44 protein-coding genes (2 of these 44 running past the window's edge) are annotated in these 57,671 nt (G+C 70.0%); 23 read left to right on the top strand and 21 right to left on the bottom strand.

Features of this window, described 5'->3' with window-relative positions:
• On the top strand, positions 1 to 1,334 hold the 3' portion of the coding sequence (locus tag BLR95_RS01865; protein WP_092614474.1) for a PAS domain S-box protein. The gene continues 601 nt to the left of window position 1, outside the view; 1,334 of the gene's 1,935 nt are visible here — the last part of the coding sequence; its start codon lies beyond the left edge, outside the window; it ends in the stop codon at positions 1,332 to 1,334.
• A 205-nt stretch (positions 1,335 to 1,539) separates the two neighbouring features.
• Complete coding sequence (locus BLR95_RS01860; RefSeq protein ID WP_092614454.1) at positions 1,540 to 3,303, top strand: diguanylate cyclase; 1,764 nt, start codon at positions 1,540 to 1,542, stop codon at positions 3,301 to 3,303.
• Positions 3,304 to 3,313: 10 nt separating this feature from the next.
• On the opposite strand, the gene grxD is transcribed toward BLR95_RS01860, so the two are convergent.
• From grxD to BLR95_RS01815, 9 genes are all read right to left on the bottom strand, one after another.
• Positions 3,314 to 3,655, bottom strand: coding sequence for a Grx4 family monothiol glutaredoxin (gene grxD / locus BLR95_RS01855; RefSeq protein ID WP_092614451.1), 342 nt, complete (start codon positions 3,653 to 3,655; stop codon positions 3,314 to 3,316).
• A gap of 106 nt (positions 3,656 to 3,761) precedes the next feature.
• On the bottom strand, positions 3,762 to 4,706 hold the full coding sequence (gene rarD, locus BLR95_RS01850; RefSeq protein WP_176787517.1) for an EamA family transporter RarD: 945 nt from the start codon (positions 4,704 to 4,706) through the stop codon (positions 3,762 to 3,764).
• A gap of 32 nt (positions 4,707 to 4,738) precedes the next feature.
• A complete protein-coding gene (locus BLR95_RS01845; protein WP_092614446.1) occupies positions 4,739 to 4,975 on the bottom strand; it encodes a BolA family protein in 237 nt (78 codons plus the stop codon).
• A gap of 8 nt (positions 4,976 to 4,983) precedes the next feature.
• Positions 4,984 to 7,206: a phosphoribosylformylglycinamidine synthase subunit PurL gene (purL, locus tag BLR95_RS01840; protein WP_092614443.1), complete on the bottom strand. Its 2,223-nt coding sequence runs from the start codon at positions 7,204 to 7,206 to the stop codon at positions 4,984 to 4,986.
• Between the two features lie 50 nt (positions 7,207 to 7,256).
• Entirely contained in the window at positions 7,257 to 7,949 is a 693-nt protein-coding gene (gene purQ, locus BLR95_RS01835; RefSeq protein ID WP_092614440.1) for a phosphoribosylformylglycinamidine synthase subunit PurQ, read from the bottom strand.
• Positions 7,950 to 7,953: 4 nt separating this feature from the next.
• Entirely contained in the window at positions 7,954 to 8,196 is a 243-nt protein-coding gene (gene purS / locus BLR95_RS01830) for a phosphoribosylformylglycinamidine synthase subunit PurS (protein ID WP_092614437.1), read from the bottom strand.
• A 30-nt stretch (positions 8,197 to 8,226) separates the two neighbouring features.
• Complete coding sequence (gene purC, locus BLR95_RS01825) at positions 8,227 to 8,994, bottom strand: phosphoribosylaminoimidazolesuccinocarboxamide synthase (RefSeq protein ID WP_092614434.1); 768 nt, start codon at positions 8,992 to 8,994, stop codon at positions 8,227 to 8,229.
• Positions 8,995 to 9,187: 193 nt separating this feature from the next.
• Positions 9,188 to 9,526, bottom strand: a complete 339-nt coding sequence (locus BLR95_RS01820; protein ID WP_245689178.1) for a helix-turn-helix domain-containing protein — start codon at positions 9,524 to 9,526, stop codon at positions 9,188 to 9,190.
• Positions 9,527 to 9,608: 82 nt separating this feature from the next.
• Positions 9,609 to 10,406, bottom strand: coding sequence for an NRDE family protein (locus BLR95_RS01815; protein ID WP_092614431.1), 798 nt, complete (start codon positions 10,404 to 10,406; stop codon positions 9,609 to 9,611).
• 131 nt (positions 10,407 to 10,537) lie between these two features.
• On the opposite strand from BLR95_RS01815, the gene BLR95_RS01810 reads away from it, so the two are divergent.
• A complete protein-coding gene (locus BLR95_RS01810) occupies positions 10,538 to 10,903 on the top strand; it encodes a DUF1476 domain-containing protein (RefSeq protein WP_092614428.1) in 366 nt (121 codons plus the stop codon).
• A gap of 99 nt (positions 10,904 to 11,002) precedes the next feature.
• Here the strand turns inward: BLR95_RS01810 and BLR95_RS01805 are convergent, their stop codons facing one another.
• Entirely contained in the window at positions 11,003 to 12,106 is a 1,104-nt protein-coding gene (locus BLR95_RS01805; protein ID WP_092614425.1) for a TRAP transporter substrate-binding protein, read from the bottom strand.
• Between the two features lie 452 nt (positions 12,107 to 12,558).
• A complete protein-coding gene (gene thiS, locus BLR95_RS01800; protein ID WP_092614422.1) occupies positions 12,559 to 13,542 on the bottom strand; it encodes a sulfur carrier protein ThiS in 984 nt (327 codons plus the stop codon).
• Positions 13,543 to 13,854: 312 nt separating this feature from the next.
• Here thiS and aroQ point away from each other — a divergent pair, with 312 nt between their 5' ends.
• The 4 genes from aroQ to aat are packed head-to-tail and all read left to right on the top strand — an operon-like array spanning position 13,855 to position 16,828.
• Positions 13,855 to 14,313, top strand: a complete 459-nt coding sequence (aroQ, locus tag BLR95_RS01795; protein WP_245689176.1) for a type II 3-dehydroquinate dehydratase — start codon at positions 13,855 to 13,857, stop codon at positions 14,311 to 14,313.
• Positions 14,314 to 14,368: 55 nt separating this feature from the next.
• A complete protein-coding gene (gene accB, locus BLR95_RS01790; protein ID WP_092614419.1) occupies positions 14,369 to 14,812 on the top strand; it encodes an acetyl-CoA carboxylase biotin carboxyl carrier protein in 444 nt (147 codons plus the stop codon).
• 20 nt (positions 14,813 to 14,832) lie between these two features.
• Complete coding sequence (gene accC, locus BLR95_RS01785; protein ID WP_092614416.1) at positions 14,833 to 16,185, top strand: acetyl-CoA carboxylase biotin carboxylase subunit; 1,353 nt, start codon at positions 14,833 to 14,835, stop codon at positions 16,183 to 16,185.
• 34 nt (positions 16,186 to 16,219) lie between these two features.
• Positions 16,220 to 16,828, top strand: a complete 609-nt coding sequence (gene aat, locus BLR95_RS01780) for a leucyl/phenylalanyl-tRNA--protein transferase (protein WP_092614413.1) — start codon at positions 16,220 to 16,222, stop codon at positions 16,826 to 16,828.
• 212 nt (positions 16,829 to 17,040) lie between these two features.
• On the opposite strand, the gene BLR95_RS01775 is transcribed toward aat, so the two are convergent.
• From BLR95_RS01775 to BLR95_RS01760, 4 genes are all read right to left on the bottom strand, one after another.
• Positions 17,041 to 17,919: a lysophospholipid acyltransferase family protein gene (locus BLR95_RS01775; protein WP_245689174.1), complete on the bottom strand. Its 879-nt coding sequence runs from the start codon at positions 17,917 to 17,919 to the stop codon at positions 17,041 to 17,043.
• Positions 17,916 to 18,908, bottom strand: a complete 993-nt coding sequence (lpxK, locus tag BLR95_RS01770) for a tetraacyldisaccharide 4'-kinase (RefSeq protein ID WP_092614410.1) — start codon at positions 18,906 to 18,908, stop codon at positions 17,916 to 17,918. Before lpxK ends, BLR95_RS01775 begins: the two co-directional genes overlap by 4 nt.
• Positions 18,905 to 19,564 (bottom strand): lysophospholipid acyltransferase family protein, encoded by a 660-nt coding sequence (locus BLR95_RS01765; RefSeq protein WP_245689172.1) that lies wholly within the window; start codon positions 19,562 to 19,564, stop codon positions 18,905 to 18,907. Before BLR95_RS01765 ends, lpxK begins: the two co-directional genes overlap by 4 nt.
• Positions 19,565 to 19,768: 204 nt before the next feature.
• The gene (locus BLR95_RS01760) at positions 19,769 to 20,560 is read right to left on the bottom strand and encodes an Hpt domain-containing protein (RefSeq protein ID WP_092614404.1); all 792 of its coding nucleotides are present in this window, start codon (positions 20,558 to 20,560) and stop codon (positions 19,769 to 19,771) included.
• A 209-nt stretch (positions 20,561 to 20,769) separates the two neighbouring features.
• On the opposite strand from BLR95_RS01760, the gene BLR95_RS01755 reads away from it, so the two are divergent.
• Positions 20,770 to 22,629, top strand: a complete 1,860-nt coding sequence (locus tag BLR95_RS01755) for an ABC-F family ATP-binding cassette domain-containing protein (protein ID WP_092614401.1) — start codon at positions 20,770 to 20,772, stop codon at positions 22,627 to 22,629.
• Between the two features lie 559 nt (positions 22,630 to 23,188).
• Positions 23,189 to 23,569: a hypothetical protein gene (locus BLR95_RS01750; RefSeq protein ID WP_092614398.1), complete on the top strand. Its 381-nt coding sequence runs from the start codon at positions 23,189 to 23,191 to the stop codon at positions 23,567 to 23,569.
• A 338-nt stretch (positions 23,570 to 23,907) separates the two neighbouring features.
• Here the strand turns inward: BLR95_RS01750 and BLR95_RS01745 are convergent, their stop codons facing one another.
• Positions 23,908 to 25,485: an ATP-binding protein gene (locus BLR95_RS01745; protein WP_092614395.1), complete on the bottom strand. Its 1,578-nt coding sequence runs from the start codon at positions 25,483 to 25,485 to the stop codon at positions 23,908 to 23,910.
• A 120-nt stretch (positions 25,486 to 25,605) separates the two neighbouring features.
• Between BLR95_RS01745 and BLR95_RS01740 the strand changes: the two genes are divergently transcribed.
• From BLR95_RS01740 to BLR95_RS01685, 12 genes are all read left to right on the top strand, one after another.
• Entirely contained in the window at positions 25,606 to 26,307 is a 702-nt protein-coding gene (locus tag BLR95_RS01740) for a FecR family protein (protein WP_092614392.1), read from the top strand.
• A 152-nt stretch (positions 26,308 to 26,459) separates the two neighbouring features.
• On the top strand, positions 26,460 to 26,918 hold the full coding sequence (locus tag BLR95_RS01735; RefSeq protein WP_092614389.1) for an SUF system Fe-S cluster assembly regulator: 459 nt from the start codon (positions 26,460 to 26,462) through the stop codon (positions 26,916 to 26,918).
• 55 nt (positions 26,919 to 26,973) lie between these two features.
• Positions 26,974 to 28,461, top strand: a complete 1,488-nt coding sequence (sufB, locus tag BLR95_RS01730) for a Fe-S cluster assembly protein SufB (protein ID WP_092614387.1) — start codon at positions 26,974 to 26,976, stop codon at positions 28,459 to 28,461.
• 47 nt (positions 28,462 to 28,508) lie between these two features.
• Positions 28,509 to 29,261, top strand: coding sequence for a Fe-S cluster assembly ATPase SufC (gene sufC / locus BLR95_RS01725; protein ID WP_218119449.1), 753 nt, complete (start codon positions 28,509 to 28,511; stop codon positions 29,259 to 29,261).
• Between the two features lie 5 nt (positions 29,262 to 29,266).
• Positions 29,267 to 30,610 (top strand): Fe-S cluster assembly protein SufD, encoded by a 1,344-nt coding sequence (gene sufD, locus BLR95_RS01720; RefSeq protein ID WP_143130908.1) that lies wholly within the window; start codon positions 29,267 to 29,269, stop codon positions 30,608 to 30,610.
• Positions 30,607 to 31,869: an aminotransferase class V-fold PLP-dependent enzyme gene (locus tag BLR95_RS01715; RefSeq protein ID WP_092614381.1), complete on the top strand. Its 1,263-nt coding sequence runs from the start codon at positions 30,607 to 30,609 to the stop codon at positions 31,867 to 31,869. Before sufD ends, BLR95_RS01715 begins: the two co-directional genes overlap by 4 nt.
• Before the next feature lie 46 nt (positions 31,870 to 31,915).
• Positions 31,916 to 32,317 carry a DUF59 domain-containing protein gene (locus BLR95_RS01710; RefSeq protein ID WP_092614378.1) on the top strand — a complete coding sequence of 134 codons (402 nt, stop codon included), beginning with the start codon at positions 31,916 to 31,918 and terminating at the stop codon, positions 32,315 to 32,317.
• A 29-nt stretch (positions 32,318 to 32,346) separates the two neighbouring features.
• Positions 32,347 to 32,676, top strand: coding sequence for a HesB/IscA family protein (locus BLR95_RS01705; protein WP_092614376.1), 330 nt, complete (start codon positions 32,347 to 32,349; stop codon positions 32,674 to 32,676).
• 5 nt (positions 32,677 to 32,681) lie between these two features.
• Positions 32,682 to 33,317 (top strand): alpha/beta fold hydrolase, encoded by a 636-nt coding sequence (locus tag BLR95_RS01700; RefSeq protein ID WP_092614373.1) that lies wholly within the window; start codon positions 32,682 to 32,684, stop codon positions 33,315 to 33,317.
• Positions 33,318 to 33,825: 508 nt separating this feature from the next.
• Complete coding sequence (gene tgt / locus BLR95_RS01695; protein ID WP_092614370.1) at positions 33,826 to 34,968, top strand: tRNA guanosine(34) transglycosylase Tgt; 1,143 nt, start codon at positions 33,826 to 33,828, stop codon at positions 34,966 to 34,968.
• A gap of 172 nt (positions 34,969 to 35,140) precedes the next feature.
• A complete protein-coding gene (locus tag BLR95_RS01690; RefSeq protein ID WP_092614367.1) occupies positions 35,141 to 37,900 on the top strand; it encodes a chemotaxis protein CheB in 2,760 nt (919 codons plus the stop codon).
• A gap of 5 nt (positions 37,901 to 37,905) precedes the next feature.
• Positions 37,906 to 38,667, top strand: coding sequence for a formylglycine-generating enzyme family protein (locus tag BLR95_RS01685; RefSeq protein WP_245689170.1), 762 nt, complete (start codon positions 37,906 to 37,908; stop codon positions 38,665 to 38,667).
• 7 nt (positions 38,668 to 38,674) lie between these two features.
• Here BLR95_RS01685 and BLR95_RS01680 read toward each other — a convergent pair whose 3' ends face one another.
• Together BLR95_RS01680 and xseA are read right to left on the bottom strand one after the other, a co-directional pair.
• Complete coding sequence (locus tag BLR95_RS01680; RefSeq protein WP_092614364.1) at positions 38,675 to 39,502, bottom strand: M23 family metallopeptidase; 828 nt, start codon at positions 39,500 to 39,502, stop codon at positions 38,675 to 38,677.
• Positions 39,499 to 41,085, bottom strand: a complete 1,587-nt coding sequence (gene xseA / locus BLR95_RS01675) for an exodeoxyribonuclease VII large subunit (RefSeq protein ID WP_092614362.1) — start codon at positions 41,083 to 41,085, stop codon at positions 39,499 to 39,501. Before xseA ends, BLR95_RS01680 begins: the two co-directional genes overlap by 4 nt.
• 55 nt (positions 41,086 to 41,140) lie before the next feature.
• Here xseA and purD point away from each other — a divergent pair, with 55 nt between their 5' ends.
• Both purD and clpB read left to right on the top strand, forming a co-directional pair.
• A complete protein-coding gene (gene purD, locus BLR95_RS01670; protein ID WP_092614359.1) occupies positions 41,141 to 42,412 on the top strand; it encodes a phosphoribosylamine--glycine ligase in 1,272 nt (423 codons plus the stop codon).
• Positions 42,413 to 42,520: 108 nt separating this feature from the next.
• Positions 42,521 to 45,094, top strand: a complete 2,574-nt coding sequence (clpB, locus tag BLR95_RS01665) for an ATP-dependent chaperone ClpB (RefSeq protein ID WP_092614356.1) — start codon at positions 42,521 to 42,523, stop codon at positions 45,092 to 45,094.
• Positions 45,095 to 45,097: 3 nt separating this feature from the next.
• On the opposite strand, the gene BLR95_RS01660 is transcribed toward clpB, so the two are convergent.
• The 3 genes from BLR95_RS01660 to BLR95_RS01650 all read right to left on the bottom strand — a co-directional run.
• Positions 45,098 to 45,424: a rubredoxin gene (locus tag BLR95_RS01660; protein ID WP_092614353.1), complete on the bottom strand. Its 327-nt coding sequence runs from the start codon at positions 45,422 to 45,424 to the stop codon at positions 45,098 to 45,100.
• Between the two features lie 104 nt (positions 45,425 to 45,528).
• Positions 45,529 to 47,592, bottom strand: a complete 2,064-nt coding sequence (locus BLR95_RS01655; RefSeq protein ID WP_245689169.1) for a PhoX family protein — start codon at positions 47,590 to 47,592, stop codon at positions 45,529 to 45,531.
• Positions 47,593 to 48,090: 498 nt separating this feature from the next.
• Positions 48,091 to 57,671, bottom strand: partial view of an Ig-like domain-containing protein gene (locus tag BLR95_RS01650; RefSeq protein WP_092614350.1) — the 3' portion only. Its footprint extends 6,910 nt past the window's final position; only the last 9,581 of its 16,491 coding nucleotides appear in the window; the start codon falls outside the window, past its right edge; its stop codon occupies positions 48,091 to 48,093.

Raw genomic sequence — 57,671 nt, 5'->3', positions numbered from 1 at the left:
AGCTGCTCGACCGGCGGCGCGACGGGGCCCCGTTCTGGGTCGAAACGGCGATCCTGCCGATCCGCGACGAACGGGACACCATCACCCACTTCGTCTCCCTCCAGCACGATATCACCAAGCGCAAGCTGGCCGAACTGGCCCTGGCCGAGGCGCGCGAGAAGGCCGAGGTGGCGAGCCGCGCCAAGTCGGACCTGCTGGCCAACATGAGCCACGAGTTACGCACCCCCCTGAACGCCATCATCGGCTTTTCCTCGATCATGCGCGACGGCATCTTCGGCCCGCTGGCCAACGGCCGCTACGAGGGCTACACCGCCGACATCCATGCCTCGGCCAGCCACCTTTTGGCCCTGATCAACGACATCCTGGACATGGCGGCGGTCGAGGCCGACCGCATCACCCTGTTCGAGGAGGACATCGAACCGCGCGAGCTGATCCAGGGCAGCGCCCGCCTGCTGGCCCATCAGGCGGCGCAGAAATCCATCGACATGACCCTGGCCATCGATCCCGGCCTGGGGCACCTGCGCGGCGATGCCCGGCGGCTGCGCCAGATCCTGGTCAACCTGATCTCCAACGCCGTCAAGTTCACCCTGGACGGCGGCCGGGTGTCCATCACCGCCAGCCGCTGCCCGCGCAGCGGCGACCTTGTGATCGAGGTCGAGGACACCGGCATCGGCATGACCGACAGCGAGCTGACCATCGCCCTGGAGCGCTTCGGCCAGGTCGACAACCCGCTCAGCCGCCGCCAGCCGGGCACCGGCCTGGGGCTGCCGCTGGCCCAGGGCCTGGCCCGCGCCCACGGCGGCCGGCTCGACCTGAAAAGCCGCAAGGGCGAAGGCACGCGGGCCCGCCTGCGCCTGCCCGCCGAGCGTCTGACCGCACCGGCAACGACCGCCCCCACCTCGACCGACCCGGAGCGCCCGGCGCGGGTCGCCTACCTGATCTACCGCAGCCGGCCCAAGACCCTGGACCCGGCCGGGCTGAGCGAGATCCGGCTGGCCTCGGAACGCCACAACCAGACGGCCGACCTGACCGGGGCCCTGGTCGTCGGCGACAGCTTCATCCTGCAGTACCTGGAAGGCAGCCCGGAACAGGTGGACGCGGTGTTCGAGCGCATCCGCTCCGATCCGCGCCACGACGCGGTGGAGGTGCTGGACCGCGGCGAAACCGCCAGCCGCATGTTCGCCGACTGGTCGATGAAGGTGCGCCGACGCGGTGATGCCGACCTGTGGCGGCTGAGCGGCGCCGGCGAGAAGGCCGGGATCGACGCCTATCGCGCCCTCGGCCAGCGCACCGTCTACCTGCGCCTGCTGGTCGCCGAGACGGTTGATCTGTAAGGCGGCATGGGCCACCAGTCCACCGCGCCCCCCAAAACGATGGCATTGGCGCATAACCGGGCCTGACAGGTTCATCCCGGAAGTGGTACCCTGCGCCTCCGACACGCGCCGCCATCCCCCCCGGGCCGCGCCCCCGCCGGCAGCCAGAAGGCCCTGCCGGAGGCATGGCGAGGACCCGGCGGCATACACCCCGGAAACCCTGTCCGTGCCCGTCAGCCGTCCTTCCCCCACCGCCCTGGGCGCCCGCCAATTGCTGGCCAGCGGCCTGATCCTGGTCCTGCTGGCGGCCCTGGCCCACTTCGCCGTGCAGACCGAACGCGACCGGCTGAGCCAGGCCCTGCACGCCCGGGTGGTCGAGCACGCCGCCGCCCTGCGCACCCGCCTGGAAGCGGAGCTGAACGCCAACGTCTTCCTGGCCAACGGCCTGCTGGCCCACGTCCAGGCCATGGACGGCCACCTCGAGGACAGCATCACCGCCGCCTTGGCCGCCCTGCACCGCTTCGGGCGTCATGTCCGCAACATCGGGGTGGCCCCCGGCAACCGGATCAGCGAGGTCTATCCGGTCGAGGGGAACGAGGCGGCGATCGGCCTTTATTACCCCGACCTGCCGGGCCAGTGGCCGGCGGTCAAGCGGGCCATCGACAGCGGGCGCACCGTGCTCGCCGGGCCGGTGAACCTGCGCCAGGGCGGCCGCGGGTTGATCAGCCGCACCCCGGTCTTCCTGGACGACGGCGAGTACTGGGGCATCCTCAGTCTGGTCCTTGACGCCGACTCGCTGTTCACCTCGGTCGGCCTGACCGACAGCGGGGACGGCTTCCGCCACGCCGTGAAGGGGACGGACGGACGGGGCGCCGAGGGCGAGGTGTTCCTGGGCGATCCCACCCTGTTCCAGGCCCGGCCGGTCACCGCGACGGTGGCCGTGCCCGGTGGCACCTGGATCCTGGCCGCCGCTCCCCAGGCCGGCTGGCGGTCCGGGACCGGTCATCTGGTGTGGATCGAGGGTGGCCTGTTGGTTCTCGCTGTCCTGCTCGCCGGGCTGACCCTGGTCTACCAGAGCGACCGCCTGCGCATCGCGGCCAGCGAGGCCCGGCTGCGCGCCTTCATGGAAACCACCCGCGACGCGGTGATCGTCATCGACGACGCCGGCATGATCCAGGAATTCAACCCGGCCGCCTGCGAGCTGTTCGGCTACGACGCCGAGGAGATGACCGGCACCACCGTCAACCGCCTGATGACCGGACCCGACGCCGCCACCCACGACGCCCATGTGCGCGCCGCGCCCTCGGCGGCGGTGCGGCTGATGGGGCGCCAGCGGCGCATCATCGGCCGGCGTCGCGACGGCAGCGAAGTGCCGCTGGAGATCGCGGTCAGTCAGGCCACCATCGGCGACCAACGCCTGCATGTGGGGGTGGCGCGCGACATCACCGAGCGCGAGGCGGTCGAGGCCCGGCTGCGCCAGTTGGCCGACACCGACGGCCTGACCGGCCTGCTCAACCGACGCGCCTTCATGGAAAGCCTGGAAGCCCTGGCCGGGCAGGCGCGGCGCTACGGCCGACCGCTGTCGCTGCTGACCATCGACGCCGACCATTTCAAGCGCATCAACGACACCCACGGCCACCCGGCGGGCGACGCCGTGCTGGTCCACCTTGCGGCGCTGGTCCGTGCCGCGCTGCGCGATTGCGATCAGATCGGGCGCCTGGGCGGCGAGGAATTCGCCGCCCTGCTGCCGGAAACCGACGCCGAGGGGGCGCTGCGGCTGGCCGACCGCCTGCTGGAGACGGTGCGCACCACTCCGGCCGACATCCCCTCGGGACCGTCGATCAGCTTCACGGTGAGCCTCGGCGTGGCCACCCTGGGCGGCCCGGAGGAGAGCACCGAAAGCCTGCTGCAACGGGCCGATCAGGCCCTGTACGGCGCCAAGGCCGGGGGGCGGGACAGGGCCGTTGCGGCCCCCGGGCCCGCCCCGTGAGGTCCCCGCCTCAGGCCGCCGGGGCGACGCCCTTGTCGGCCAGCAGGCTCGACAACTCGCCGGTCTCGGCCATCTCGCGCACGATGTCGCAGCCGCCGACGAACTCGCCGGCCACGTAGAGCTGCGGGATGGTCGGCCAGCTGCTGAACTCCTTGATGCCCTGGCGCAGGGCCTCGTCCTCCAGCACGTTGATGCCCTTGAACTTGACCTGAAGCTTGGTCAGCACCTGCACCACGGCGGCCGAGAAGCCGCACTGCGGGAAGGTCGGCGTGCCCTTCATGAACAGCACCACGGAATTGTCGGCGATTTCCTGGGCGATGCGGGCCTGGGTGGGGTCGGCGGTGTCGGTCATGGCGCGGCGGACATCCTGAACTTGAGGGATGGAAAATCTGGCGAACTGAAAACAGTTGCGGCTTGAAATACCGCGCCTCCCCATATGGCCGGGCCAAGGGGGCCTGTCAATGCGCCGCCTTTTCGGCGCTCTCCTGGCCGGCCAGCGCCGGCTTGCGGCGCCGCCTCGCATAGCCCGACACGAACACCGCCAGACCGCACCAGACCAGCCCGAAGGCCACCCCGTGATTGGTGGTGAAGGGCTCGCCGAAGGCCAGGGTGGCGAGCAGCAGTTGCAGGGTCGGGTTCATGTACTGCATCAGCCCGAGCACGGCCAACGGCATGCGCTGGCCGGCGAAGGCGAACAGGGTCAGCGGCAGGGCGGTGGTCAGAAGGCCGGCCAGCGGCAGGCCGATGTCCACCCCCGCCCCCAGGCCGCCGAGAAAGGCGCCCTGGCCGTTCACCGCCAGCCAGACCAGCCAGACCAGGGCCGGGCCGGCGACCAGCGCCGTCTCGACGAACAGGCCGACGATGGGGTCGACCGGGGCCAGCTTGCGCAGCAGGCCATAGGTGCTGAACGAGACGGCCAGGATGAGGGCGATCCACGGCACCGCGCCGACCGCGGCGACCATCCAGCCCACCCCCAGGGCGACCAGGGCGATGGCCAGCCACTGGCGACGGCGCAATTTCTCGCCCAGCACCAGGGTGGCCAGCAGCACGGTGACCAGGGGGAAGATGAAATAGCCCATGGCCGTCTGCACCACGGCGTCGTGGGCCACCGCCCAGATGAAGGTCAGCCAGTTGATGGAGATGGCCACCGTGCTGCCCAGGAACAGCCAGCGCAGACGGCGGTCGCGGGCGATGGCCACCACCTTGTGCCAGCCCCGGGTCAGGGCGATGGGCAGGGCCAGCAGCAGCACCGCCCAGACCACCCGGTGGGCCAGGATCTCGGGCGCCGGCACGCTGGCCAGCAGCTTGAACAGCAGGGGAGAGAAGCCCCAGATGCCATAGGCCGCCACCGCCGCCAGCAGGCCGATGGGGCGGATCGGCTCGCCGCCCGGCGGCGGGCTCACGGGCGGCGCATCCGGTGGGCTCGGCTGACGGCTCAATCCTCGGCCGGCTGGGTCTGCAGGGCGAGGGCGTGCAACTCGCCGCCGACCCGGCCCTTCAAGGCCTGATAGACCATCTGGTGCTGCTGGACGCGGGTCTTGCCGGCAAAGGCGGCGGAAATCACCTGCGCGGCGTAGTGGTCGCCATCACCGCCCAGATCCTCGATGGTGATGCGGGCGTCGGGCAGGGCTTCCTTGATCAGGCGTTCGATCTCGCTGGCGTCCATGGCCATGGGGTAACTCACTCCTGGCTGTCGGGGGCAGAGGGGGTCGAACCGTCCATATAGGTCGGCAACCAGTCTTCGTGGAGGGCACGCAGGCGATCCAGGGCCAGCGTACCGGGCTGGCCGGCCAGGGTGAGGCTCTCGCCGCCGCTGGTGCCGATGCGCCGCGCCACCACCCCGGCCTCGGCGGCGCGGGCGATCAGCGCCTCGGCATCGGCCGCCGGCACGGCCACCACGTAGCGTCCCTGGTCCTCGCCGAACTGCGCCTGGACGGTGCCCAGGGAAAGCTCGGCCCCGAGGTTGCCGGCCAGACACATCTCGGCCACCGCGACCAGCAGGCCGCCATCGGACACATCGTGGCAGGTGTCGCAGGCGCCGCCGGCGATCAACTCGCGGACCAGGGCCCCGGCGCGCCGCTCGGCGGCCAGATCAACCGGCGGCGGCGGGCCGTCCTCGCGGCCCAGCACCTCGCGCAGGTAGAGCGACTGGCCGAGCCAGCCGGCCTCCGGGTCCTCGGGCCCGCCGAGCAGCACCAGGGCCTGCCCGGGCGCCTTCAGGTCGATGGTCGCCATGCGCTCCACGTCCTCCAGCACGCCCAGGCCGCCGATGGCGGGGGTCGGCAGGATGGGCTCGCCGGCGGTCTCGTTGTACAGCGACACGTTGCCGGAAACGACCGGGAACTCAAGGGCTTCGCAGGCCGCCGCCATGCCCCGGCAGGCGCCCACGAACTGGCCCATGATCTCGGGCTTTTCCGGGTTGCCGAAGTTCATGTTGTCGGTGACGGCGAGCGGCCGGGCGCCAACCGCCGACAGGTTGCGGTAGGCCTCGGCCACCGCCTGGGCGCCGCCGCTTTCCGGATGGGCGCGGCAGTAGCGCGGCGTGCAGTCGGTGGTCAGGGCGAGGCCCCGGTTGCTGCCATGCAGGCGGACCACGGCGGCATCGCCGCCCGGGCGCTGCACGGTGTCGCCCATCACCATGTGGTCGTACTGTTCCCAGATCCAGCGCCGGCTGGCCACATCGGGGCTGGCGATCAGGGTGGCGAGCGCCGCGTCCCAGGTCGGGTGGGCGGGCAGCGCCGCTTCGTCGAGCGGCGCCGGGGCCGGGGTGTCGACCCACGGGCGGTCGTACTCCGGGCTGGCCTGGGCCAGCGGATCGATCGGCAGGTCGGCCACCGTCTCGCCATGCCAGGTCAGCACCATGCGCCCGCTGTCGGTGAGCCGGCCGATGATGGCGAAGTCGAGGCCCCACTTCTCGAAGATGCCGCGCGCAGTGTCCTCGCGCCCGGGCTTCAAGACCATCAGCATGCGCTCCTGCGATTCGGAGAGCATCAACTCATAGGGCGTCATGCCGGTTTCGCGCATCGGCACCTGGTCGAGGGCCAATTCCACCCCCATGCCGCCCTTGGAGGCCATCTCGAAGGACGACGAGGTGAGTCCGGCCGCCCCCATGTCCTGGATGGCGACGATGGCATCGGTGGCCATCAGCTCCAGGCAGGCCTCGATCAGCAGCTTCTCGGTGAACGGGTCGCCGACCTGCACGGTGGGCCGCTTTTCCTGGGAATCCTCGTTGAACTCGGCGCTCGCCATGGTGGCGCCGTGGATGCCGTCGCGCCCCGTCTTGCTGCCCACGTAGACCACCGGATTGCCCACCCCGGCGGCGGCCGAATAGAAGATGCGGTCGGCCGGGGCCACGCCGACGGTCATGGCGTTGACCAGGATGTTGCCGTTGTAGGCGGGGTGGAAGTTGACCTCGCCGCCCACCGTGGGCACGCCCACGCAGTTGCCGTAGCCGCCGATGCCGGCCACCACGCCGGCCACCAGATGCCGGGTCTTGGGGTGGTCCGGGCTGCCGAAGCGCAGGGCGTTGAGGTTGGCCACCGGGCGGGCGCCCATGGTGAAGACGTCGCGCAGGATGCCGCCGACCCCGGTCGCGGCGCCCTGGTAGGGCTCGATGAAGCTGGGGTGGTTGTGGCTTTCCATCTTGAAGACGGCGGCCTGCCCGTCGCCGATGTCGACCACCCCGGCGTTCTCGCCCGGGCCGCAGATCACCCAGGGCGCCGTGGTGGGCAGGGTCTTCAGCCACTTCTTCGAGCTTTTGTACGAGCAGTGCTCGGACCACATGACCGAGAAGATGCCAAGCTCGACCAGATTGGGCGCCCGGCCGAGGATGTTCAGCACCTCGGCGTATTCCGGCTCGTTCAGACCGTGGGCGGCGATGACGTCGGGGGTGGGCTCGGTCACGGCGATGGGGGCTCCGGCAGCGGGCGACGGGGGACGACGGGAAGTAAGGCTCAGGCGGCCAGGGATTCGGCCAGCGCGCTGAACAGGGGGGCGCCATCGGTGCCGCCCAGCAGGGGATCGGCCAGACGCTCCGGATGCGGCATCAGGCCGAGCACCCGGCGGTTGGCCGACAGCACCCCGGCGATGTTGCGGCGGCTGCCGTTGGGATTGGCGGCGGCGCTGGCGGTGCCGTCGGCGTCGGTGTAGCGGAAGGCGACCCGGCCCTCGCCCTCCAGCAGATCGAGCGTCGCCGGGTCGGCGAAATAGTTGCCGTCGTGGTGGGCCACCGGCACGCGGATCACCTGATCGGGCGCATAGTGGGCGGTGAACGGGGTGTCGGTCGCCTCGACGCGCAGGAAAACATCGCGGCAGATGAAGCGCAGGGACTGGTTGCGCATCAGCACGCCGGGCAGCAGGCCGCACTCGGTCAGCACCTGAAAGCCGTTGCAGATGCCGAGCACCGCCACCCCCTGGTCGGCCCGCGCCTTGACCTCGCGCATCACCGGGGCGTGGGCGGCCATGGCGCCGGAGCGCAGATAGTCGCCGTGCGAGAAACCGCCGGGCAGGACGATCAGGTCGACCTTGGGCAGCTCGGTGTCGGCGTGCCAGTGCATGATCGGGTCGTGCCCGGTGGCGGCGCGCAGCGACACGGCCACGTCGCGGTCGCAGTTGGAGCCGGGGAAGACGATGACGGCGGCGCGCATGTCCCTACCCCTCGATGTCCACGCGGTAGTCTTCGATCACCGTGTTGGCGAGCAGCTCGCGGCACATCTTCTCGACGCTGGCCCGTGCCGCCTCGGGGTCGGTCTCGGCCAGGGTCAGCTCGATCACCTTGCCCTGGCGGACCTCCTCGACGCCGGCGAAGCCCAGCCCGCCCAGGGCCGACTGCACCGCCTTGCCTTGCGGATCAAGAACGCCGTTCTTCAGGGTGACGTGGACGGTGGCTTTCACCTTTTGGCTCTCCGCTTGGTCTTTTGAGGGTCACTGGATGGTGTCGGTGGAGCGCGCGTCGGCGGGGCCGCTTTCGGGCAGGATGCCCAGGCGCCGCGCCACTTCCTGGTAGGCCTCTTCCACCTTGCCCATGTCGCGGCGGAAGCGGTCCTTGTCCATCTTCTCGTTGGTCGCGATGTCCCACAGGCGGCAGTTGTCGGGGCTGATCTCGTCGGCCAGCACCAGTTGGATGTCGCCGTTGTCGTGGTACAGGCGGCCGAACTCCAACTTGAAGTCGACCAGCCGGATGCCGATGCCGAGGAACAGGCCACACAGGAAATCGTTGACCCGGATGGTCAGGGACACGATCTCGTCGATCTCGCCCACCGTGGCCCAGCCGAAGGCGGTGATGTGCTCTTCCGAGCACATCGGATCGTCCAGCTCGTCGTTCTTGTAGTAGTACTCGATGACGGCGCGCGGCAGCGGCGTCCCCTCGGGAATGCCGAAGCGCTTGGACAGCGAGCCGGCGGCGACGTTGCGCACCACCACCTCGATGGGCACGATCTCCACCTCGCGCACCAGCTGCTCGCGCATGTTCAGGCGGCGGATGAAGTGGGTCGGCACGCCGACCTCGCCCAGCCGGGTCATCAGGTATTCGCTGATCCGGTTGTTCAGCACGCCCTTGCCGGTGATGACGCCCTTCTTCTTGTTGTTGAAGGCGGTGGCATCGTCCTTGAAGTACTGGATCACCGTGCCCGGCTCCGGCCCCTCGAACAGGACCTTGGCCTTGCCTTCGTAGATCTGGCGGCGACGCTTCATGGGATGGGGGCTCCGAAAGACAATCCGCCCCCCGGCCACCCCTCGACGATCAAGGGGCCGGTCGGCGGTCGCCGAGAGGATCGGCACGCGGTCAGGGGTCAAGGATCAGGAACGCCCCATATAGCAGCCCCGCCGCCGCCCGGCAACGTGCGGATCGGGGGGACGATCAGGGACACGACAAGGCCTGGCCCGTTCACTCGCCGGCCGGCGGCTGGGGCGCCTTCTTGGGCTCGGGCAGTTCGGTGCGCGGCGCCTTCAATGGCCCGCGGTAGTCGCTGACCCCCTGGGCCAGGGCCCAGCAGGCCAGACGCACCGACTTGGGGATGTCCACCTTGTCGCCGTCGCGCTCGCCCTTTTCGTAGTACTGCACCACGCGACGCTTCAGGCCCAGGGCCTCGGCGGCCTGCTTCTGCGACATCCCCAGCGATTTGCGCCAGGTCTTGAAATCGGTCGGGGTCATCTCGGGCATGGCGGCAGGGCTGGCATCCGGGCTGTCCGAAAGGTCGGTGGCGGCTCGGCCAAGGTCGGTCATGGTGGATCGGGGGGGCGAACAGGGGGAGAGGCGGAGGGGCAGCCGACAACGGAACGGCGGCATGAAATATGACTATATGATGTCACCCGCCACCTGGGAAGCCCCTGGACGACTCCCCCCGGTCATCCAGGTCGAGCGGCCGGAAAGGCGACTCCTCCGGCGGCCCGGCGGTGCCCAGCCACAGCGGCCGCACGGCGGGATCGGCGGGCAGGGCGATGAGCGCCGAGGAGCGCGTGCCGAAGCCGGTTTCCATCTGGAAACTCAGCGCGCTGCCCGGCACCCGATGGAGCGCCGGACCATCGCCGGTTTCGGCCAGCAGCACCGGCCAGGCTCCCCAGTCGGCCGGGTCCGGGCCCGGCCGCGGCGCCGGGGCGGCGCGGAAGCGCGGCAGGTGACGGGCGATCCGGGGATCGGCGTCACTGTCGTTCAATTCGTGGGCGGTCAAAAGGTGCAGCCCCGGCGGCACCGCCGTCACCTCGACGGAGGCCGCCCGGTGGGTGACCAGGAAGGCGCCGACGGCATCGGCCACCACCAGGTTGAAGGGACGGAAGGCATCGGGATCGAGGTCGGCCAGGGCCTCGGCGGCGGCCGCCGCCTCGGCGTGCTCCAGGGCTTCCAGCACCAACTCGCCCCGGGTCCGCTTGCCGACCGCCGGCCCCAGGGTGCCGGCCCGGTTGAGCACCGTGGCCACCACCCCGGCGTCGTTCAGGGCCAGCCAACTGCCGCCGCCCGACACGTCGAGCCCGCCGACCACATGCGGCCGGTCCGGCCAGTGGCGGGCCGGGGCGCGCCATGGTCGATCGGCCATCTCGTCGCGGTTGCCGGCCAGCAGCAGCGGCCAGTCGTGCCCCGGACGAACGAGCAGGACAACGGTGCACATCGGGTTTGCGGGCCTTGTCGATGCGAACGGACGAAAAACCGGGTGCACGCCCCGGGCCGCTTTGTGTATACCGGACCCACCCTTCCCGACAAACCCGATGATTCCAAAGGCCACCCGAGGGACCAGCAACCATGTCCGACGATGCCTGGCAGCAGCGCGAAAAAGGCTTCGAGACCAAGTACCAGCTCGACGAGAACATCCGCTTCAAGGTGACGGTGCGGCGCAACAAGCTGTTCGGCCTGTGGGCGGCCGGCGAGATGGGCCTGGCCGGCGGCGGGGCCGAGGCCTACGCCCGTCAGGTCATCGAAGCCGACTTCGAGGAAAAGGGCGACGACGACGTGATCCGCAAGGTGCTGGCGGACATGACCGCCAACGACCTGGAAACCACCGCCGGCCGGCTGCGAATCCGCCTCGACAAGTGCCAGGACGAAGCCCTGCGCCAGATCCAGGACGAGATCGAGAGCGGCCAGCAGCACATCGTCGACGACACCCTGTAGGCGACGGCGCCCCCGCCCGGATCATCGGGAAGCGGGGGCGGCGCGCGGCCGCCCGGATCATCGGGAAGAGGGGGCGGCGCGCGGCCGCCCCCAACGCCCTCAGACTCCCAACACCTTCTGGCGCATCATCAGGTTGGGCAACTCGGCCCACTTGGCGTAGCGCGCCGCCTGCTGGTTGAAGGCGGTGAAGGAGTCGTGCACCCGGCGGGTCAGCGGGTCGCGCTCGGCCATCTCGCCCAGCACTTCCTTGGTGGCCTCGCCCAGCGCCTCGACAATCTCGTCGCTGAAGGTGCGCAGCTCCACGCCCTTGTCGAGCAGCGGCTGCAGGCTGACCACGTTGTGGAAGGCGAAGTCGGCGATGGAAACCATCGAGGTGGCCTGCGCGGCGTGGGCGATGATGGCCTGAAGATCGTCCGGCAGGGCCCGGTAGCGGGCCTGGTTGACGATGATCTCCAGCGACGGCCCGGGCTCGTGGAAGGCCGGCATGTAGTAGTAGGGCGCCGCCTTGTAGAGCCCGAAGGCCAGATCGTTCCACGGCCCCACCCACTCGGCGGCATCCACCGTGCCCGACTGCAGGGCGGGGAAGATCTCGCCCGGCGGGGTCAGCACCACGGCCACGCCCAGGCGGCGCATCACCTCGCCCCCCAGGCCGGCGATGCGCATCTTGAGGCCCTTCAGGTCGTCCACCGTGTTGACCTCGCGGCGGAACCAGCCGCCGGCCTGCACCCCCGAACTGCCGGCGAAGAAGGGCTGGATGCCGAACGGCGCGTAGACCTCCTCCCACAGCGCCTGCCCCTCGCCGAAGTACAGCCAGCCGGCCAACTCCCAGGCGGTCAGGCCAAAGGGCACGGTGGTGAAATAGTTCAGCGACGGCGCCTTGCCCTGCCAGTAGTAGGGAGAGGCATGGCCGACCTGGGCGACATCGTTCTGCACCGCGTCCAGCACCTCGAACGGCGGCACCAGTTCGCCGGCCCCGAACAGCTTGATGACCAGCCGGCCGCCGCTCATGGCGGTGACCATCTCGGCGAAGCGCCCGGCGTTCACCCCCACCCCGGGGGCGTTCATCGGCCACGGCATGACCATGTTCCACTCGATGCGCTCCTGGGCGATGGCCGGCTTGGCCAGCCCCCCCGCCGCCCCGGCCACCAGACCGCCGGCGGTGCCGGCCAGGAAGCCGCGACGGCCGATTTCACGCTTGGTCATGCCTTGCTCTCCATGCCAAAAAACCGTGGGTGGCGCGGCCCGGCGCGCGGTCCGCGTCCGGGGACGTTCTAGAGCAGATCGTGCGAGATGTGAATCGCGGAGCGCTTCACATCTCGCACGATCCGCTCTCGATTTCAGATTTGGAGCAGGTCCATGCCGGGGAGTCGGGGGCGGGGAGTTGGGCAAGACCGCCTGCCCCGAGGCCGACGTGACTGCCCTGGCCCAAGCGAAACCCTGGTGGTCATCCAGGAGTCGTCGCACCGGCCGATGACGACCGCCCCGGACACCGCCGCCCCACCGACAGGGCGGCCTGAAGCGGCTGAGACCCCCCCGGCCTGGAGCATGCTGCGTGCTTTGTGAATCAGGCAGCATGCTCCAGGTTCTTGATATTGACGCAAATCGTCGTCGCCAACCGGTTCGGGCAACCCGTCCCGGATGGCTCGGGATGTGCTCTAAATCAGCCCGGCCAGCGGCGAACTGGGGTCGGCGTACTGCTTGCGGCCGATGCGCCCGGCCAGATAGGACAGCCGCCCGGCCTCGACGGCCAGTTTCATGGCCCGGGCCATGGCGATGGGGTCCTTGGCCCCGGCGATGGCGGTGTTCAGCAGCACCCCGTCGCAGCCCAGCTCCATGGCCACGGCGGCGTCCGACGCCGCCCCCACCCCGGCATCGACCAGCACCGGCACGCTGACGCTTTCCTTGATCAGGCGGATGGTCACCGGGTTGAGGATGCCCAGCCCCGAGCCGATCAGCGAGCCCAGCGGCATGATCGCCACGCAGCCCATGTCCTCCAGCCGTTTGGCCATGATCGGGTCGTCGGAGCAGTAGACCATCACCTTGAAGCCCTCGGCGATCAGCGTCTCCGCCGCCGCCAGGGTTTCGGTCATGTTGGGGTACAGGGTCTTGGTGTCGCCCAGCACCTCCAGCTTGACCAGATCCCAGCCGCCGGCCTCGCGGGCCAGACGCAGGGTGCGCACGGCGTCCTCGGCGGTGAAGCAGCCGGCGGTGTTGGGCAGGTAGGTGTAGCGCTTGGGGTCGACGTAATCGACCAGCATGGGCTGGCTGGGGTCGGTCACGTTGACCCGACGCACCGCCACCGTGACGATCTCCGCCCCGCTGGCCTCCAGGGCCCGGGCGGTCTCCTCGAAATCCTTGTACTTGCCGGTGCCGACCAACAGGCGCGAGGTGAAGCGCCGGCCCGCCACCTCGAAGCTGTCGGCGGCCTCCGGCGTGGTGTCGCCGCCGCCGATGAAGTGCACCACCTCGAGCTGGTCGCCGTCGCTCAGGGCCACCGCGTCGTAGGTGCTGCGCGGCACGATCTCGCGGTTGCGCTCCACCGCCACCTTGGCCGGGTCAAGCCCGGCGGCGGTCAGAAGACCGGCCACGGTGGTGTCGGGGTCGACGGTGCGGGAGTCGCCATTGAGGGTGATCTGCATGGGGGTTCCGGGGGCTGCGATGATTGGGGATGGGGTGGGGCACGGGGGCGGCCGGGCGCGCCAAAAGGGCGGGCGCCGACCCCGGCCCGGAGCGAACTTCAGATGATGCGGCTCAATATGAGCCGCCCCGCCGGGCCGTGCAACCCGCCCGGCCCCGGCGTCCGCCCGACCTCCCCGCGGGGCGCGGCGACTCGGCCCCGCGCGCGATGTTTGCCAGCCCGGCGGCCTGTGCTATACCCTGACCGTTCACCTTCGAACGGGCCCACCCTGAAAGGCCCCGTCCCCTTGCCCTTCCGCTCCGGACCGGCCCCCGTGTCGTTCAGTCTCCTCGTCCTCAACGGACCCAACCTCAACCTGCTGGGCACCCGCCAGCCGGAGGTCTACGGCCGCCAGACGCTGGACGACATCGCCGAGATGTGCCGCGCCACCGCCGATGAGTTGGGGGTGGAGCTGGACTTCCGCCAGAGCAACCACGAGGGCGAACTGATCACCTGGATCCAGCAGGCCCGCAACCTGAACGACGGCCTGATCCTCAATCCGGCGGCCCTGACCCATACCTCGGTCGGCCTGCTCGACGCCCTGCTGGCGGCCGAGTTGCCGACCATCGAAGTGCACCTGTCCAACCTCCACCAGCGGGAGGACTTCCGCCGCCACTCCTTCACCGCCCAGGCGGCGCTGGGCGTGATCGCCGGCCTCGGGGCCGAGGGCTATCGCCTCGCCCTGATCGCCCTCACCCGCCATCTGGCTGGCCAGATCGCCGATACGACCTGACCCCGCCCCCCCCCCCCCCCCCCCTCAAGACGCGAGCCGAGCAAAGACACCCGCCATGACCACCATCGATCACGACGCCGTGCGCCAACTGGCCGAGCTTCTCGACGACACCGGGCTGACCGAAATCGAATACCAGACCGACGAGGTGCGCATCCGGGTCGCCAAGTCGGCCCCGGCCGTCAGCTACATGGCCGCGCCGGTCGGCGCCGCCGCCCCGGCCGCCGCCAGCGCCGACGCGGCCGGCGAGGCCGACCCGGCGAGCCACCCGGGGGCCATCAAGGCGCCCATGGTCGGCGTCGTCTACGTCGCCCCGGAGCCCGGCGCGCCGCCCTTCGTCCAGGTCGGCGACAGCATCAGCAAGGGCCAGACCCTGTTCCTGATCGAGGCCATGAAGACCTTCAACCCGGTGCGCGCCGAGGTCGGCGGCCGAATCACCCGCATCCTGGTCGGCGACGGGCAGGCGGTGGAGTACGGTGAACCGCTGGTCATCGTCGAGTGAGCGGGGCCGGAGCTGACAACATGTTCGACAAGGTCCTGATCGCCAACCGGGGCGAGATCGCGCTGCGCATCCATCGGGCCTGTCGGGAGATGGGCATCAAGACGGTGGCCGTGCACTCGACCGCCGACGCCGCCGCCATGCACGTCCGGCTGGCCGACGAATCGGTCTGTGTCGGCCCGCCGGCGGCGCGCGACAGCTACCTCAACAAGGCCGCCATCCTGACCGCCGCCATGGTCACCGGGGCCGATGCCATCCATCCCGGCTACGGCTTCCTGTCGGAAAACGCCGACTTCGCCGAAATGGTCGAGGACCACGACCTGGCCTTCATCGGTCCCAGCCCCGAGCACATCCGCATGATGGGCGACAAGGTGCGCGCCAAGCAGGCGGCCCGCGAGTCCGGCCTGCCCTGCGTGCCGGGCAGCGACGGCGCCGTGGAGAGCGAGGCCGAGGCCGAGAAGGTGGCCGCCGAGATGGGCTATCCGGTGCTCATCAAGGCCTCCGCCGGCGGCGGCGGGCGCGGCATGAAGGTGGCCACCTCGCGCGAGGACCTGGGCGAGGCCTTCCGCACCGCCCGCGCCGAGGCCGCGGCCGCCTTCGGCAACCCCGAGGTCTACATCGAGAAATACCTGACCCGGCCGCGCCACATCGAGATCCAGGTGCTGGCCGACAACCACGGCAACGTCGTCCATCTGGGCGAGCGCGATTGCTCGTTGCAGCGCAAGCACCAAAAGGTGCTGGAAGAGGCCCCCTCGCCGGCCCTCAATGCCACCCAACGGGCCGAGATCGGCGAAGTGGTGCGCGCCGCCATGAGCCGCATCGGCTACCGCAACGCCGGCACCATCGAGTTCCTGTTCGAGGACGGCAAGTTCTACTTCATCGAGATGAACACCCGCCTGCAGGTGGAGCATCCGGTGACCGAGATGATCACCGGCATCGATCTGGTGCGCGAGCAGATCCGCATCGCCGCCGGGGCGCCGCTCGACGTGACGCAGGACAACCTGCGCATCATGGGCCACGCCATCGAGTGCCGCATCAACGCCGAGGACCCGCGCACCTTCGTCCCCAGCCCGGGCCGCATCGCCGGCTTCCATACCCCGGGCGGGCTTGGCGTGCGCGTCGATTCGGGGCTCTACGACGGGGCCATCATCCCGCCCCACTACGACAGCATGATCGCCAAGCTGATCGTCCACGGGCGCACCCGCAACGAATGCCTGATGCGCCTGCGCCGGGCCCTGGGCGAGTTCGTGGTGGAAGGGGTGAAAACCACCATCCCGCTGCACGAACAGCTGATCGCCAACCCCGATTTCGTGAACGGCGACTACGACATCCGTTGGCTGGAAGGCTTCGTCGACACCCTGTGCGACGACGACTGATCCCGCTGGCGGACGGGCGGAGGGACACGCCCCGGTGAGCGAGCTGACCCCGGAACTGGTGGTCCGGGCCTACACCATCGGGGTGTTCCCCATGGCCAAGGCCCGCCACGACCCCGACGTCTACTGGGTCGACCCCGAGGAACGGGGCATCCTGCCGCTCGACACCTTCCACGTCCCCCGCTCGCTGGCCAAGGTGCTGCGCCGCCAACCCTTCCGGGTCACCGTCAACCGGGCCTTCGAACAAACCATCGCCGGCTGCGCCGAAGCCACCGAGGACCGCCCGGAAACCTGGATCAATCCCGAGATCGAACGCCTGTTCGTCCAGCTCCACCGCCTGGGGCTGGCCCACAGCGTGGAAACCTGGCAGGGCGAGCGGCTGGTCGGCGGCATCTACGGACTGGCCCTGGCCGGCGCCTTCTTCGGCGAAAGCATGTTCAGCCGGGTGCCGGAAGCCAGCAAGGTGGCCCTGGTGCATCTGGTCAAGCGCCTCACCTTCGGCGGCTTCACCCTGTTCGACACCCAGTTCACCAACCCCCACCTGCTGCGCTTCGGCGCCGTCGACATCCCACGGCTCGACTACCACCAACGCCTGCGCCAGGCCCTGGAAACCCCCGCCGACTTCCACGCCCTGCCGGAAGACTGAGGCCGGCGGCCACACCAAGGGGGCGCCGCCCCTTTGAAATCCCCGCTGGGGAGGCCGGGAGGCCTCCCCAGACCCCACCATGAGTCAAAAACCCGCCAGGGGGCTTGCCCCCCTGGCGGGTTTTTGAGTCACGGCGGGGGTCCGGGGGGGCCCCTGGTCCCCCCGGCGGGGGTTCCAAGGGGGCAGCGCCCCCTTGGCGTGGCCGCCCGGCCTCAGTCTTTCCAGCGACGGTGGACCCACAGCCATTGTTCGGGATGTTGGCGGATCCAGGTTTCCAGCAGGTGGTTCAAGCGGGTCATCATCTGTCGGGCGTCGGTTTCGCGGTCGCCGCTGTCGGGCAGGTCCAGGGGCGGGTGGACGGTGACCCGGAAGCGGGCGCCGTTCAGGCGTTCCACCTGGACCGGGAGGACCGGGCATTTGAAGCGCAGGGCCATCTGGGCGGTGGCCGGGGCGGTCATGGCGGGACGTCCGAAGAAGGGAAGCTCGATGCCGTCGTTCATTTTCTGGTCGACCAGCAGGCCCAGGTGGCGGCCCTCGCGCAATGCTTTCAGGGCCTGACGGGCACCCTCGCTGCCCTTGGGGATCAGTCGGCTCTCGGGGTGCGGGCGGCGGCGATCATACAGCCAGCCGAGCCACGGGTTGTTGGCCGCCCGGTAGACCACATCGAGGACAATGCCGTGCTTGGCCGCGGCCGGTCCCAGCACCTCCCAGTTGGCCAGATGGCCGGACGCGAAGATCGAGGGGCCACCGTCCTGGATCGGGGCGACATGCTCGGCCCCGACCACCTCCAGCCGCGCCGGGTCGCCCATCTTGTCGAGATGTGGCACCTCGGCGATGACGCGGCCCAGGTTGTCCCACATGCCGCGCAACACCGCCTCGCGCCGGGCCTCGTCCAGTTCGGGCAGGGCGGCGGCCAGATTGCGCCGGCCCACCCGGTGCACGCCACTGCGCGGTCCGATGGCCCGGCCCAGCCTGCCGCCCAGGGCCGAGGCAGCATCCACCGGCAGCAGGCGGAACAGCCCGAAGGCAAGGCCCAGGGCGGCGGCTTCCAGGCCCCATTTCACGGACTGGCGGAAGGATCGGGCGGTCACGGGAGGCGGCTCTCCTTGAAGCGGGCGAACAAGTCGTCGAGCAGGGCCTCGACGGCCACGGGGGCGGGCCAGTCCACCGACAGGCCGATGACGTTGACCTGTTGGCGCTGGTCGGCCGGCAGGCGCACCGCGTCCTTGGCCGTGGTCGCCACCGCCGCGCCGAGGGCGAAGGCTTCGTCGAGGATGGGCTGGATGTCGGTCGGCCGATAGGGGAAGTGATCGGCGAAGGGATGGCGCGCCACCACCCGGACCCCGGCCTCGGCCAGACCGTCGAAGAACTTGTCGGGCCGCCCGATGCCGGCGAAGGCGACCACCGGCCGGCCGAGCAGCGCGGCGATCTGTGGCCCGGGCTGGAAGTGGGCGGTCAGGCGTGGCCGGCGCGGCGACAGGCGGGCGTGCAGGCGGTGCCTGTCGGGCCCCACCACGACCACCGCGTCGGCCCGCGCCAGCCCGGCCTTCCAGGGTTCGCGCAAGGGGCCGGCGGGGATCACCCGGTGATTGCCGAACCCGAACACGCCGTCGATGACGACCAGCGACAGGTCCTTGATCAGTCCCGGGTTCTGGTGGCCGTCGTCCATCACGATGACCTCGGCGCCCAGCTCCTCGGCCAGCGCGGCGCCGGCCGCCCGGTCGGCGGAAAGGACGGTCATCGCCACCTCGGCCAGCAGCAGGGCCTCGTCGCCCACCGCCTCGGCGTCGTGGCGGGCGGGATCGACCCGCAGCGGCCCGCGCGCCTGCCCGCCGTGGCCCCGGGTGAGGAAGGCCACGGTCCGGCCGCGCCCCTGGAGGCGGCGCCCCAGGTCGAGCGCGATGGGCGTCTTGCCGGCCCCGCCGGCGGTCAGGTTGCCGACACAGAGCACCGGCACGCCGGCCCGCGCCGGCCGGGCGCCGCGCCGCCTCAGCCAGCCGCCCAGGGTGTAGAGCCCGCCCAACGGCCCGAGCAGCCGGGGCAGCGGGCCATCGGCCCGCCAGAAGGGGGGCGCCTTCATGGCGCCGAGCCTTCGGCCGGCGGGATGGGGGGGCGGCCCATGTCGCGGTCGGCCTCGACCAGCAGGCGGTTCATTTCGTCTTCGAGGTCGGCCTGTTTGCGCACCAGCAGAGCGGCGTCGGCATCGGCCGGCACGCGGATCGGGGTGCCCCAGCGCAGCACCCCCCGGGTGAACGGAAAGGCGACCAGGAAGCGGTCCCAGGAGCCCAGATTGGTCCCCCGGCGGGCCGAGAAGCTGGCCGGCAGGATGGGCGCCCCGGTCAGCCGGGCGAGCGCCACGGCGCCGCCATCGGCCCGCTGGCGGGGACCGCGCGGGCCATCCGGGGTGATCCCCACCCAACCGCCATCCTTGAGCACCCGGACCATGCGCCGCACCGCCGCGGCGCCGCCCTTCGAGCTGGAGCCGGCCACCGTCTGGATGCCGAAATGGGCCACCGTGCGGGCGATGAACTGGCCGTCGCGGTGCTGGCTGATCAGCATGTGGATGGGGTGGGCGTGATCCCAGATCATCGGCATCATCAGGAGGCGACCGTGCCAGAAGGCCAGGATGAAGGGGCGCCCCTCGGCCCACAGGCGGCGCGCCTCTTGGTCGCCCTCGACCGACCAGCGGCCACTCGCCCAGACGGCGCGGATGTACAGCGAGCCCAGCCAGCACAAAAGACGGCGCAGGGCGTCGCTGTTGCCGAGCCGCTTCAGAAGGCGGCGCGGCCAGGAACGGCGGAATGGGGGGGCGGCGGGTTCCAGGGGGCCGACTCCGGCAGGCTGGCGGGGAGCCCTGGATAGCCCGGGGGCGCCGCCTCCGGCAAGCCCGGGGGCAACTCGCCACGTTTCAGAGCGGAAACAGGTCAGAGCGGAAACAGGTCAGAGCAGGAACAGGTTGTTCAGGGCGTCGGCCAGATCATCGCCGAAGCGCGGCCCCTTGCGGATCACCGGCACGCCACCGGGAACCAGGGCGAGGTAGGGGTCGTCGGCATCCAGGCTGGTGATCAGCGCGGTGGGGATGTTGCGGGTCGCCGGCATGGCATGCAGGGCGCCGACCAGATCGATGCCCGACAGCTCGGGCATGACGGCGGAGACGATCACCATGTCGGGCTGGGTGCGCACGATCAGCGGGATCGACTCGAAGGTCGAGCTGCACACCACCGGGCGGTAGCCGCACTCCTTCAATTCGCGCTCGACGAAGTGGGTCGCCGCGCCGTGCAGCATGACCAGCATCACCTCGACGTCGCGCACCTCGATGTCGCCCAGCTCGAAGGTCGCCTTGACCGGCATGCCGCGCACCAGTTGCCGGGGGTCGGCGTCGTGCGGGATGCGTCCCTCGGTCACGTCGAGCATGGTTTCGGTGAAATGGGCCAGGTCGTCGAAGGCCCGGGGCGGCAGCCGCTTGACCCCGGAAAGGTAGTCCTCCATCCGGTGGGCCAGGGTGTTGAGCAGCCGAAAGCCCAGGTTGGCGGCCTGCCCGCGCACGCTGACCGCCACCTTGCGCACCTCGTGGACCAGGGCGGCCTCGTCCCGGCGGCCGTGGCGGGCCTCTTCCAGGCTCAACTCCAGTTGGCGCAGAAGGTCGCGCACCTCGTCCAGGTACTCGGCCCGCATCTCGCTGACGATCTCGTCAACGCCGGCGCCATAGCGGTCCTTCAGGTCCTCGTCCATCGACCGTTCCCCACCGCCGCATGGCCTTTCAGCAAGGCGGCCTTTCAGGAGGGCATTTACAGATAACCTTTCTGAGCCATCGGGGCGCACCGAGGCAAGCCCGGCCTTGGTCGGGCCTGCGCCAGGACGGAACGGATGATTGAACCGGCGGCCCCGGGGCGATAAGCAGGGTTGGCCAGTGTCCCCTCCCATCCCCTTGATTTCGCGCCATGGCTCCGCCTCCCCTGCTCACCCTCGACGGTATTCGCCTCGGTTTCGGCGGCCGCCCGCTGTTCACCGACATCGATCTGGCGGTGGCCACCGGCCAGCGGCTGTGTCTGGTCGGGCGCAACGGATCGGGCAAATCGACCCTGCTCAAGGTGTGCGCCGGGCTGATCGAGCCCGACTCGGGCAGCCGCGCCCTGTCGCCCGGCGCCCTGGCGCGCTACCTGCCGCAGGAGCCGGAGATGCCGCCGGCCGAGACGGTGCGCGCCTGGATCGCCGGCGGCCTGTCCGAGGTGGCGGCCGGCGACGACCACAAGGCCGACATCCTGATCGACCAGTTGGGCCTGCCCGCCGAGGCCGCCCTGGGCACCCTGTCGGGCGGCCAGAAGCGCCGCGTCGCCCTGGCCCGGGCGCTGATCGGCGAGCCCGATCTTTTGCTGCTCGACGAGCCGACCAACCATCTGGACCTGGCCGCCATCGGCTGGCTGGAGGCGCGCCTTCAACGCCATCGCGGGGCGCTGCTGGTGATCAGCCACGACCGCGCCTTCCTGGAGCGGGTGACCAACCAGACCCTGTGGCTGGACCACGGCACCCTGCGCCGCGCCGAAACCGGGTTCGCCGGCTTCGAGGCCTGGGCCGAGGCGGTGATGGAGGCCGAGGCCCAGGCGGCCCACAAGCTGAACCGCAAGATCGCCGAGGAAACCCGCTGGCTGCGCGAGGGCCTGAGCGCCCGCCGGCGGCGCAACATGGGCCGGGTGCGCCGCCTCCAGGAGTTGCGCCAGCAACGCACCGACGCCGTGGCCCGCCTCGGCCGGGCGGCGCTGGCCGCCGAGGCGGGCAGCCTGTCGGGCAAGCTGGTCATCGAGGCCGAGCAGGCCAGCGCCGGCTATGACACCGAGCGGCCGATCATCCGCGACCTTTCCCTGCGCGTGCTGCGCGGCGACCGCATCGGCATCGTCGGCGCCAACGGGGCCGGCAAGACCACCCTGGTCCGCCTGCTGATCGGCCAGCTCGCCCCCCTGGGCGGCACCATCCGCCACGGCACCAACCTGACCCCGGCGGTGCTCGACCAGGACCGGGCCGGGCTCGATCCGGAGGCCACCCCGTGGCAGGTGCTGGTGCCCAAGGGCGGCGACCAGATCGAGGTCAACGGCCGCTGGCGCCATGTGGCCGGCTACCTCAAGGACTTCCTGTTCGAGGACCGGCAGTTCCGAAGCCCCGTGTCCAACCTTTCGGGCGGCGAGCGCAACCGCCTGCTGCTGGCCCGCGATCTGGCCCGGCCGGCCAACCTGATGGTGCTCGACGAGCCGACCAACGACCTGGACATGGACACCCTGGACCTTTTGGCCGAGGTGCTGACCGACTACGAGGGCACGCTGATCCTGGTCAGCCACGACCGCGACTTCCTCGACCGTCTGGTCACCGCCACCCTGGTCATCGAGGCCGACGGCCGGGTCAGCGAGTATGCCGGCGGCTATTCCGACGCCCTGGCCCAGCGCGGCGCGCCGCTGGTCAGGCCGCTGGGCGACAGCCCGACCACCCCCGGCAAGACCCCCAAGGCCGCCAAGGCGCCGGGCGACAAGCCCGCCGGCAATTCGACCACCAAGCCAACCGGCGGCCGCCAGGCCAAGCTGAGCTACAAGGAAACCCGCGATCTCGAGCTGCTGCCAGCCCGGGTGGCCGAACTCGAGGATCAGGCGGCGGCCCTGGAAGCGGCCCTGGCCGACCCCGAGGCCTACAGCCGCGACCCCGCCGCCTTCCAGGCCAACACCGAAAAGCTGGCCGCTCTCCGGGCCGAGCTGGAAGCGGCCGAACACCGCTGGCTGGAGTTGTCCCTGAAACAGGACGAACTGGGCGGCGGGTAAGGCGCCTCCCCTCAGCGGGCGGCCATCACCATGTCGTCGAACTGGTTGAGCAGGCCGAGCAGGGTGTCCGCCTCCGGCAGGCGGCTGTGATAGTCGTACTGGCGCAGGGCGAGAACGCCGACCTGTGCTTTTTTCCGGCAGATCGCCAGCCCGCACCCGCTGGCGGGCGGCGGGCAGGAAGGAGACCTGCAACCAGGCCTCGAAGCCGGCCCCGCCGAGCGGGTGGTCGGCCCCCTCGGGCGGCGGGTCGCGCCACCAGCCGAGGCGTCTCAACTCCGCCTCGACCAGATCGAGTTGGGTCAGCAGGGCGGCTGTCGCCGCCGGGCCGGGGGGTGTTCGGGGGCGGGCCATGGGGGCTCCTCCCTGTCGGCGCCCGACGACGGGCGGGGGCTCCAGCATAACCCGGGCCGGCCGGCGCCGCGCCCCTTTCCCCAATCTCGCCACATTTGGCGCCCAGCCTGAGGAGGCGGAAGAGCCGCCTGGACGCCTTGCGCCAGTCGGCCCCGAGCAGAGCATTGGTTGGTTCGTTTCCTGGCATTTCCAGCAGAAGGAACACCCCATGCGCACCCTCCTGCCCACCCCCCTGTCCAAATTGGCGCTCGGCGGACTCGCCGTCGCCCTGGCCCTCGCCCTCCACACGCCCGACGCCCGGGCCGACTATCAGATGTGCCTGCCGGGCTACATCAACGGCCACACCACCGCCGTCAATTTCCAGCCCTCGCAGAGTGGGCGCGGCAGTTTCAACGGCATCCGGGTCAGCGAGCTTCGGGTCAGCGGGGCCGGCGTGAAAATCGCCAGCCGCGGCGGCACGGTCTACTACGAGGGGCCGCTTCGGATGGGCCAGTACATCGCGCTGCCCACCCACCGCGACCTGATCTGGACCGGCTACGCCAGCAACAAGAACCACGGCAACGGCATCTGCGTCGAACCGCAGTACTGACCCGCGCGCCCACGCTCGGTCCCGGGCCGGCCGGACAAAAAAAATGCCCCCGGGACGAACCCGGGGGCAAAGTCGAAAACAGGGAGGCTTTACGTCTGGGAGACGTAGGATCCGAAGACCCTTCGGACAGGGCAGTGCGCCCCGTCCTGAAACGATGGGCCCTGGGGAGGAGAGAGATAGGGACCCATCGAAGATCACTGTTTGCGGGCCGTCGGCGAAGCGCCGTGTTGCGCCGCAACATCTGACGCCCCCTATGTACGGTTTCGCCGCCGGGCGGTCCACCCAAAAAACCACAGTCCGGCCATGCGCATCGCGCATGGCACGCGGCGGCGAGCCATTCAGCGCACCTGATAGCGCCAGCGGGCCACCGTCTCGGCCAGGTGCTCCGGGTCGTCCACGTCGCGCAGCCAGGCCTCGGAGAAGCGGGCGGTGGCGCTGCGCGGCTGGTGCACCTGCTCCAGTTCGGAAAAGCTCAGGCGCAGCGGCACCGCCACCCCCTCGCCGACCGCCACCGCCTCCTGCGGACGCATGGCGGGCAGCGCCGAGAGCAGCCCCTGGGCCCCCTCCGGCAAGGCCCGGCGGACGAACTCCTGGTCGCGCTCGTTGTTCATGCGCAGGGCCAGGATGGTGCCGCACTGCGACAGGATGCCGGTCGACAGCTCGCTCGGCCGCTGGCTGACCAGCCCCACCGAAACGCCGTACTTGCGCCCCTCCTTGGCGATCCGCGACAGGGCCCGCTTGGTCGGCCCGAAGCCCAGGTCGTCGCGCTCGGGCATGTAGCGGTGCGCTTCCTCGCAGATCAGCAGCACCGGCACGGCGCGCGCCGCCTGGCTCCACAGGCCGACGTCGAAGATCACCCGGCACAGCACGCTGACCACCACGTCGACCACCTCGCCGGGCACCGCCGACAGGTTGACGATGGTCATCGGCCGGCCCTCGGTGGGGCGGCGCAGCAGGCGGGCGATCAGCTCGGCCAGATTGTCGCGCACCACCAGGCCGGAGAACATGAAGGCGAAGCGGCGATCGTTGTTGAGGCTTTCCAGGCGGGTGATCAGGCGCAGGTAGGGGGCCGAGGAGTCCGGCTTGTCCAGCTTGCCCATGGCGTTCTTCAAAAGGCGCAGAAGGTCGTGCAGGCGGTAGGGGGTGGGGGTGTCGACGGTCATGAACTCCAGGCCGTCGGCGTCCTGGTAGTAGGCCCGGCGGGCCTGGGTCACCGCCTCCTTCAGGATCTGCCGTTCGGCGTGGCGGTGGGGGCTGTCCTTGGCGATCAGGACCTCGCTGATCTCCTCCAGGTCGAGCAGCCAGTAGGGCAGTTGCAGGTTGGCGGGGTCGATCACCTGGGCGACGTCGGCGAAGGCGGTCTCGTACTCGTCGTGGGGGTCGAGCAGGATCATGTGGGCGGCCGGCATCTGGTCCAGCATGCGGCGCAGGATCAGGGTGACGGCGCACGACTTGCCCGAGCCGGTGGTGCCCAGGATGGCGAAGTGCTTGCCCAGGGTCTCGTCGACCATCAGGTAGGCCGGCAGGTCGGGGTCGTGGTGGGTGCGCCCGATCTCGATGCTGGCCCCGCCCGGCCGGGCGTAGACCTTGGCCGAATCGGCGCGGGTGGTGTAGTGCACCGGTCCGCCGAGCAGCGGATACCACGACACGCCGCGCTGGAAGCGGCCCTCCTGGCCCTCTTTCAGCGGGATCTGACCCATCAGGGCGATCCGGGCCAGCGGCTTGCCGCCGGCCGCCGCCAGCGATTCCACCACCCCGAAGATGCGCGCCTGCCCGGTCGGCATGACCAGCAGGGTGCCGATGCGGATTTCCGGAGCGCGGCCGTCGCGGTCGGGCAGCAGGGCGGCCATGACGTGGGCGGCGGTGATCTCGTCGATGCGGGCAATGGCCTCGGACTGCGGGTTGGCGTCGGTCATGGGCACTCCTCCCGGGGGTCGGCCTCATGTTGCACCGCCCCGCCGCCAACGCCAAGTATCCACCATCACCGCCCCCGCCGGGGCCGGCCCTGGCTCATCCTCGAGGGAGGTCACATCACCATGCCCGCATCCGTGTTGCGCCCCGTCGTTCTCGGCCTGCTGGTCGCCCTTGCCCTGTCGCCCATCCTGCCCGGCCCGCTCCTGGCGGCCGAGTTCGGCGAAACCATCGGCACGGTCAGCCGGGCGCTGGCGCCGGCCGACGCCATCCGCCGGGGCCAGCCGATCCCCCTTGAGCGGGGCGACGCCATCCGCTTTGGCGACGACCTGACGACCGGCGTCGATGGCCGGCTGGAGGTGGTGTTCACCGACGACACCCGCCTCACCCTGGGCGAGCGCAGCGCGGTGACGGTGGATTCCTACGTCTTCACCCCGGCCGGCGGCGAGGGCACCTGGCGCCTGCTGTCGGGCGTCTTCCGCATGGTCACCGGAGAGATCGCCAGGCGCCAACCGGACAAGGTCACGGTGGCCACGCCGGTGGCGACCATCGGCATTCGCGGCACCGATTTCTGGGGCGGCCGCCTGAAAGACAATCCACTGGCGGTGCTGACCCTTGACGGCCACATCGAGGTCAGCGCCCCGGGGGGCCGGATCAGTCTGGGCCCGGGCGAGGGAGCGGTGTTCACCAGTGCCGAGGCGGCCCCGTCGGGGGTCGGCCCGTGGACGCCGGCGCAGGTGGAAAGCGCCGTCAGAACCGTGCGCTTCCCCGACGACTCCTCGTGGACCCCCCGGCCGGGCTCCGCACCCCCCGCCAGCCCCTACTGAGCCGCCCCGAAGGCCGGTTGGCCGCCGCCCCGATCCGCCTGATCGGCGCTTTCGATGTCAGCAAACAATCATTTTGCCCTTGAATCGGCGGTCACATGGGCGTACCTAAAGAGCACTAAAAAGGTCCTCATTGAGAGGCGGAGGAAACGACCTTGCGGATCAACAAGTTGACGGACTACTCGGTGGTTGTTTTGGTGGACATGACACGAAACCCCCAAGTTCGCAGCGCCCATCAGATCGCCGCCGAAACCGGCGTGCCACTGCCCACGGTGGCCAAGATCATGAAGGCGCTGACGCGCGACGGTCTGGTCGTCTCGCAGCGCGGCGCCGCCGGCGGATATGCCCTGGGCCGGCTGCCCGAGCGCATCACCGTGGCCGACATGATCCAGGCCATCGAGGGGCCGATCGCCCTCACCTCGTGCGTCGGCGAGGCCGAGCATGAGTGCGGGATCGGCCCGATCTGCCCCATGCAGGGCCAGTGGCACCGCGTCAACGATGCCGTCCGTCAGGCCCTGGGTGCGGTGACCCTGGCCGAGATGGCCGGCGGCGGGCCGCCACTGGCCGATCACAACAGGCCGGTCGCGGCCCCGCCCATGGCCGCCACCGGCTGACCCCCGCCCTTTCGACCCACGCGACTTCTTCCAGACCCTAAGGACCCGGCAGACCATGGCGATCAGCGAACAGACGGTGGAAACGGTCGCCGACCTTGGCCGCTACAAGTACGGCTTTTCCACCGACATCGAGTCCGACAAGGCCCCCAAGGGCCTGACCGAGGACACCATCCGCTTCATCTCGGCCAAGAAGAACGAGCCGGCGTGGCTGCTCGAGTGGCGCCTGGGGGCCTTCCGGGCCTGGAAGGAGATGCCGGAGCCCGAGTGGGCCAAGCTCGACTATCCGCCGATCGACTACCAGGACGCCTACTACTACGCCGCGCCCCGGCAGAAGCCCAAGCTGAAGAGCCTGGACGAGGTCGACCCGGAGCTGCTGCGCACCTACGAAAAGCTGGGCATCCCCTTGAAGGAGCAGGCCAAGCTGGCCGGTGTGGAAGGCGCCGACGAGATGGCCTCCGGCATGCCCGGGGTGGCGGTGGACGCGGTCTTCGACAGCGTCTCGGTGGCCACCACCTACAAGGCCAAGCTGCGCGAGATGGGCGTGCTGTTCATGTCCATCTCCGAAGCGGTGCAGGAATTCCCCGATCTGGTGCAAAAGTACCTGGGCAGCGTGGTGCCGCCGGGCGACAACTTCTTCGCCTGCCTCAACTCGGCGGTCTTCACCGATGGCAGCTTCGTGCTGGTGCCCAAGGGCCTGCGCTGCCCCATGGAGCTGTCCACCTACTTCCGCATCAACGAGAAGAACACCGGCCAGTTCGAGCGCACCCTGATCGTCGCCGAGGAAGGCTCCTACGTCTCCTACTTGGAGGGCTGCACCGCCCCGCAGCGCGACGAGCACCAGTTGCACGCCGCCGTGGTCGAGCTGGTGGCGCTGGACGACGCCGAGATCAAGTACTCCACGGTGCAGAACTGGTACCCCGGCGACGAAAGCGGCAAGGGGGGCATCTACAACTTCGTCACCAAGCGGGCCGCCTGCCGGGGGCGCAATTCCAAGGTCAGCTGGACCCAGGTCGAGACCGGCTCGGCGATCACCTGGAAGTACCCCAGTTGCATCCTGCAGGGCGACAACTCGCAGGGCGAGTTCTACTCGGTGGCCATCACCAACAACCGCCAGCAGGCCGACACCGGCACCAAGATGATCCACATCGGCAAGAACACCCGCTCGCGCATCGTCTCCAAGGGCATCTCGGCGGGGCGCGCCGAGCAGACCTATCGCGGGCTGGTCAGGGTGCTGCCCCGGGCCGAGGGAGCGCGCAACTTCACCCAGTGCGATTCGCTGCTCATCGGCGACCGCTCGGCGGCCCACACCGTGCCCTACATCGAAAGCCGCAACCCCGGCGCCCAGCTCGAGCACGAGGCGACGACCAGCCGCATCAGCGACGACCAGATGTACTACTGCCAGCAGCGCGGCATCGACCCGGAAGAGGCGGTGGCGCTGATCGTCAACGGCTTCTGCCGCGACGTGCTGCAGACCCTGCCCATGGAATTCGCCGTCGAGGCCCAGAAGCTGGTCGGCATCAGTCTTGAGGGCAGCGTCGGCTGACCCCGCCCGTCCGTGTCCCCCATGTTCCCGTGGAGCGTCCTTTCGCCATGCCCCTGATCGAGATCAAGAACCTGCACGCCCGGATCGGCGAGCGCGAAATCCTCAAAGGCATCAACCTCGCCATCGAGCCGGGCACGGTGCACGCCGTGATGGGCCCCAACGGGGCCGGCAAGAGCACCCTGTCCAACGTCATCGCCGGCCGCGAGGGCTACGAGGTGACCGAGGGCGAGATCCTCTTCAACGGCGAGAACATCGCCGAGCTGTCCCCCGACGAGCGGGCCCGGGCGGGCATCTTCCTGGCCTTCCAGTACCCGGTGGAAATCCCCGGCGTCACCCTGTCGACCTTCCTCAAGGCGGCCCTGAACGCGCGGCGCAAGGCGGCCGGCGAGGCGGAGATCGCCCCGGTCGAGTTCCTCAAGCTGATGCGCGACACGGCGCGCCGCCTGAACCTGCCCGACGATCTGATCCGCCGGCCGGTGAACGTGGGCTTCTCCGGCGGCGAGAAGAAGCGGGCCGACATTTTCCAGATGTCGGTGCTGGAACCCACCCTGTGCCTGCTCGACGAGACCGACTCAGGGCTCGACATCGATGCCCTGAAGGTGGTCTCCGAGGGGGTCAACGCCCTGCGCAGCCCCGAGCGCGGCTTCCTGGTCATCACCCACTACCAGCGCCTGCTCAACCACATCGTGCCCGACGTGGTCCACGTCTTCGCCGACGGGCGCATCGTCAAGACCGGCGACGCCTCCCTGGCCGAGGAGCTGGAAGCCAACGGCTACGCCGACTACACCGACGCCGCGTGAGCCCCATGACCGACCATCCCCTGCCCTTCATCGAGCACCTGACCGAGGCCGCCGCCCACCTGCCCGGCGGCCCGACGGCGGCCGCCCTGCGCCAGCGCGGGCTCGACCACTGGTGTGCCCTGGGCCTGCCCGGACGGCGCAGCGAGGCCTTCAAGTACACCCGCCTGGACGGCCTGAAGGACATCGGCTTCCACGCCGCGCCGCTGCGCGATCCGCACCCGGCGGCCGACATCCCGGCCGGCGACGCCCTGACCGGCGACGCCCACGTGGTGGTGATGGTCAACGGCCGCTGCTCACCCCACCTGTCGGACCTCGACCGCCTGCCGGACGGGGTCAAACTGGACAGTCTGCGCGCCGTGCTGGAAAGCGAACCGGAGAGCCTGGACGATCTGCTCGGCCGGCAGATCAACACCGAACACCACCCCTTCGCCGCGCTGAACACCGGCCTTTTGGCCGATGGCGTGGTCCTCACCATCGCCCCCGGCACCACCCTGGAGCGGCCGATCCACCTGATCCATGTGGGCGAGACCGCCGACCACGCCCTGGCCGTACACCCCCGGGTGCTGGTCCGCCTGGGCCAGGGCAGCGCGGCGACCCTGCTGGAAAGCCGCATCGGGGTCGGCGGGGCGCCGTGTCTGATGAACAGCGTGACCGAGATCCTGCTCGAGGCCGAGGCGACGCTTGACCATGTCAGCCTCCTGAACCTGCCGGAGGGCTTCACCAGCCTCGCCCTGGCCGGCATCGACCTGGGCCAAAAGGCGCGCTACCACGGCTTCATCATGGGCCTGGGCGCCGGCATGGCGCGCCACGAGACCCGCATCCGCCTCAGCGGCGAACAGGCCCACGCGGGGCTCGACGCGGCGGCCGTGCTGGCCGGCAACCAGCACCTGGACATCACCACCCTGATCGAGCACGCGGTGCCCCAGTGCACCAGCACCCAGACGGTGAAAAGCGTGCTCGACGACAGCGCCCGGGGCGTCGTCCAGGGCAAGGTGGTGGTGGCGCCGGACGCCCAGAAGACCGACGCCCGCCAGCAGTTCCGCGCCCTCCTGCTGTCGCCCAAGGCCGAGGCCGACACCAAGCCGGAGCTGGAAATCTACGCCGACGACGTGGCCTGTGCCCACGGCGCCGCCACCGGGGCGCTGGACGCCGAGCAACTGTTCTACCTGACCAGCCGGGGAATCGACCCCAGGACCGCCCGCGGCCTGCTCATCGAGGGCTTCCTGGCCGAGGCCCTGGAGCGCGTCCCCGGCGGGGCGCACGGCCCCCGCGACTCGCTGGCCGACCTGCTGGCCCGGCGGCTGTCGGGCCGCCTCGCCGCCACCCCGGACGCGGAGGCCACGCCATGACCCACCTCGCCCCGGCCCACACCGACACCGGCGCCAACGCCGCCTTCGACGTGGAGGTGGTGCGCCGCGACTTCCCGGTGCTGTCGCGCCAGGTGCACGGCAAGCCGCTGGTCTACCTGGACAGCGGCGCCTCGGCCCAGAAGCCGCGTCAGGTGCTGGACACCATGCGCGCCGTCTACGACTGGGAATACGCCAACGTCCATCGCGGCGCCTACTTCCTGTCGCAGCAGGCGACCCGCCGCTACGAGGACGCCCGGGGCACCGTGGCCCGTTTCATCGGCGCCGCCAGCCCCGACGAGATCGTCTTCACCCGCGGCGCCACCGAGGCCATCAATCTGGTTGCCCAGACCTTCGGGCGGGCCAACCTCACGGCCGGCGACGAGATCGTCATCACCGCCCTGGAGCACCACTCCAACATCGTCCCCTGGCAGATGCTGCGCGACGAAAAGGGCCTTGTGCTCAAGGTGGTGCCGGTCGGCGATGATGGTTCGGTATCCCTGGAGGACGTCGCCGCCGCCCTCTCCGAGCGCACCCGGCTGGTCGCCGTGGCCCACGTCTCCAACGTGCTGGGCACCGTGCTGCCGGTCAAGGAAATCGCCGAGATGGCCCACAAGATAGGCGCCACGGTGCTGCTCGACGGCTGCCAGGGCGTCGTCCACCTGCCGGTCGACGTGGCCGAGCTGGGCTGCGACTTCTACGTCTTCAGCGGCCACAAGCTGTACGGCCCGACCGGCATCGGTGTGCTGTGGGGGCGCCACGAGCTGCTGGCCGCCATGCCCCCCTGGCAGGGCGGCGGCGACATGATCGCCTCGGTGACCTTCGAGAAAAGCACCTGGGCCGAACCGCCGGCCCGCTTCGAGGCCGGCACCCCGGCCATCGTCCAGGCGATCGGCCTGGCCGCCGCCATGGAGTGGCTGGACGACCTCGACCGGGCGGCCGTCCACGCCCACGAAAGCGCCCTGATGGCCCACGCCATGCAGACCCTGGGCGCGTTGGACGGCATCACCCTGTTCGGCACCACGCCGGGCAAGGCGGCGGTGATCGCCTTCGCCGTGGATGGCGCCCACCCGCACGACGTCGCCGCCCTGCTCGACCGCCAGGGCATCTGCGTGCGGGCCGGCCACCACTGCGCCGAACCCCTGATGGGCCGCTTCGGCGTGCCCGGCATGGTCCGGGCCAGCCTCGGCCTTTACAACCACCGCCAGGACATCGATGCCCTGGCGGCCGGCCTGACCAAGGCGCGCCAGATGCTCGCCTGACCCCCCGTTGGAACCGCTTTTGCCAGCAGGAAGGACCGTTACCGCCATGATGCCGATGCATCCCATGATGAGCCGCGCCGCCACCCCGCCGCCCGACGAGGGCTTCGAGGCGACCGCCGGCCAGCCCCTGACCGAGGGCACCGCCCCGGCCGACGAAGCCGCCGTGATCGAGGCGCTGAAGACCGTTCACGACCCGGAAATCCCGGTCAACATCCACGACCTGGGGCTGATCTACGAGCACACCGTCGACGACAAGGGCGACGTCTTCGTGGTCATGACCCTGACCGCCCCGGCCTGCCCGGTGGCCGGCGAGTTGCCCGGCGAAGTGGCCGAGGCGGTGGCCCGCGTCGAGGGCGTGGGCAAGGTCACCGTGCGCCTGACCTGGGAACCGCCCTGGACCCCGGCCCGCATGAGCGACCTGGCCAAGGTCGCCCTGGACATGTTCTGAGCCACACCGCCCGGCTGAAAGGTGCCTTCATGACCCTGCTCTCCCTGACCGACGCCGCCGCCGAGCGGGCCCGCCAGTTGCTCGACGGCGCCAGCCCCGGGGCCGGCCTCAGGCTCGGTGTGAAATCGGCCGGCTGCTCGGGCTTCAAGTACACCATCGAACTGGCCGACAGCCCCGGCGCGCTCGACGACGTGGTCGAGGCCAAGGGGGTGCGCCTGTTCGTCGACCCGATGGCCACCATGTACCTGCTGGGGGCCGAAATGGACTTCACCCGGGACAAGCTGCAAAGCGGCTTCGTGTTCAGCAATCCCAACGAAAGCGCACGCTGCGGCTGCGGCGAAAGCGTCGCCTTCGGCTAGGGCCTGTGGACAATACGCTGCTGATCGACGGCCCGGCGGACGGCGCCACCCTGGTCCTGGCCCACGGCGCCGGCGCCCCCATGGACAGCCCGTTCATGGACAGCTTCGCCCACGGGCTGGCCGAACGGGGCCTGAGGGTGGTCCGCTTCGAGTTCCCCTACATGGCCCGGCGGCGCACCGAGAACCGCAAGTTCCCGCCCGACCGCCAACCGCGCCTGCTGGCCCACTGGCGCGCCGTGATCGACCATCTGGGCGGGCCCGCCCCCCTGGTCATTGGCGGCAAGTCCATGGGTGGGCGCATGGCCACCCTGGTCGCCGCCGACCTGGAACACGCCGGCACCCCGGTGCGCGGCGTGGTCTGCCTGGGCTACCCCTTCCACGCCCCGGGGCGAAGCGAGCCGCGCATCGCCCACTTCGAGAGCCTCGCCACCCCCACCCTGATCTGCCAGGGCAGCCGCGACAGCATGGGCAAACAGGACGAGGTGACCACCTACCCCCTGCCCGCCACCACCCGCCTCCACTGGCTGGAAGACGGCGACCACGACCTGAAACCCCGCGTCGCCTCCGGCCGGACCATGAAACAGAACCACCAGGAAGCCATGGACGCGGTGACGGCTTTCATGGGCAGGCTGGAGCGGTAGAAGGGGGGCTAATACCAGACGGCGATGAGAGAAACTCACCGCCGGTTGGTATGAATGAAAGGGGCTTTGCCCCTTTGAAACCCCACCGGGGGAGCCAGGGGCTCCCCCGGACCCCCTCCATTCATTCATTGATCGCCGAGCGAGCGGAACGCTCGGATGGGTTTTCGCAGGCCAGCAAAGCTGGCCTGCAACCAAACACCATGAGCGTTCCACTCCGTAGGCGTGCTTGTTCACCAACGAATTGGCGGGGTCCGGGGGGACCCTGTCCCCCCGGCGGGGTCAAAGGGGCAGAGCCCCTTTTTGTCTTCAAAGGCGCGCGCCGTCGTCGGCCGGCAGATGCCGGGCTCGGGGCGCACGCGGGGCAGAGCCCCTTTTTGTCTTCAAAGGCGCGCGCCGTCGTCGGCCGGCAGGTGCCGGGCTCGAAAGGCGCAGCGTCCCTTTGCCTTGGCCCCTTGGCAGGTGCTATTGAGGGCTCCCCTTCAGTCTCCCGTGGAAAGCTGTCCTGCGCATGCCCTCCCCTTTGCCCGATGGTCTCGGTTTCCGTGTCCTGGCGACCGATGGCGCGGCGCGGCGGGGGCGGCTTTTGACCGCCCATGGCACGGTGGAGACGCCGGCCTTCATGCCGGTCGGCACGGCGGCCACGGTGAAGGCGATGATGCCGGAGACGGTGGCCGCCACCGGGGCCGAGATCCTGCTCGCCAACACCTATCATCTGATGCTGCGCCCGGGGGCGGAGGCGGTGGCGGCGCTGGGCGGCCTGCACCGCATGATGGACTGGCCGCGCCCCATCCTGACCGACAGCGGCGGCTTTCAGGTGATGAGCCTGGGCGATCTGTGCCGCATCGACCCCGATGGCGTGACCTTCAAGAGCCACCTCGACGGTTCGACCCACCGGTTGACCCCGGTGCGGGCCATCGACATCCAGCACAAGCTGGACGCCACCATCAGCATGGTGTTCGACGAGTGCACCCCCTTTCCGGCCGAGCATGAGGTGGCCGCCGCCTCCATGCGCCGCTCCATGGACTGGGCGGCGCGCTGCCGGGAGGCTTTCGTGCCACGCCCGGGCTACGGGCTGTTCGGCATCGTCCAGGGCGGCGTCTACCCCGACCTTCGGGCGGAAAGCGCCGCTCGGCTGATCGACATCGGTTTCGAGGGCTATGCCATCGGCGGTCTGGCGGTGGGCGAGGGTCAGGCGGCGATGTTCGAGACCCTGTCGGCCACCGTGCCCCATCTGCCCACCGACCGCCCCCGCTACCTGATGGGCGTCGGCAAGCCCGAGGATCTTCTGGGCGCGGTGGCGCGCGGGGTGGACATGTTCGACTGCGTGCTGCCCACCCGTTCCGGGCGCACCGCCCAGGCCTTCACCCGGCGCGGCCCGCTCAATTTGCGCAACGCCCGCCACAAGGCCGACCCCCGGCCGCTGGACGAGGCCTGCGGCTGCCCGGCCTGCCGGCGTTTTTCGCGGGCCTACCTGCACCACCTGATCCGGGCCGGGGAAATCCTTGGCCTGATGCTGCTGACCACGCACAATGTCACGCTCTATCAGGACCTGATGGCCGACCTCAGGCAGGCCATCGCCGAGGGCCGCCTGAAGGCCGAGCTTGAGGCCTGGAGAAACGGCTTGGCGCGCGGCGACGTGAGCCCTATGTGATGCGGAATTTCGCCCTCCGGCCCACCAACGGCGGTTGTGCAGACTATTCGGAAAGGCTTACCCTGGCCGTGGACGACAAGGCCCCCAAGAGGCTGCGGACGGGCGATGATCCTGTCCCCCTCGGCGATCCCCCCCGGGTGTCGCCCCGAGTGATTGAGACAGGTTGACGGACATGGCCAACAGCCCGATCGACACCAAGACCCCCGACGCGGAGTCGACGCCCGCCGCGGAGGAAGCCCGCGACACCGCGCCCCCCCGGGATGATGCGAGCGACGACCTCGACATCGATCCAGAGGTGGACCTTGCGGTGGACCTCGCGTTGAACCCCGATCCGGACCCGGACGCCCCCGACGACGATCCAGACCTCGACCCCGACGCGGAGAGCGAAACCGACGCGGACAGCGAAACCGGGGAAGATGCCCCGGCCCGGCGGGGTCGCGGGCAGCGGCGCAAGAAGCTGATCGTGGTCGGCATCGCCGCCTCGGCCGGTGGGCTGGAGGCCCTGGGCCACCTGATCACCAACCTGCCGCCCACTTCGCCGATGGCCTACGTGGTGGTCCAGCACATGGCGCCGCAGCATCCCAGCATGCTGACCCAGTTGTTGAGCCGGCAGACCCAGATGAAGGTGGTCGACATCAAGGACGGTCAGCGCCTGGAGGCCGACACCGTCTACATCACGCCGCCCAACCACGACCTCGACATCAGCGACGGCCAGTTGCTCCTGCGCGAGCCCCACGCCGCGGTCGGCCCCAAGCCCTCGGTCGACTACTTCTTCACCGCCCTGGCCGAGGATCAGGGAGAGAACGCGGTCGGCATCATCCTGTCGGGCACCGGCTCGGATGGGGCGCACGGGGTGCGTGCCATCAAGGCGGCCGGCGGCATCTGCCTCGCCCAGGACGAGAAGACGGCGCGCTACAACGGCATGCCCAAGGCGGCCATCGACACCGGCTGCATCGACTTCGTGCTGCCGCCGGACCAGATGGGCGAGGAAATCCTCGACGTCCTGACCAACCCCAACCGGCCCGACCTGCCGACCGAGGCCCCCGAGGAATCGGACGGCCTGAAGCGCCTTTTGATGATGATCAAGCGGCGCCACGGCATCGACTTCGCCAACTACAAGACGACCACCATCGGCCGGCGCCTGAAGCGCCGCATGTCGGCCGTGCGCCGGCTGACGCTGGACGAGTACATCGCCTACGTGGAGGAAAACCCGGGCGAGTTGGAGCAGCTTCGGAACGACATCCTGATCTCGGTGACCAGTTTCTTCCGCGACACCGAGGCCTTCGACGCCCTGGCCCGCATCATCCCCGACATCGTCAAAACCAAGAAGCCGGGCGATTCCATCCGCGTCTGGGTTCCGGGGTGCGCCTCGGGCGAGGAAGCCTACTCGCTGGCCATCCTGCTGGCCGAGACCCTGGGCTCGGAGTTGCAGAACTACCAAGTGCAGATCTTCGCCACCGATGTGGACGCCGACGCCCTGGGCCGGGCCCGCAAGGCGGTCTACTCGGATGCCCAGCTCAAGAACATCTCGAAAGAGATGCTGAAGCAGTACTTCGTCGCCCGCAGCGGATTTTTCCAGGTGGTGAAGTACATCCGCGACATGATCGTGTTCGCCAAGCACGACCTGATCCAGGACCCGCCGTTTTTGCGCATCGACCTGATCAGTTGCCGCAACCTTCTGATCTACTTCAACAATCCGCTGCAAACCAAGATCATCAACATTTTCCACTACGCCCTCAATCCGGGCAAATACCTGATGCTCGGCAAGTCCGAGTCGGTCGGCGCGGCGACCGGGCAGTTCCACACCGTGGACAAGAAGTGGAAAATCTACCGCCGCCTGGGCGAGGCCCGTCAGCCGACCCGCGACCTGACCGACGTCTTCCAGCCCCGCCCCGGTGTGGGGCGCGAGCAGATGGGCACCGCCGTCGGCCTGAGGCGCGAGATGACCCGCGAGCCGACCCTGGCCGATCTGGCGGCCAATTCGCTGCTCGCCGCCTATGCGCCGTCGTCGTGCATCCTCGACACCACCGGGCGCATCCTGCACATCCATGGTGACGTCTCGCCCTATCTCAGCCTGGCTCCGGGAACCCCGGACCTCAACGCCTTCTCGATGGCCCGGCGCGAGGTGCGCGGCGAGTTGCGCACCGTCTTCGTGCGCGCCCAGCAGTCGGGCGAAGCCGCCACCGGGCCCGGCGTGCGCCTGGACAACGGCGAGGAAGGCGGCCTGTCGGCACGCATCTCGGTGCGCCCGCTGGGGCAGGCCACCGACGGCAATTTCCTGGTCTCCTTCGAGCGCATGGAACCACCGCCCGAGGGCTGGGGCGACGGGGCGCCGGCGGAGTACGGCCCGCGCACCCGCGAGCTGGAACAGGAACTGGCGGCGACCCGGGAAAACCTGCAAACCGTGGTCGAGGAGCTGGAAACCTCGAACGAGGAGTTGCAGTCCCTGAACGAGGAGTTGCAAAGCTCCAACGAGGAGCTGCAAAGCTCCAACGAGGAACTGGAAACCGCCAACGAGGAACTCCAATCGACCAACGAGGAGTTGACCACGGTCAACGAGGAGTTGCAGATCAAGTCGGCCGAGCTGGCCGCCGCCAACCAGGACCTGGAGAACATCCAGAAGAGCGTCGGCTTCCCGCTGGTGGTGGTCGACAAGGGGCTCCGGGTGACCCGCTTCAACGTCTTCGCCAAGGAAATCTTCGAGCTGATGCCCGATGACGTGGGGCAGACCGTCACCTCGCTGCCCTGCCATCTCGACATCCCGGGCCTGCGCGACATCCTGCGCGAGGTGATCGAGGCCGGCGCGTCCCACGAAGAGGACGTGCCCAAGGGCAACCTCCACTACTGGATGCGCTTCGTGCCCTACCTCAACGAGCACGACGTGCCGACCGGCGTGGTCATGACCTTCATCCCACGCACCGCCAACGACTGATCCCGGTGCGCCGCGTCGCCCCCCTGCTGCTGGCCCTGCTGGCTCCGCTGCCGGGGCGGGCCGAGCCGGCGGCGATGTTCCGCGACTGCGCGGCCTGCCCGCTGATGGCGCCCATCCCGCCGGGCACGGTGCGGCTTGGCGACACGGTGACGGTCACCCTGGCCGCCCCCTACGCCCTCTCGGCCACCGAGATCACCTTCGACCACTACGCCGCCTGTGTCGCCCAGGGCGCCTGCCCGGGCGGCCAGGACGACCACGGCTGGGGGCGTGGCGCCCGGCCGGTGATCAATCTCGATCTGGCCGCCGTCACCGCCTACACCGACTGGCTGACGGCGCGAAGCGGCCACCCCTACCGCCTGCCCTCGGAGGCCGAATGGGTCCACGGCGCCCGCGCCGGCACCGACACGGCCTACTGGTGGGGCGAGGAGATCGGCGCCGGCCGGGCCAACACCCTGGGCAGCGGCTCGCCCTGGAGCGGCCAGGGCAGCGCCCCGGTGGGCACCTTCCCGGCCAACCCCTGGGGCCTGTTCGACACCGTCGGCAACGTGCTGGAGTGGACCGCCGACTGCTGGGCGCCGACGGTCGCCCACCACCCCCGCGACGGCCGCCCCCTGCGCCAGGGCGACTGCACCAGCCGCGCCCTGCGCGGCGGGGCGTGGTACTACATCGCCGCCCAGGCCCGGGTGACGGCGCGCAACCGCCAGCCGGCCGGGGCCGGCAGCTACACCGTGGGTTTTCGGGTCCTGCGCGAGGGGGCGCCGCCCTGATCCCGGCTCACTCGGCCTCGGGCGGGGCGAGCACGGCCAGCACCGCCTCGGGGTCGAGGCGAACATCCCACCAGGACACCCCGAAGTGCAGATGCGGCCCGGTGGCCCGGCCGCTTGCGCCGACCGTGCCGATGGGCGCGCCGGCCCCCACCGGCTGACCTTCGCCCACATCGACCCGGGCCAGATGGGCATAGACCGTGGCCACCCCCTGGCCGTGGTCGATCATCACCGTGCCGCCGGTATAGAACATGTCGTCATGGACCAGGGTCACCGTGCCGGCGGCGGCGGCCTTGACCGGGGTGCCGGCCGGCGCGGCGATGTCGAGCCCCGAGTGGGGCGCCCGGGGCTCGCCGTTGAGGATGCGCCGGCTGCCGAAGACGCCGCTGACCGTGCCTTCGACCGGGCGGATCATGCCGGCCAGGAAGCGCGGCTCGGGGGTGTCGATGGCCCGGGCCTGGCGGATCAGCTCGGCCTCGGCGCGGATGCGCTTCAGGCGTTCCGGGTCGGGGGTGACCTGGGCCGGCGGCAGGCCGTCGATGTGCTGTTCGGGCCAGGCCACCGGGGCGATGGCGAGACGCCGGGTCTCGGCGCTGCCGTCGGGACGGGTCACGGTAAGCGCCACCCGGGCCGGGGCATCGCGCCCGAAGCCGACGACGAACCGCCCCTGTCCGTCCACCGGCACGGCGCGGCCGTCCAGGGCGACGGTGGCGCCGGGCACGGTGTGGCCCAGCGCCAGCCCGCCCTGGGTCAGCCGCCCGGAGAGATCCAGGGCCGCCGCCGGGAGGCTCCCCAGCGCCAGACACAGGACAATCAGCAGCGCCGCGAAGACTCTCACAGCAGACTCCCCTGGGTCGGTGGCTTGGCTTTGGCGGCCGGTTTGGGTTTGGGCTTGGCCGTGGGGGGACTGCCCCCCTCGACCACCGCCCCCACGCTGCCGTCATGGAAGGCCAGCCGCACCGCCTGCCCGGCGCCCAGGGCCCCGGCGGCGGTGACACAGGCGCCCTCGGCATCGGTCACCGCCACGTAGCCGCGCTCCAGCACCCGCTTGTAGGAAGCCCCCTCCAGCCGCGCCGCCACCTGGGCCAGCCGCTCGTCCAAGGCGGCCAGCCGGCGCCCGGCGGCGCCGTCCAGCCGGGCCTCCAACTCGCCGAGGCGGCCTTCGCCACGCTCGGCCTGGCGTTTGATCGGCTCGGCGGCGAGGCGCCCGCCCAGATGGGCCAGCGCCGTCGCCCGCTCGCGCGCCGCCGTCGCCCAGGCCCGGGCCAACCCCTGCCCGGCCACCCCGAGGGCCGTCTCCCGGGCGCTGATCTGGGCGGTCGGGGTGGGCAGCCGGGCGGCCCGTTCGGCGAGGCGGGCGCGGCGCCCTTCCAGCACCCCGGCCATCGCCTGGGCCAGCCGCTCGGCGCGGTCATCCAGACGCTGGGCGGCCTCCTCGACCAGCCGGCCAAGCGGCGGAATGCCCCGCCCCAGGCCGCGCACCTCGCCCGCCCAGGCATCCAGGCGGCGGGCCAAGCCGGCGTCCAGCCGGCCGCCCAGGTCGCCCACCTGGGCCCGCAACTCCAGGCGCACCGGCACCGCGTACTCGGCGGCCCCGGTGGGGGTGGGGGCGCGGCGGTCGGCGGCGTAGTCGATCAGGGTGGTGTCGGTCTCGTGCCCGACCGCCGAGATGACCGGAATGGCCGAGGCGGCGACGGCGCGCACCACCTCTTCCTCGTTGAAGGCCCACAGGTCCTCCAGCGAGCCGCCCCCCCGGGCGACGATCAGAAGGTCCGGGCGCGGCGGCCGGGGCCCGTCGGCCGGCCCCGGGGCCAGGCGGTTGAAGGCGGCGACGGCGGCGGCCACCTCGCCGGCCGCCCCCTCGCCCTGGACGCGCACCGGGATGAGCAGCACGCGAACCGGAAAACGGTCGGCCAGCCGGTGCAGGATGTCGCGGATCACCGCCCCGGTGGGCGAGGTGACCAGCCCGATCACCCGGGGCAGGAAGGGCAGCGGCTTCTTGCGCTCGGCGGCAAACAGGCCCTCGGCGGCCAGCTTCCGCTTGCGCTCCTCCAGCAGCTTGAGCAGTGCCCCCTCGCCGGCCAGCTCCAGCGACTCGATGACGATCTGATAGCTCGACCGCCCCGGGTAGGTGGACAGCCGGCCCTCGGCGATCACCTCCATGCCTTCCTCGGGGCGCAGCGACAGGCGCCCCATGACGCCGCGCCAGATGACCCCGTCGAGCACCGCCCGGTCGTCCTTCAGGCGCAGGTAGCAATGGCCCGAGCCGGCCACCTTGGGCTGGCTGATCTCGCCGCGCACCCTGACCTGGCCGAAAGCATCCTCGACCGTGCGCTTGAGCGAGGCGGACAGCTCGGAGACCGTCATCTCCGGGCGGTTGTGGGCGGTTTCCGGCGGGGTGGGGTGCGAGGGGGTCGTCATGGCCGCCGATTGTGCTACAAGTCGGACCATTCTGGAAACCCAAGGAGCTTGCCCCATGCGCATCCTGGTGGTCGGCGGCGGTGGCCGCGAACATGCCCTGTGCCGTGCCCTGGCGGCGGCCCCCACCTGCAGCGCCCTGTTCTGCGCCCCGGGCAACGCCGGCATCGCCCAGGTGGCGACCTGCCTACCGGTCGGCGCCGAGGACATCGAGGCCCTGGTCGCCTGCGCCCGTGCCGAAGCCATCGACCTGGTGGTGGTCGGCCCCGAGGCGCCGCTGGTCAAGGGGCTGGTCGACCGGCTGGAGGCGGCCGGCATCCGCGCCTTCGGGCCCCGCGCCCAGGCGGCCGAGCTGGAAGGCTCCAAGGGCTACATGAAGGACCTGCTGGCCCGCCATGACATCCCCACCGCCGCCTACGGCCGCTTCACCGATCCCGAGGCGGCCAAGGCCTTCGTCCACCAGCAGGGCGCGCCGATCGTGGTCAAGGCCGACGGGCTGGCCGCCGGCAAGGGCGTGGTGATCTGCCACAGCACCGCCGAGGCCGAGGCCACCATCGACGCCATGATGACCGAAAACGCCTTCGGCGGCGCCGGCGCCGAGGTGGTGGTGGAAGAATTCCTGGAAGGCCAGGAGGCCAGCTTCTTCGCCCTGATCGACGGCGAGGACGTGTTGCCCCTGGGGGCGGCCCAGGACCACAAGGCGGTGGGCGCCGGCGACACCGGCCCCAACACCGGCGGCATGGGCGCCTACGCCCCCACCCCGGCGGTCGACGCCGCCACCGAGGCGTGGATCGTCGAGCACGTGATGCGCCCCACGGCGCGGGCCATGGTGGCCGAGGGCCGGCCCTTCCGCGGGGTGCTGTTCGCCGGCCTGATGATCACCGACAGCGGCATCAAGGTGCTGGAATTCAACGTCCGCTTCGGCGATCCGGAATGCCAGGTGCTGCTCGCCCGCCTGAACAGCGATCTGGCCCAGGTGCTCGACGCCGCCTGCACCGGTCGGCTGGGCGAGATCACCCTGGCGTGGTCCCCGGAGAGTGCCATCTGCGTGGTCATGGCCGCCAACGGCTATCCCGGCGCGGTGGAAAAAGGCAGCGTGATTGCCGGCCTCGCCGACGCCGAGGCGGTCGACGGGGTGGCCGTGCTGCACGCCGGCACCCGGCTGGACGAGGCCGGCAACGTCACCGCCGCCGGCGGCCGGGTGCTCGGCATCACCGCCACCGGCGCCACCCTGGCCGAGGCCCACCAGCGGGCCTACACCGCCATCGACAAGCTGGACTGGCCGGGCGGCTTCTGCCGCCGCGACATCGGCTGGCGCGCCCTGATGTAGGCGGCGCCCCGCCGCTTGCGGGAAGGGCGCCGGGGGCACATCTCCTGATCCATCAAACCAGAGGTTCCCGCCACGGGAGCCAACCGTCATGAGGATCGGGACACCACCATGGACACCCAAAGCCTGACCCAGCGCGCCCAGGGCTTCCTGGAAGCCGCGCAAACCATCGCCGTGCGCGAGAGCCACCAGCAGGTGACCCCGCTGCACCTTCTGAAAGCCCTGCTCGACGACCGCCAGGGCCTGGCCTCCGGACTGATCGCCAAGGCCGGCGGCGACGCCGCCCGCGCCCTGGCCGACACCGAGCAGGCGCTGGCCCGCCAGCCCAAGGTGGAGGGCGCCGGGGCCCACCTGATCGCCGCCCCCGACCTGCACAAGCTGCTCGTCGCCGCCCAGGACCTGGCCAAGGACGGCGGCGACCGCTTCGTCAGCGCCGAGATCCTGCTGCGCGCCCTGGCCGGGCGCGGCGAGGCGGCCGACATCCTGAAGCGCGCCGGGGTCACCGACGACGCCCTGGCCGAGGCCATCGCCGCCCTGCGCAAGGGTCGCACCGCCGACAGCCAAAGCGCCGAGGACAGCTACGACGCCCTCAAACGCTACGCCCGCGACCTCACCCAGGCGGCGCGCCAGGGCAAGCTCGACCCGGTGATCGGCCGCGACGAGGAGATCCGCCGCACCATCCAGGTGCTTTCGCGGCGCACCAAGAACAACCCGGTGCTGATCGGCGAGCCCGGGGTCGGCAAGACGGCCATCGTCGAAGGCCTGGCGTTGCGCATCCTGGCCGGCGACGTGCCGGAAAGCCTTCAGGACAAGCGGCTGATGGCGCTCGACCTCGGGGCCATGATCGCCGGCGCCAAGTATCGCGGCGAGTTCGAGGAACGCCTGAAGGCGGTGCTCAACGAAATCGCCGCCGAGGAAGGCCGGGTGATCCTGTTCATCGACGAAATGCACACCCTGGTCGGCGCCGGCGCCGGCGACGGGGCGATGGATGCCTCGAACCTCTTGAAACCCGCCCTGGCCCGCGGCGAGCTGCACTGCGTCGGCGCCACCACGCTGAACGAATACAGGAAGCACGTCGAGAAGGACGCCGCCCTGGCCCGGCGCTTCCAGCCGGTGTTCGTGGCCGAGCCCAGCGTCGGCGACACCATCTCCATCCTGCGCGGCCTGAAGGAGAAGTACGAGTTGCACCACGGGGTGCGCATTTCCGACGCTGCCCTGGTCGCCGCCGCCACCCTTTCCAACCGCTACCTGACCGACCGCTTCCTGCCCGACAAGGCGATCGACCTGATGGACGAGGCCGCCGCCCGCCTGCGCATGGAGGTGGACAGCAAGCCCGAGGATCTGGACGAGTTGGACCGCCGGGTGATCCAGCTCAAGATCGAGCGCGAGGCCCTGCGCAAGGAGGCCGACCGGGCCAGCCGCGAACGTCTGGAACGCCTGGAAGGCGAGTTGGCCGACCTGGAGGAAAAGGCGCGCGAACTGACCGCCGCCTGGCAGCGCGAAAAGGCCAGCCTGGCCGACGCGACGCGCCTCAAGGAGCAGCTCGACCAGGCCCGCTTCGAGCTGGAGCGGGCCAAGCGGCGGGCCGACTGGGCCCGCGCCGGCGAGCTGGAATACGGCATCATCCCCGAGTTGACCCAGCGCCTGGACGCCGCCGAAGGGCAGGCCGAGGCGCCGATGCTCAACGAGGTGGTCAGCGAGCAGACCATCGCCACCGTGGTCTCGCGCTGGACCGGCATCCCGGTCGACAAGATGCTGGAGGGCGAGCGCGACAAGCTGCTGGGCATGGAAGACGCCCTGGCCCAGCGCGTCATCGGCCAGCAGGAAGCGGTGCGCGCCGTCTCCGACGCGGTGCGCCGGGCTCGGGCCGGGATCGGCGATCCCAACCGGCCGACCGGCTCGTTCCTCTTCCTGGGGCCCACCGGCGTCGGCAAGACCGAGCTGACCCGCGCCCTGGCCGAGTTCCTGTTCGACGACGAGCGGGCGATGGTCCGCGTCGACATGTCCGAGTACATGGAAAAGCACGCCGTGGCCCGCATGATCGGCGCCCCGCCCGGCTACGTCGGCCACGAGGAAGGGGGCGCGCTGACCGAGGCGGTGCGCCGCCGGCCCTATCAGGTGATCCTGTTCGACGAGATCGAGAAGGCCCACCCGGATGTCTTCAACGTGCTGCTTCAGGTGCTCGACGACGGGCGGCTGACCGACGGCCAGGGGCGCACCGTGGACTTCCGCAACACCCTGATCGTGATGACCTCCAACATCGGCGCCGAGATCCTGGCCGCCCAGCAGGAAGGCGAGGACAGCGAGGCGGTGCGCGGCCCGGTGATGGAGATGGTGCGGGCCCACTTCCGGCCCGAGTTCCTCAACCGGCTGGACGAGGTGCTGCTCTTCCACCGCCTCCACCGCGAGCACATGGGCGGCATCGTGGAGATCCAGCTTGGCCGCCTGGTGGCCCGCCTGGCGGACCGCTCGATCGGCCTTGAGGTCACCCCCGAGGCCCGCCGGTGGCTGGCCGAGCGGGGCTACGATCCGGTCTATGGGGCGCGGCCGCTGAAGCGGGTGATCCAGAAGACGCTGGAAAACCCGCTGGCCCTCAAGCTGCTCGACGGCGCGGTGGCCGACGGGGAAACGGTGGCGGTCACCGTCGCCCCGGACGGCGAGGAACTGGCCTTCCGGAACGGCTGAGGATCAGGCCTTTTCCTTGATGAACCAGCTCCTGGGCGCCCCACAGACCGGGCACAGCCAGTCCTTGGGCAGGTCCTCGAAGGCGGTGCCGGGTGGGATGGGGTGGCTGCCGACGATGTTCTCCGGGTCGCCCTTGGCCGGCACGTAGAAGTAGGGGTCGCACTCGTTGAAGGTGCAGCGCCAGACCTGATTCAAGGGGTCGTAGGCCGGCTTGGTGGCCGATTTGGCGGCAGCCCGGGCCGGGCCGGCCCCAAGCCCGGTTGCCACGCCGGCCAGCAGGGCCGGCAGGCCGACCAGCAGGCGACGGCGGGCGGGATCGATACGCGACATCGGGAAAGTCTCCCTGCGGTAGGTAAGGCGGAACCGAACGGGCCCCGGCGCCTGAAAGCTCCGGGGCCCGCCGTCATTGACGTTTATTCAATCCACCGGGCCGATCAGCCGATGGCGCCGCCCCCCTTCTTCACCACCACCTGCACGGCGGGGCGCGGCGGCATGTTGTCGGCGAAGTCGGGCCAGCGGGTCGACGGATTGTCGAAGGTGCTGCCCTTCTCGTCGCCCGGGTGCTGAACGGCGGCGAAGTAGGCGCCATCGTCCGGGGTGAACTCCGGCCCGCACAGCTCGGCGCCCTGCGGACAGGCGTAGAAGCGCCGGGTGACGGCGCGCGCCGGGCCGGTGACGTCGGCCGCCCACACGCCGTCGGCGATGCCGCTCTTGGGCCCGCCGTCGGTGGCGATCCAGATGCGGCCCTTGCTGTCGAAGGCGACGTTGTCGGGGCACGACAGCCAGCCGTTCTCGCCCACGTCGCCGCCGTACAGGGCGCCGTCTTCCGGCTTGGCCGGGTTGCCGGCCTTGAGGAAGATGTCCCAGGTGTAGCGGTCGGCGGTGTGGTCGGCCTCGGCGCCGTTGCCGTCGGCGGCGGTGCCCGGCGGGATGATCTCCACCACGTGGCCATGACGGTTGGCGGCGCGGTCGTTGACCACGTTCAGGTCGTCCGCCTTGCGCTTGGTGTTGTTGGTCATCATGGCGTAGATGATGCCGTTGACCGGGTTGGGCTCGACGTCTTCCGGGCGGTCCATCGGGGTGGCGCCCATCAGGTCGGCGGCCTTGCGCACGTCGATCATGACGTCGGCCTGATCCTTGAAGCCGTTCTCGGCGGTCAGCGGGCCGTTGCCGTGGACCAGGGGCAGCCAGTCGATGGAGCCGTCCTCGTTGAAGCGGGCCACCGACAGGGTGCCCTCGTCCAAGAGGCCCATGTTGGCGGCGCGGTCATCGGGGTTGTAGGTGCCCTTGGTGATGAAGCGGTAGACGTACTCGAAGCGCTGGTCGTCGCCGGCGTAGACCACCACGCGGCCGTCCTTGTTGAGCACGGTGGTCGCCCCCTCGTGCTTGAAGCGGCCGAGCGTGGTGCGCTTCTTGGGGGTCGAGGTGGGATCGTAGGGGTCGTACTCGACCATCCAGCCGAAGCGGTTGGGCTCGTTGGGCTCCTTATCCACGTTGAAGCGGTCGTGGAACTTGCCCCAGGCGTAGCGCGCCTTGCCCAGGCCCAGGCGCTTGTAGTTCTCGGCCTCGGCGGTGGCTTCCGGATTGCCCCAGAAGTAGCCGTGGAAGTTCTCCTCGGCGAACAGGATGGTGCCCCACGGGGTCTTGCCGCCGGCGCAGTTGTTCACCGTGCCGATGACCTTGGTGCCCGAGGGGTCGGCCTTGGTCTTGGCGCGGTCGGTGCCGGCGGCCGGGCCGGTCAGCTCGAACTCGGTTTCAAGAGCGGTCATGCGGCGGTTCAGCGGGCTGTCCTTGACCACCTGCCAGGTGTTGCCCTCGCGCTTGATCTCGACCACCGCGTGGCCGTGGGCGGCCATCTCGATGTCCACCTGCTCCTTGCTCAGGCTCTCGATGTCGCCATCGGCGATGCCCGGGAACATCAGGTGCGGGTTGGTGTACTCGTGGTTGACGCAGAGCAGGCCGTGATCCGGGGTCTTGGAGCCCACCGGCAGCGGCATGAAGGCAACGAAGTCGTTGTTGTAGCCGAACTGCTTGGCCTGGGCGGCGGCCGACTGGTTCATCGGGTCGAACTCGGGCGCCCCGGCGACCACCGGATCGCCCCAGCGGATCAGGGTCTGGATCTCGTAGCCGTCGGCAACGTGGCTGTTGGCGTCGTAGCTGTGGGGCAGCGGCGGGAAGGTCAGGCTGCTTTCGCCGGCCGCGGCCTCGGCCGGGCGGGCGCCCAGGGCGACCCCGGCCCCGCCAGCCAGACCAGCCACGGCGGCGGTGGCGGCCGTGCCCTTGAGCAGGGCGCGGCGGGAGAGGGCGCCGCTGAACAGGCTGCCGCCGACGGCCCCGGCGGCGAGCAGGCCGGCGCCGACGGCCATGGTCGAGTCGCCCTCGCCCAGGCGAGCCAGGCGGTCGGCGAAGATGTCGGCGAAGGTGCGGCGGGTCGACGGGTTGGTCGGGGTATCGTCGTCCTGATCGAGCATCTCGCTCCAGGTCAGGGTCTCGGACATGGTTTGTCTCCGTGAGATGGGGGACTTCCGGCACCGGAGGCGCCGGCAAGAGAGCCGCGCCGGCCGGGTGCACCTGGTCGTGCAGGCGCCCCCTTCGGACGCGGGCCTTGGGCCGGGAAAGGAAACGCCCAAGCCGGGAAACCCGCAACGGGCGAAGCGTGAACTTTGCGCGACCCTGAAAAGGTGTTGTCACACGCCCGCCCGCCTGCCTCCGCCACACCGGGAATGGGGCGGCGCCGAAGGGCCGTGTTCCGGTTGCCTGAAAGAAATGGGGCGGCGCCGAAGAGCCGCCCCAATTACCCGAACGAAGAAAGGGGCGGCTCCGAAGAGCTGCCCCAATTACCCGAACGAAAAAAGGGGCGGCTCCGAAGAGCCGCCCCCGGTTACCCGAACGAAAAAAGGGGCGGTTCCGAAGAGCCGCCCCCGGTTACCCGAAAGATAAGGGGCGGCTCCGAAGAGCCGCCCCTTGATGGTGTGGGCCGATGATCCGGGTGGGGATCAGGCGGTGTCGTTGTTCTGGCTGGCGATCAGCTGGGCCAACTGGTCGGCGTCCAGGTCGGACTGGGTCACATCGAACTGGGCGCTGCTACTGCCACCCGTGACCGTCACCGTGAAGGTACCATCGTTATTGTCGTCCGCCGCGCTGACGGTGAAGTCGCCGCCACCGCCAACGGTGGACACGTCGCCGTGGTCGAGGTTGCCGGTCGGGTCCAGGGCCTCGAACAGGGCGTCGAGGTTGACCGCGTCATGTTCGTTGCTGCCGGAACCGAGATCACCGTCGATGTCGAACTTGAAGTCGGTGATGGTGTCGCCATCGCCGACGACGAAGACGTCGTCGCCAGCCCCGCCGGTCATGATCTCGGCCACTGCCTGATCGCCGATCAGCACGTCGTCTTCGTTGGTGCCGGCGATGACGTTGTCGTCGGCGCCACCGTTCGAGGTGTCGGTGATGAACGGCGCCTCGTAGGCGTCCGCCAGGTCGATGGTCAGGGTGGCGGTGTCGAAATCCCCGTCATCCTGCTCGATCTGGTAGGTGAACACCTCGCTCACCCCGGTCGGGGCATCGGCGTCGGCCTGGTACTCGTAGTCACCGGCGACATGGCCGTCGTAGACCTGGGTGTAGAGGGTCAGCACGCCGTGATCGCCAGTGATGCTGATCACGCCGTCGGTATCCGGCACGATCGGCGAGGTCAGCTCGGTCGGGGTGCTGTCGTTGTCGACATCGCCCTTCACCGCGCCGCTGATCGAGGCGCCCTCCGCGCCCAGGTCGTCGACACCGTCGGTCAGCACATTGCCGGCCACCATCGCCGCCACCCAGGACAGGTCGCGGGTCTGGGCGGTGAAGGTCTGGGGCGTCCCGGCAACCTGTTCGTAAAGCTGAACCTCGATGTTCTTCACCTTGACCTTGGCGTTGCCGTCAAAGGTCTGGTTGTCGACGCTCAGCTGAAGTCGATACGTCCCGGGATCGGCGATGTCCATGCTCAGCCCCGAGGCATCACCACCACTCGACCAGCCCGTTCCCTGGCCGGAGACATCCTGCCAGTTGCCCGAGGACACCTCCTTTTGCAGCGTCACCTGCCAGCGGTCTCCCCAGCTCTGGAACTGATTGTGAACATCCACATCATAGCTGACGGTAATGCCACCCGGCGGAATGCTCCCCGCCGGCACCGTGAAGCTTCCCGACTCTCCAGAGACGGCCCCATCAGAACTGCTGCTGATAGGAAAAATAAACGCCCAAACATCGCTGCTGCTGTTGTCGTTCACCCAACCGGTGCTGCTCGGCGTCAACGGACCGCCATCGGGAACCCACTGCGGGGCCCCGTCCACCGTCACCGACCCGGTCACCGTGCCGTCGACCTCCCAGTGCGCCGCCTCGGCAAAGGCCACGTCGTTGACGGCGTGCGGCGCGTCCTCGATGTCGATGCTCAAGGTGGCATCGTCGGTCGAGCCGTCGGCGTCCTGGATGGTGTAGGCGAAGCTGTCGGTGACGTCGGCCACCCCGCTCTTGGCGGTGTAGCTGTAGTCGCCGGTGCGCAGGTTGACCGTCAGCAGGCCGTTGTCGGAGCCGATCTGAAGCACCTCCGCGCCATCGGTGGAGATCAGCGTGTAGCCCCCGTTGGTGGCGCCCGCGCTGTCGCCGATGCCGAACCCGGCAACCTCGGTCAGCACGTTGCCGCTGGCCGGGAAGCCATCGGCCCCGCCCAGGTCCGAGGCACCCTCATCGGCGTCCGGCAGGTCCACCAGCAGGTTGCCGCTGGTCGTGCCGGGCACGGTGGCGAGCAGGATGGTGGTCAGTTGGGCCAGATCGTCGGGGACGTTCTTGGCGTCGCTGCTGCCATCCGGGCCGGTGTTGTCGATGGCGTTGAGGTTGTCGATGTAGGCCGACCCCATGTTGATGCCCACGGCATGCACGGTGGCGCCGTTGGCCCAGGTGCTGGGGTCCTGACCGAACATCAGGCTGCCGCCGGCCGTCTGGTCATCGCCGGCGGTCGGCCGACCATCGGAGATGAAGTACATGATGGTGTCGCTGTCCAGCCCGGCGTCGACGCTGGCCTCGAGGGCATCGTCGTAGTCGGTCGAGCCGTTCGCGCTGAGGCCCTGAACGGCGCTGATCGCATCGGCGATGGTGCCGTCACCCGACCCGTCGCTCGCGTAGCTGCCGAGCAGCGAGGCACCGCTGCTGAAGGTGACGATGTCGACGCTGACATCGGCCCCGGTGGCTTCGTAGCTGGCCAGCAACTGGGCCACCGCCACCTTCAGGGTTTCCAGGCGGTTCGGAGAACCGGCACTGCCGTTCGGCGTGGTGTACTGGCCGGTCAGCGGATCGATCTGGTAGCCCATGCTGCCGGAGACATCGAGCGTCAGCACCAGTTTCACCTGATCCTGCACCTCGGCAGCCACCGAGTTGGTGTTGTCGAAGGCCACCGGGGTGGCGTCGCCGATGTCGATGGTGATCTGCCCGTCGTCGGTCAGGCTGCCGTCGCTGATGGTGTAGGTCAGCGTGTCGGTCAGGGTCTGCCCGTCGGCCGGGTTGGCCACCTCGGCACCCGCCGGCGCCCCGGCCGGGATGTTGCCGGCGGTGTACAGGGTGTAGGTGGTGGCGCCGCTGGTGGCGTCGATGGTGGCGTAGCCGTACTGGCCATAGACCGTGGTGGTGGTCACCGACACGGTGTCGCCATCCGGGTCGGAGTCGGCCACGTTGCCGCTGCTCGCCGTGCCATCGAGCACGTTGAAGCTGATCGGCGCCCCACCCTGCACGATGCTGGCCGCGTCGTCGACCGCCTCCGGCGGGTTGTTGTCGGGCAGCACGGTGACGGTGAAGGACTTGGAGGCCACATCGCCGTCGCCGTCTGTCAGGGTGACAGTCCCCGCCAGGTTTTGTCCGGCGACACTGACGTTGGTGAACACCAACTGGTCGTCGGCGGTGCCGGTGACACCGTCGGCGCCGTTGTCCCAGTCCAGGGAACCGCTGAACTGCCGCCAGACGGACCAGCCCTTCCACCCGTCCATGCTGCTGGCGTCGCTGAACAGGTCGGTGATCGGGATGGTCAGCGTGTCGCCCTCGGTGACCGTGTAGGACAGCGGCCCGGCGGCGGCGCCGTAGATGTCGTCCACCACGTCGATGGCGAAGTCCATCGGCGCCGTGTCCTGATCGCTGTCGCTGGCCACGATGGCGTCGGCGAAGCTCAGGGTCAGGGTATCGGCGTCGTTGTTGCTGGGGTGCTTCAGCGCCGCCGACAGGGTGAAGTCGTAGGTGCCGTTGTCGTGGACGGTCAGGCTGAAGGCCTCGGTGCCGCCGGCGGTGACGCCCTTCAGGGTGTCGCCGTCGACGTCGAACAGGATCGGCGTGCCGTCGCTCAGGCTGTAGCCGCTGTTCGTGCCGTCCAGGCTGGCATCGATGGTCAGCCCGCCCGCACCGTCGGCGCCGTAGTCGACACCCGGCAGGGCCTGGGCGGTCAGGGTCACCGGGCCGCCGGAAAGATCGGCCTCGTTGATTTCCTGCTTGTCCAGGGTGCCCGTCACCTCCGGCACATCGTCGGTCACGGTCAGGGCCACGTTGGCGGTGGCGATGTCGCCATCGGTGTCCGCGGCCTTGATGCCGATGCCGCCGATGGTGATGTCGCCAGTGCCCAACTCGTGCTTCAGGGCGTCGGACAGGGTGGCGGTGACGTTGACCACCGCCGAGCCACCGGCCGCCGCCGAGCTGGCGCCGCCCAGGGTCAGGGTGATCTCCGGATCGGAGCTGTCGGTGGTGTAGCCGATCAGCTCGCCGCCGGTGGTCACCGCCCAGGTCAGGGCCGTGCCGTCCATGCCGTCGACGGTGATGTCACCCGTCGCGGGCACCGCGAAGCCGATGGTGACGATGTTGTCCGAGCCGGCCTGGAAGGTCACCGAACCGCTGTCGGTGTCATCGCTGCCGCCATCGGTATCGGCGTCGTCGAGCGTCAACTCGAGCGGGCCGGCCGACGGATCGCTGACCGAGGGGCCCTCGCCATCGGTCACCGTCAGGGTGAGGGTGTCCTCGGCCGTGTCGCCATCGGCGTCGGTCGCCGTCACCGTCATGTCGAACGACACACCGGTGGCGTTGTCGCCGTTCAGCGACGGATCCAGCGACCACGTGCCATCCGGGGAGACCGTCAGCACGCCGGCATTGGCCACCGTGAAGGTCAGCGCCGTGGTGCCCATGGTCTGCGTCTGGCCGTCCACCGTGAAGGTGAGCGAGCCCGCGCCATCAGCGCCCAGCGGGGCCTCCCAGGTCCCGGTCAGGGTCCCGGCCGCGTCCTCGGCAATGCTGGTCGCGCCACTGGCGGCCAGATCAGCCGTCGGCACGTCGTCGATGACGAACATGCTGAAGTCGCCATCCACGAAATCGCCGTCGCTGTCGGTGTAGCGGATCAGGTCGGGGATGCTGATGGCGGCCACGTTCTCGCCGCTGCCGGTGGTGTGCGGCAGGTTGTCGAGCAGGGTGAAGGTGTAGCCACCGCTGCCGTCCAGCGACACCGAGAAGACCGCGCTGCTGAGGTCGCCATCGGTCAGGCAACCGAAGATCACGCCGCTGTCTTGCTCGATGTGGATGGTCGTGCCGTCCACGGTGATCGAGGTGCCGGCCACATCCGGGTTGAAGCTGTAGCCACCGCCGGCGCTGGCCGGCCCATCGGCCCCGAAGTCGACCGTATCGACCAGATCGCCGGAAACCGCCAGGGCCGCGCTGTCCGGGCTGGTGCCGTCGGGCAGATCGTCCTCGTCGACGAAGCCGCCGCCGACAGCCTGCCACTGCACGCTCACCTGAACGTCGCTGTAGTCGGTGTCGGCGCCATCCTCGAAGTACAGGTGCTCGCCCGGGGCGCTGGCGGGGACGTAGTCCTCGCCCGGCTGGACGGTCGAGCTGGCGGAGACCAGGATCAGGCCAGAGGTGGTGGGATCGACGGTCTGCCCGTCGCTGATCCCGTTGTCGGCGCCCTGCTTGATGATGAAGAAGCCGATCTGATCCTCGCTGTAGCCCTCGATGGTGACGGACTCACCGATGTTGGCATTGGAGGCGTTGGCCCAGATGACCTGGTAGGAGTCCGCGACCGGCTGCCCATCGTCGCCGATGACATAGTAGCCGAACGAGTTGTTCCAGCTCGCCTCGCCACCCCAATTGGTGATGACACAGCTCTGAACCTCCGGCGCGTCATCGAGCACCTCGACCCCGACTTCCGCCGTGGCGGTGTCGCCGTCGGTGTCGGTGGCGACCACCTGGACGCCGCTGACCGTCAAGGTGTCCACGTTGACGTTATTCTCGTGCGCCCAGGCGGCGTTCAGGGTCGCCGTCACGGTGACCTCTTCCGAGGCTCCCACCGCGACCGGCGTATCGACGTCGCTCAGCGCCAGGGTCAGCACCGTGGTGCCGCCGATCTTGCCGACCAGATCGCCGCTCTCCAGGCTCCAGACGATGTTCGCCGCGTCGTCCAGACCGTCGACCACCGGCGTGCTGGCGCTCGGATCAGCGAAGGCGATGCTGATGATCTGGTCCGACCCGGCCGAGAAGGTGATGCTGCCGCTGTCGGTCTCGTCGTCGCTGGCCGGCTCGGTGCCGGTGGCATCCAGCGCCGCCTCGTCCACCGTCAGCGACAGGGTGTCGCCCGCCGGGGCGCTGACCGACGGACCAGTGCCATCGCTGATGTCGATGGTCAGGATCGCGGTGTCGGTGTCGCCGTCGGCGTCTTCCAGGGTGTAGGTGAAGCTGTCCTTGACCCCGGTCGCGTTGTCGAGGTTGGCGTCGGCCACGTAGTCGTAGCTGCCGTCCGCCTTGATGAACAGGTCGCCGTAGGTGCCTTCCACCTTGGCCCAGCCGGTGGTGCCGCCGTGGGTCTGGTTGAAGTTCAGCGCGCTGCCGCCAATCTCGGTGACGGTGGCCGGGGTGTCGGCCCCGCCGTCATCGTTGGTCAGCACGTTGCCGGCGACGCTCTGGCCCTCGACGACGCTGTTGTCGTCGTCCTCGGCCACCGGCTCGTCGTCCATGACGGTGATCTTGACCGAGCCGTCGTCGCTGCCGTTGTCCACGTCCTGGACCGTGTAGTCCAGCGAGAGCTCCTTGCTGGCGTCGCCTTCGGCGTGGTCATAGGGGCCGGTCTGGGTGAAGGTGTAGGCGCCCGTCTCGGGGTTGACCTTCACTTCGAACCAGTCGCCGGTCAGGGTGACGTTGCCGCTGCCATCGACGGTCCAGCTATCGGCCGAGGCGGTTTTCCCGTCGAAGCTGAACTCGGTGATGGCGGCGCCGTCCACGTGGTCGAAGGCCAGGGTGCCAGAGGCCTCCTGGGTGCCCTCGGTGGCGTCGTCGTAGACCGTCTTGGCCGGGTTGCTGCCGGTCTCGGGGTCGATGTCGTTCACATCGATGGTCAGGGTGCCGCTGGCGGTGGAGCCGCTGGGATCGGTGACCGTGAAGCCGAACTCCTCCGGCACGTAGTCGTCGCTGGCCGTGAAGCTGTCGTCGTCGTGGTCGTGGACCATCGGCGAGGTGTAGGTGTAGCTGCCGTCGCTCGACACCTTGAGGGTGCCGCCGATCGGCGTGGTGACGGTGATGGTCTGGCCATCGGCCAGCGGGTAGGTGACCCCACCCACGGTGATGCTGGTCATCACCGCGTCGCCCCCGAAGCCATCGGTGTTGGCGGCGCTTTCGTCGAACAGGTCGCCGCTGACGGTGTTGCCGCCCTCGTCGAGCTCGTTCTCGGCGTCCTCGATGTCGGGCCCGCTGTCGATGGTGATGCCGACACAGGCTCCCTCGGTGACCGCCAGGTTGTTGTCCCCGGTCGGCTCGGCGCCGGTCAGGGTGGTCTCGGCGGCCACACCCCAGACGCCGACGCGCACATCGGTGGTCTCGGGCACCTCGGCGGCGTTGAGCAGCAGGCTCAGGGTGGCGCTGGTGGGGTTGACGGTGTCGTTGGCGCCAAGCTGGTCGTCGACGTTGATCAGCAGGTAGTTGCCTTCGGGCAGAGTCCGCCCGTCGGGCAGCTCCAGGCCGTCCGGCCCGACCGGGATCGTGGTCGAATTGGCCGGGGTGCTGGCCAGGGTCAGCCCGTCGGGCAGCAGCACCGCCATGTAGTGGCTTTCCGAACCATCGACCACGTCGCCGAAGGTGGCGGTCAGGGTCACCGTCACCTGGGCCCCTTCATCGACCCACACGGTGTCGGTGGTGCAGGTCTCCTCGTCCACGTGGGCGACGCCGGACACACCGGTGACCAGGAAGTCGGAGTTGTGGCCCGACAGCCCGGCCCCGTCGTTGAGCGGCGAGACCATCACCGCGGCGATGCTCTGCCCCTCGGGCGCGGTCAGGGTGCCGGAGGCCAGCCCGTTGACCGTTCCCTCAACGGTGGTGCGGGCCACCTCGTTGCCCTCGGCGTCGTAGGCGATGATCAGGGCCTTCTCGTGGTACTGGGCGTCATAGGGGGCGTTCTCGTTTTCCAGGTCGCCGAACAGGGCGCCCAGGTCGACGGTCACCTGATCCATCGGGTCATCGAAGGTCAGGCGGATCGCCTCGACGGCGTTGGCGTCGTTCCCATCCAGGGTGTCGATCTCGCCGTTGTCGATGTCCATGTCGCCATGGTTGACGGCGAAGCCCGAGTACTGCCACTGGCCGTGCAGCGCCGTGTTCGGGGTGTTGCCGTTGCCCAGCGTGAAGTTCAGGTTCTTCGACCCGAAGTCGGTGCCCGGCAGGACCGCCACGTTGACGTTGGTGCCGCTAATCGTCGGGATCGTCCAGGTCACCGGGCTGACACTCACCCCGGCGGCGCTCCAGGCGCTGGCCATGCTGTCGGTATCACCCGCGTCGCCGCTGTAGGACAGCGACAGCAGGCGTTCCACGCCGGCCGTCTCGTCGCCGGCGGAGGCGCCGATGGTCGGCATGTCGGCCACCGCGTCCATGACCACGGTGATGTAGCTCGGCACCTCGGCGGTGGCGCCGGAGTCCGGGTCGACCAGGCTGAGGGTCAGCGGGATGCTGAGGTCGGCATCGCTGTCGTTCTCGGCCGGCACGAAGAACAGCTCCTGATCCGGCGTGAAGGTGTCGCCGGCAGCCAGGGCGGTGAAGGTCACGCCATCGCTGGTGGCGTAAAGGGTACCGCCGCTGTAGGTGCCGACGGTAACCGCCTCGATGCTCTCCGCAGCGTTGTGCTCGGTGCCCGAGGTGTCATCGACGAACGGCGTGAAGGACACCGCGTAGGCATTGTCGCCGTCGATCTGCACCGGGGTCTCCGGGCTGTCGCCGTCCTCGAAGGCGATCGCCCCGCCCACGTAGCCGTAGTCGTTGTTGGTCGGCGGATCGTTGGGATTGTTGGGATCGCCCGGGTCGCCGGGCGCGCCCGGATCGGCCGGATCGATGATGACCGTCGCCGTGCCGTTGGCGATGGCCACGTTGTCGCTCGCCCACCACTCAGGCTCGTGGTCGCCGGTCAGGGTTTCGACCGCCCCGGCCAGCACGGTCAGCTCCACCTTGGTGGAGTCGGCCACGTTCTCGGGCACGGTCATGGTCAGCGGCACGCTCACCGTGCCGCCGCCGTCGGCGATGTCGGCGTTGTCGACCGGGATCAGCACGAAGGTGGTGCCGGCGTAGGGGCCGACGCCGTCCCAGGTGTCATAGCCGCCGCTGTAGCCCCAGCCCTCGGGCAGCTCGACCGCCACGTAGTGGGTTTCCGAGCCGTCCTCGTAGTCGCCGAAGGTGGCGGTGACGCTGACCGTGGTCTCGCCACCCGGCGCCGCCGCGGTGTAGTCCTCCGGATAGTCGGCGTCGCCGCTGACATCGGTCGGCATGTCGGCATCGGCATCGACCACGATCAGCCGGCTGACCGGCGTGGTGGCGATGTCGTTGACGGTCTCGTTGTAGCTGCCCTCGGCGTTCAGCTCACGCGACAGCATGGTCACCGACAGCGTGGCATCCACATCGGAGTCGGCCGGCGGGGCCAGGGTCGGGGCCGCGGCGCCGACAACGTAACCCTGGCTGGTCACGTCCAGCATGTACTGGCCGTCGTAGGAGCTGTTGGCGTCGTCAACCAGGGTCCAGCCGTTGGCGTTGACCACCGACCAGCCCTCGGGAACCGCGAGGTACAGGATGTGTTCCTCGGAACCGTCGCTGTCCGGGAAGACGCCGGTGATCTGCGGGGTGATGCTGCCGTCCTCGTTGACATAGCCACCCGGCAGCAGGATCAGCCCGACACCGGCATCGGCCACCGAGTCCACCTCGACCGTGAGGTCGTTGTTGAACCACTTCTTGTCGTTGCCGTCGCCGTCCTCGTCCACGTCCTTGACGCGCACGCCGACCTTCAGGGTGAAGTCCTCGTCGCTGTTCCACGGCGCCTTCACCTGGAAGGTGGCCGCCTCGGCCGGCGAGAGCTTCAGGTTGCCGTCCAGGTCGTTGCTGGGCAGCGGGATGCCACCGTTGACGCTCTCCACCCAGCCCAGGGTCGAGCCGGTGTAGAAGTACTCGTGCACGTCGCCGTTGTCGTCGGTGTACTTGACGCCGGCGCCCAGACCCTCGATGGCGTCGAAGTCGCCAACCCGGTACTGGACGATGCTCTCCGACTGCTCGCTCTCGGCATCCTCGT

This window comes from Roseospirillum parvum (assembly GCF_900100455.1).
GTDB classification, from domain to species: Bacteria; Pseudomonadota; Alphaproteobacteria; order Rhodospirillales; family Rhodospirillaceae; genus Roseospirillum; species Roseospirillum parvum.
Note: the sequence above shows the minus strand (reverse complement) of the source record. Positions and strands in the feature narration are given on the sequence as shown.

What these genes read in the sequence shown, in the direction of transcription:
- BLR95_RS01820 (WP_245689178.1), bottom strand. Translation starts at nt 9,526, where the DNA reads ATGACCGACCTTGGCCGAGCCGCCACCGACCTTTCGGACAGCCCGGAT.
- lpxK (WP_092614410.1), bottom strand. Translation starts at nt 18,908, where the DNA reads ATGAAGGCGCCCCCCTTCTGGCGGGCCGATGGCCCGCTGCCCCGGCTG.
- BLR95_RS01815 (WP_092614431.1), bottom strand. Translation starts at nt 10,406, where the DNA reads ATGTGCACCGTTGTCCTGCTCGTTCGTCCGGGGCACGACTGGCCGCTG.
- BLR95_RS01745 (WP_092614395.1), bottom strand. Translation starts at nt 25,485, where the DNA reads ATGACCGACGCCAACCCGCAGTCCGAGGCCATTGCCCGCATCGACGAG.
- BLR95_RS01740 (WP_092614392.1), top strand. Translation starts at nt 25,606, where the DNA reads ATGCCCGCATCCGTGTTGCGCCCCGTCGTTCTCGGCCTGCTGGTCGCC.
- BLR95_RS01690 (WP_092614367.1), top strand. Translation starts at nt 35,141, where the DNA reads ATGGCCAACAGCCCGATCGACACCAAGACCCCCGACGCGGAGTCGACG.
- BLR95_RS01660 (WP_092614353.1), bottom strand. Translation starts at nt 45,424, where the DNA reads ATGTCGCGTATCGATCCCGCCCGCCGTCGCCTGCTGGTCGGCCTGCCG.
- accB (WP_092614419.1), top strand. Translation starts at nt 14,369, where the DNA reads ATGACCACCATCGATCACGACGCCGTGCGCCAACTGGCCGAGCTTCTC.
- sufB (WP_092614387.1), top strand. Translation starts at nt 26,974, where the DNA reads ATGGCGATCAGCGAACAGACGGTGGAAACGGTCGCCGACCTTGGCCGC.
- thiS (WP_092614422.1), bottom strand. Translation starts at nt 13,542, where the DNA reads ATGCAGATCACCCTCAATGGCGACTCCCGCACCGTCGACCCCGACACC.
- purD (WP_092614359.1), top strand. Translation starts at nt 41,141, where the DNA reads ATGCGCATCCTGGTGGTCGGCGGCGGTGGCCGCGAACATGCCCTGTGC.
- BLR95_RS01715 (WP_092614381.1), top strand. Translation starts at nt 30,607, where the DNA reads ATGACCCACCTCGCCCCGGCCCACACCGACACCGGCGCCAACGCCGCC.
- tgt (WP_092614370.1), top strand. Translation starts at nt 33,826, where the DNA reads ATGCCCTCCCCTTTGCCCGATGGTCTCGGTTTCCGTGTCCTGGCGACC.
- BLR95_RS01750 (WP_092614398.1), top strand. Translation starts at nt 23,189, where the DNA reads ATGCGCACCCTCCTGCCCACCCCCCTGTCCAAATTGGCGCTCGGCGGA.
- xseA (WP_092614362.1), bottom strand. Translation starts at nt 41,085, where the DNA reads ATGACGACCCCCTCGCACCCCACCCCGCCGGAAACCGCCCACAACCGC.
- purC (WP_092614434.1), bottom strand. Translation starts at nt 8,994, where the DNA reads ATGAAGCGTCGCCGCCAGATCTACGAAGGCAAGGCCAAGGTCCTGTTC.
- BLR95_RS01705 (WP_092614376.1), top strand. Translation starts at nt 32,347, where the DNA reads ATGACCCTGCTCTCCCTGACCGACGCCGCCGCCGAGCGGGCCCGCCAG.
- BLR95_RS01755 (WP_092614401.1), top strand. Translation starts at nt 20,770, where the DNA reads ATGGCTCCGCCTCCCCTGCTCACCCTCGACGGTATTCGCCTCGGTTTC.
- accC (WP_092614416.1), top strand. Translation starts at nt 14,833, where the DNA reads ATGTTCGACAAGGTCCTGATCGCCAACCGGGGCGAGATCGCGCTGCGC.
- BLR95_RS01710 (WP_092614378.1), top strand. Translation starts at nt 31,916, where the DNA reads ATGATGCCGATGCATCCCATGATGAGCCGCGCCGCCACCCCGCCGCCC.
- BLR95_RS01810 (WP_092614428.1), top strand. Translation starts at nt 10,538, where the DNA reads ATGTCCGACGATGCCTGGCAGCAGCGCGAAAAAGGCTTCGAGACCAAG.
- purQ (WP_092614440.1), bottom strand. Translation starts at nt 7,949, where the DNA reads ATGCGCGCCGCCGTCATCGTCTTCCCCGGCTCCAACTGCGACCGCGAC.
- clpB (WP_092614356.1), top strand. Translation starts at nt 42,521, where the DNA reads ATGGACACCCAAAGCCTGACCCAGCGCGCCCAGGGCTTCCTGGAAGCC.
- grxD (WP_092614451.1), bottom strand. Translation starts at nt 3,655, where the DNA reads ATGACCGACACCGCCGACCCCACCCAGGCCCGCATCGCCCAGGAAATC.
- BLR95_RS01805 (WP_092614425.1), bottom strand. Translation starts at nt 12,106, where the DNA reads ATGACCAAGCGTGAAATCGGCCGTCGCGGCTTCCTGGCCGGCACCGCC.
- BLR95_RS01760 (WP_092614404.1), bottom strand. Translation starts at nt 20,560, where the DNA reads ATGGACGAGGACCTGAAGGACCGCTATGGCGCCGGCGTTGACGAGATC.
- sufC (WP_218119449.1), top strand. Translation starts at nt 28,509, where the DNA reads ATGCCCCTGATCGAGATCAAGAACCTGCACGCCCGGATCGGCGAGCGC.
- BLR95_RS01655 (WP_245689169.1), bottom strand. Translation starts at nt 47,592, where the DNA reads ATGTCCGAGACCCTGACCTGGAGCGAGATGCTCGATCAGGACGACGAT.
- BLR95_RS01845 (WP_092614446.1), bottom strand. Translation starts at nt 4,975, where the DNA reads ATGGCCATGGACGCCAGCGAGATCGAACGCCTGATCAAGGAAGCCCTG.
- sufD (WP_143130908.1), top strand. Translation starts at nt 29,267, where the DNA reads ATGACCGACCATCCCCTGCCCTTCATCGAGCACCTGACCGAGGCCGCC.